Raw genomic sequence first — 55,469 nt, 5'->3', positions numbered from 1 at the left:
CCACGACCACCGCCGCCGCCGCGACCGCCGCCGCCGCCGGCTCGGGCGCCGCCGCCTCCGCCACTCGGCCGGGCGTGGCCGCCTCCGGCGCCCGCCGATTGCCGGCTCGCCGCGCCCCGATCCATCTGCTGGCGGGTATCCATGCCGCCTGCGCCACGCAGCGCGTTGTCCCCGCCGCCGCGATGCTGCACTGGCTGCGACGACGCGCGATCGGCCTGGCCGAAATTGCCGCCGGCGCCCCCAGCGCCCCCGCGATTGCCCCCGCCGCGGTCACCACCGGCGAAGTTGCTCCCCGCGCCCCCCCGGTCGCCACCGCCCAGGTTGCCCCCAGCGCCGCCGCGATCGCCGCCGCCCAAATTGCCGCCTGCGCCGCCGCGATCGCCGCCGCCCAAATTGCCGCCTGCGCCGCCGCGATCGCCACCGCCCAAATTGCCGCCTGCGCCACCGCGATCACCGGCGCCCGCACGGTCGCGGCCTGCGCCTTCCGCGGCCCGCTCTGCGCGGTCCCGCGTGGCTGGGTCGTTGCGCAGGTTCTCGCGTCCCGCGCCGGGGTCCATGCCGCGTTGCTGCAAGGCCGACTGGGCCTGCTGGCGTTGCGTATCGCGTGCGCCATCGCGGCCCCGGAAGTCCGCGCGTTGATCCGCACCCCCCACGCCGCGTTCGAACTGCTGCTGGCTGCGGCTGTCGCGGTACGGCACGCCCTTGCGGTTGGCCGCGTTGTGCTGCCAGTTGCTCTGGTTGGCCGAGATCTGGCGGTTGGTGTTGATGCTGTTGTAGCGGTTGGTGTTGATATTGACGTTGCCGCCGCCCCAGTTGGCGTTGCCCCAGAGCGCGCCCACCGCCGCCACGCCCACGCCGAAGGCGATGCCTGTCGCCAGGGCAGCGCCGGGGTAGTAGTAGGGTGCCGGCGGGTAGTAGTAGGGTGGGTAGGCCGGATAGGGCCACGTGCCGTACACGACCGCGGGGTTGTAGGCCGGCACGTAGACGGTCTGCGGGTCTGCCGGCTCGATCTTGATCACCGTCTGCTGGGTCTGCGGCTCCTGCTCCACCAGCACCTTCTGCTGCGGCGTGGTCTTGAGATTCCCCGATCGCTGGGCCTGCGTGCGAAGGCGCTGGGCCGCGTCGAGGACGTCCTTCGACGAGGCCAGGAAGGCGTCGCCCAGCTTCTGCACCCAGTCGGGCTGGTCGCCCATCATCTGGATCACCTGCGGGAAGGCCACCAGCGATTGCACGCTCGGATCCCAGGACTGGCTCTGCACCGCCTTCACGGCCGCGTCACCCTTCTGGTTGGGGTTGGCCTTCGACCATTTCGCGGCGTCGGCCACGTCGGCCGGATAGGTGGCGGCCATCAGCACCTGCGACAGCAGCGAATCGGGATACAGCGCGATCGGCGCCATCATCTGGTCGAGCTGCTCGCGCGTGAAGGCAGGTGCTTCCTGGGCAGCCGCAAGGGCGGAACAGGCGAGCGCGAGGATGCCGATCGCGGCGCGTGCCATCCGCGCGGCGCGCAGGCACATCGCGGCGGCCAGGTGTCGGGTTCGAATGCTCATGCTGCAGCCTTTCACGTAACCAGCGGCATCGCTGCCGTGCCAGCATAGAAAGCCGCGGGCGCTTCGACCATCGCACCAAAGTTGGATGGCGCGGCCTGCACGCGGGGGGAGTGGCGATTTCGAGCACCCCCGTCCCCCCAATCAAGAGGGGGAGCTCCAACCCCTCCAAAACCCAGAATTTGCACCGTGAGCCGAGTGGCCGTGCGCTGACGCCGGCTCGCACCGTCGCAACAACATCTGGAGACCTCTTGAACCATCCGAGACCCCTGTCAGGGGCCACCCTTGGTCGTCCCTCTGCCCGACTCAGCGCGGTCGGCATCGCTGTACTCGCCGCCGTGTTCGCCACCGACGCCGCCCACGGCTTCGAGATCAACACCGGCAATCCCGACCTGGAGGTGCGCTGGGACAACACGGTGCGCCTGAACTACGGCAACCGCGTTGAAAGCCGCGATCCGAAGATCGGCAATTCCGCCGTGTCCGACGAAGGCACCTACAGCTTCGACCGCGGCGATGCCGTGACCGAGCGCGTGGACCTGCTGACGGAACTCGACGTCGTCTACAAGAAGAACTTCGGCGCGCGCGTCAGCGCCGCCGGCTGGTATGACGCCGCCTACGGGGACAACAGCCGGACGAACCCGTTCCCGCCGCTGTCGAACATCCCGAGCTACATCAACAAGCGCTACAGCGACTACACCTTGCGCTTCTACCAGGGGCCTTCGGGCGAAGTGCTCGACGCCTTCGTGTTCGGCGGCACCGACATCGGCAGCGTGCCGGTTCGCGGCAAGCTCGGCCGCCAGACGCTCTACTGGGGCGAGTCGCTGTTCCTCGGCGGCAACCTGCACAGCGTGGCCTACGCGCAGAACCCGCTCGATCTGCAGAAGGGCTTTGCCACGCCCGGCGTGGAAGCCAAGGAACTGTTCCGTCCGCTGAACCAGGTGTCCGGTTCGGCGCAGCTCACCGACACGCTCTCGGTGGGCGCGCAGTACATGTTCCAGTGGGAGTCCTTCCGCTATCCCGAAGGCGGCACCTACCTGGGTCCGGTGGACTTCGCCTTCAATGGCCCCGACCGCCAGTTCCTCTCCCCGGCGCTCGGCTTCGCGGCGCGCGGCAACCCGTCGGAACCCCGGCAGAGCGGCGAAGGCGGCCTGTCGGCGCGCTGGAGCCCGACATGGCTCGATGGCACGATGGGCTTCTACTGGCGCAACTTCGCCGACAAGCTGCCGCAGACCTTCCTGACGCGAGTCGGCCCCGGCATCAGCCGCTACAACCTGATCTACGCCGACAACATCGACATGTACGGCGTGAGCCTGGCTAAGAACATCGGCGGCGTCAGCGTCGGCGCGGAACTCTCCTATCGCCGCGACACGCCGCTGAACAGCACCGTGCTGGGCATCGCGCCGGGCCTGCCCGCGCAAGGCGACACCAAGGGACCGCGCGGCGACACCTACCACGGCCTGGTCAACGCCGTGGGCGTGATCCCGAAGACGGCCCTGTTCGACACCGCCTCCTGGGCAGTCGAACTGGTCTGGTCGCAATGGGCCAAGGTGCGCAGCGGCGCCAATCTCTTCTACGCCGAAGGCTTTGCAGCCTGCGCCGGCAAGGACAAGTGGGACGGCTGCACCACCAAGAACTACATCGGCACGGGCGTCGCCTTCACGCCCACGTGGTTCCAGGTGTGGCCGGGCGTGGATCTGTCGATGCCGGTCAGCTACGCCGTCGGCCTGAGCGGCAATGCCGCCACCATCTTCGGCGGCAACCAGGCCAACGGCAACTACAGCATCGGCCTCGGCGCCGACGTGTACCAGAAGTACCGCTTCGACCTGAAGTACATCGACTACGTCGGCCGCTACCGCTCCAACGCCACGCAGGTCATCGCCCAGAACGGCTTCACGACGCTGCTGAAGGATCGCGGCTTCATCAGCCTGACCTTCAAGACCACCTTCTAAGCAATTGCGGGCCGCTTGCGCGGCCATCCAACCACTCCGGGGGCATCAAGGAACCCCGGGGGCGGACCTCCTTTTTCCTTGAAAGGAAACGATGATGAACATCTCACGACAACTCCTCGCCGGCCTCGTCGCCGCATCCACGGGCCTGGCGGCGCATGCCGCGCCCAGCGCCGACGAAGCCAAGGCGCTCGGCGCGACACTCACGCCCGTCGGCGCCGAGAAGGCCGCCAACAAGGACGGCACCATCCCGGCCTACAGCGGCGGGCTGACCTCCGCGCCCGCCGGCTTCAAGGCCGGTGACGGCGTGCGGCCCAATCCCTTCGCGGGCGAGAAGCCTCGCCTGGTCATCGACGCGAAGAACATGGCCGAGCATGCGGACCGCCTCACCGAAGGCACCAAGGCGCTGCTGCAGAAGTACCCGAGCTTCCGCGTCGATGTCTACCCCACGCACCGCAGCGTGGCCTTCCCGAAGTTCGTGACCGACAACACCACGAAGAACGCTGCCAATGCCAGGACGGCCAACGACGGCCGCTCGATCGAGGGCGTGCATGCGGGCTTTCCGTTCCCGATCCCCAAGGACGGCTACGAGGCGATGTGGAACCACCTCGTGCGCTTCAACGGCCAGAGCTACGAAGCCAAGTACCGCAACCTCAACGTCGATGCCAACGGCCGGCCGGTGCTCGCCACCGAAGGCGTGAGCGTGCAGGACTACCCCTTCTGGGACACCGCCAAGCAGGACGCCGACACCTTCTGGCGCATCAAGCTCACCTACACCGGCCCGGCCCGCCGCGCCGGCGAGGCGCTGATGATCGTCGACCCGCTCGACATCGGCCAGAAGGACCGCCGCGCCTGGAGCTACCTGCCCGGCCAGCGCCGCGTGAAGGTCGCGCCCGATCTTTCGTACGACACGCCCAACCCCGGCACCGCCGGCGCCACCACCTTCGACGACACCTTCATCTTCAACGGCTCGATGGACCGCTTCGACTTCAAGCTGGTCGGCAAGAAGGAGATGTACGTGCCTTACAACGCCTACGAGGCCGTGTACCAGGCCAAGCAGGACGACCTGCTCAAGCCCAACCACCTGAACCCGGATCTGGTGCGCTGGGAGCTGCACCGCGTGTGGGTCGTCGAGGCGAAGCTGCGCGACGGCAAGCGCCACGTCTACGGCAAGCGGACCTTCTACCTCGACGAGGACTCGTGGTCGGCGCTGGCTTCGGACAACTACGACGCACGCGGCCAGATGTACCGCGCGGGCTTTGCCTACATGGCGCCGAGCTATGACCTGCCGGCACCGTACACCGACATGTTCGGCCACTACGACTTCGTTGCCCGCGTCTATTCGCTGACGGGCTTCATCGCCGAGACCGGCGGCATGCGCCACACCAAGCCGATGACGGACCGCGACTGGACGCCCGACTCGCTGGCCGGCTCCGGCATCCGCTGAGCGCAGCGCAAGCCCATACGGAACGGGGAGCAGGAACCATGACATTCGATCCATCGCGGCGCTCGCTCGTCGGCGCACTGGCGCTCGCTTGCAGCGGCGCGGCCGTGGCGGCCTGGGCCGCTTCGGCCGACCCCGCAACGGCATGGCGCGACGTGCTCGACACCCCGGCCGTGCGCAGCACGCTGGGCGCCCGCTCGCTCATCAACGGGCTGGCCCGCGCGGGGCAACGCATCGTCGCGGTCGGCCAGCGCGGGCACGTCCTGCTGTCCGACGACGGCGGCGCGAGCTGGCGGCAGGCCGAGGTGCCGGTCAGCTCGGATCTCGTGGCCGTCTGCTTCCCGACGGAAAGACAAGGCTGGGCCGTGGGCCACGACGGCGTGATCCTGCGCAGCACGGATGCGGGCCAGAGCTGGACGCTCCAGCTCGACGGCAGGCGCATGGGCGCGCAGGACGCGGAGAACCCCTTGCTCGATGTCTGGTTCAAGGACGCGCAGACCGGCTATGCGGTCGGCGCCTTCGGCCTGGCGCTGCGCACCGACGACGGCGGCGCACACTGGGAGCCGCTGACGCAGGCGCTCGACAATCCCAAGAGCCTGCACCTCTATGCGCTCCGGTCCGTCGGCAACGACGTCTTCATCGTGGGCGAGCAGGGGCTGCTGCTGCAGCTCGACAGCGCCACGGGCCGCTTCGCCGCCCGCGAGACGCCTTACAAGGGCACCCTGTTCGGCATCGTCGCCGGCACGCGCGCGCTGATTGCCTTCGGCCTGCGCGGCAGCGTGGTGCGCAGCACCGACGGCGGCCGCAGCTGGTCGCAGGTCGCCACCGGCGTGCAGGCAGGCTTGACCGCGGGCCTGCGCCGCAGCGACGGCAGCATCGTGCTGGTCAGCCAGGCCGGCCACGTCCTCGTCAGCCGCGACGACGGCGCGAGCTTCCAGCCATTGCGCGTCGAACAGCCCATGCCCGCGGCCGCCGTGGCCGAGGCGGCCGGCGGCGCCCTCGTCATTGCCGGGCCGCGCGGCGCCGCGCGCCCATTGCCGTTGTCCTGAACGCGGCCGGAGTTCCTTCATGCATACCCCCGTCCATTCCGACAAGGATGGCGAGCACGCGACGCTCGCCACCTTCGACCCCCGCTCCGGCTCGCTGCTGGAGCGGTTGGTCTTCAATCACCGCCTCGTCGTGATGCTCGCCTGTGCGCTCATCACGGTGGTGCTGGCCGCGCTCGCAGTAGGCCGGCTGTCGCTCAACGCCAGCTTCGAGAAGATGATCCCGCACGGTCATCCCTACATCCAGAACTACCTCGAACACAAGGATGATCTGCGCGGCCTGGGCAACTCCCTGCGCATCGTGGTCGAGAACAAGCGCGGCGACGTCTACGACGCGGGCTACCTCGCCACGCTGCGCAAGATCAACGACGAACTGTTCCTCATGCCGGGCGTGGACCGCGCCTGGCTCAAGTCGCTGTGGACGCCTTCCGTGCGATGGACCGAGGTCACGGAGGAGGGCTTTCGCGGCGGCCCCGTGATGCCCGACGGCTACGACGGCTCGCCACGCGCCACCGACGAACTGCGCGGCAACATCGCGCGCTCCGGTCTGGTCGGCAGCCTGGTCGCGAGCGACTTCAAGTCCAGCATGATCGTCGTGCCCCTGCTCGACAAGGACCCGACCACCGGCCAGCGCATCGACTACCGCGCGCTGTCGCACGCCATCGAGGAGTTGCGGACCCGCTACGAGGCCGCGCCGGCCGGCGAGTCCCCGGCGGTCCGCATGCATGTCGTCGGCTTCGCCAAGCTCGTCGGCGACCTGATCGACGGCCTGCACCAGATGGCGCTCTACTTCGCCGTGGCCGCGCTCATCGCCGCGGTCATCATCTACCTCTACACGCGCTGCGTGCGCAGCACCGGGCTGGTGATTGCGTGCTCGCTGATCGCGGTCGTGTGGCAGCTCGGACTGGTCGCGGCCTTCGGCCTCGAACTCGATCCCTATTCGATCCTCGTGCCCTTCCTGGTGTTCGCCATCGGCGTCTCGCACGGCGCGCAGAAGATGAACGGCATCATGCAGGACATCGGCCGCGGCGCCCACCGGCTGGTGGCCGCGCGCTTCACCTTCCGCCGGCTCTTCCTGGCCGGCCTGACCGCACTGCTCGCGGACGTGGTGGGCTTCGCGGTGCTCATGGTGATCGACATCCCCGTCATCCAGGAGCTGGCGCTGACGGCCAGCGTCGGCGTGGCAGTGCTCATCTTCACCAACCTGATCCTGCTGCCGGTGCTGCTGTCCTATGTCGGCGTGAGCCCCGAAGCGGCGGCGCGCAGCCTGCACGCGGAGGAGGGCGCCGGCAAGGCGCGCGGCTTCGAGCGCCTGTGGAACTTGCTCGGCCATTTCGTCGAGCGGCGCTGGGCCTTGCGCGCCGTCGTCGCGAGCGCGGCGCTCGCCGTGCTCGGCTTCGGCGTCAGCCAGGGCTTGAAGATCGGCGACCTCGACCCCGGCGCGCCCGAGCTTCGGGCGGACTCGCGCTACAACCGCGACAACGCCTACATCACGGACCACTACGCGCTGTCGAGCGACACCTTCGCCGTCATCGTCAAGACCGCGAAGGAAGGCTGCCTGAAGTACCCCACGCTGGTCGAGGCCGACCGCCTGGCCTGGACGCTGCAGCAGCTTCCGGGCGTGCAGACCACGGTGGCGCTGACCGGTGCGGTGCGCCAGATCACCGCGGGCAGCAATGAGGGCAGCCCCAAGTGGCTCACCATCGCGCGCAACCAGGACGTGCTGAACTACGGCGCGCAGCAGGCCAGCGTCAACAATCCGGACCTCTTCAACACCGAGTGTTCGGTGATGCCCGTGATCGCCTACCTGTCGGACCATCGGGCCGAGACGCTCGACGGCGTGGTGCGCGCAAGCGCCGAGTTCGCGCAGGCCCATGACAGCGAGGACCGCAAGTTCCTGCTGGCCGCCGGCAGCGCCGGCATCGAGGCCGCCACCAACATCGTCGTGCGCAAAGCCTGGGGCCAGATGCTGATGCTGGTCTATGCGGCGGTCATCGTGCTGTGCTTCATCACGTTCCGAAGCTGGCGTGCGGTGGTGGTCGCGGTGGTTCCGCTGGTCATCACCTCCGTGCTGTGCGAGGCGCTCATGGTGGTGCTGGGCATCGGCGTCAAGGTTGCGACCTTGCCGGTGATCGCACTCGGCGTGGGCATCGGCGTCGATTACGCGCTGTACCTCCTGAGCGTGCAGCTTGCCTTCCAGCGCAAGGGCGACACGCTGGCGGTAGCCTACCGTCGCGCGCTGCAGTTCACGGGCAAGGTGGTGGTGCTGGTCGGCATCACGCTGGCCGCGGGCGTGATCACCTGGGCTTTCTCGCCGATCAAGTTCCAGGCCGACATGGGCATCCTGCTCGCCTTCATGTTCGTCTGGAACATGGTGGGGGCGGTGGTGCTGATTCCCGCGCTGTCGCACTTCCTGCTGCCGGGACGCAAGGCAGGCGAGGAAGCGGAAAGCTCGCCGAAGCCCAAGCGCAGGCGCGAGCGCTTGCGCCTCGCCCTGGGACGGGCGAGACTCGGGCACTGACCGGGCGGCGCCCGACACCCAGACGGAGGTCCACATGAAGGCTTTCACGATCAGGCGCGACAGTCCGCTTGCGGCGCGCACGGTAGCGAGCACGGCGCGCGCCCTCGCGGGGGCCGTGGTGCTGGGGCTGGCGGGGTGCGCCTACTACGGCTACCCCGTGCCGGGCGCGATGCCCGCGAGCTTCGACCGGTCCTTTGCTGCCGCCGCAGGCGCCATGCGCGACCAGGGGCTGGCGGTCAGCGTCGAGGACCGCGGCAGCGGCACCGTCGTCGGCCGCGCCGGGCAGGGCACCGTGACGGCCTCGGTCCGTCAGCAGGCCGATGGCAGCGTGCGCGTGCAGTTCGACGCCACGGGTCCGAGGGACCCGGGGCTGATCGATCGCGTTTCGCGCAGCTACGACGCGCGCATGGGGCGCTGACGTCTGCCGCATGCACTTCATGTGCCGAAGGGAGAGCTAGTCGGCGTTTTCGTCGTCGGCCTTCGACGGTTGGGAGGCAAACGCTTCTGCGACAGCGGCCGCGACCTTTTCCCATATCGCGTCGTTCTGCAAGGCCGGGTATCTTTTGGCCAGGCTTCCCGAACGCGTACCATTGTTCTCTCGTGTCGAACGGATGATTGCGTCCACGTCGGGGTCCGGGCCTTCGATGATTTCCTTTACGGCCGCTCGCGCTTGGCCAAGGCTTCGAATGAACGAGGCTTGGGCATGCATCTCCTGTTGAATCGTGCGTGCGAGGAGGCCGGCGGTGTATTCGACGTGACTCGTCAGATCGAGAAACCGCCAGGCGAGTCGAGCGTCTGCGTACGCATCGAAATGGAAATTCGACAGGATGCCGTCAGGCTGCACCTCGGATTCCCTTGCGAAGCGGTACCGGTCGGCGTAGCGCTCCATCAACGGTCGCGAGAATGCTTCGAGCGCCTCGTCATAGCGTGCGCGTTCCACGGAGTGCTCCGTGATCAAGGCGGAAATTGGAAGGATGAAGGGCGCGTGAATTGCGCCATCGCGCCGCAGGACGTCATTGATCAAGAATCGGTGAACACGGCCATTACCGTCGGCCAAGGGATGGATGTACACGAACCCGAATGAGGCAACGGCGGCGCGGGCGGTGGCCGACGCGCTCTTCGTTCGATCCACAAAGGCTCGCAACCCGTTGAGCATCGGAGCCACATCAGGCCAGTCGGGCGCAACGTAGTGCACGACGTTTTCGTAGCGCACGGTCTCGCCGACGAATACTGGCGATTGCCGGAGCCCGAACGATGCGAGCGTCGTCGCCTCTCCCAGAATGTCGCGCTGAAGCTTGGCCAGATCCTCGCCTGTCAGCGGAATCTCGCCCCCGCCGGTGCGCGTTTCCATCACCGCAGCGAAGCGTCGGACGCGATTCACTTGATCTTGCTCGCCTTCGATCAGGAAGCTCGATCGGCTCTCTCGCAGAGTCATCCAAACGGCGCTGCGGCGCAAGACCTCTGCGCCGAACTCGGCTTCCTCCTTGCTCAATGCGCCGGCCAGGTCGAACTCAATGCCCGCACGAACCTGCGGTGTGAGGCGCACCGTTGGGCAGAAATCACTGGTGCCAGGCATGTTGTCGCGCACACGCCATCGGCCGACGTTCACGCTCGTTGAAGCAACCAACTGGCCGTCCGGATCCAGGGCATCGACATACCGGCCACCGATTAGCTTGCTTTCCACATCGAGTTCGCGCCTTGTGATCCACTCGTAGAGGAAGCCCGCACGGCGCGCGTATTGCCCGGTAGGCTCGGAGCGCACCCAATCGACGAGCAATTGCGGATCCACCCGATCGAAAAGGCGCGCCAAGAGTTCGAGGTGCGCACCCTCGTGCTTGAGAAAGAAGGTGAGATGGGCCGGCAATGTGGAGTCCGGCCGCGTTGGTTCTTGATGGACTTCCCGCCGATGGTCGGCGCGATGTACTGTGTGTCGGCGAGGGCCGATCTCACTACGCACGTGGAGAGGTTGAACCAATTCAAGGTCGAATTCGCGCGCAAGCCATGCCCCGCCGATTGGATCGCCGGCAAGCTCTGGCGTTGGCGGCCGCGAATTTCTCTGTGCCATTTCGCGATCCTAGCTAGAAAAACGGTAAATCCTGCATAAAAACGATGTGAATCGCGGCCATTTGCATAAAAATGATTTGCGAAATGGCCGCGATGCGCAGCTACGACGCGCGCATGGGGCGTTGACTCAGGCGTCGCGAACGACCATCGCTTCGAGGGTCGCCCGTGCGGCGTCAAACCGGCGATCGAGTTCCGCCTTGACCAAGTCGACGAAGGCGTTTGCGTGGACGGGGTCCATGCGGTGTTTCTCCCTCAGCCAAAGGGGCGCGTTCTGAAGCAGTTCGATGATCCGGACGATGCCGTGATGCGTCTTTTCCAGTTCGGCGAGTTCGGCCTTGACTTGTCGAAGCGGACTCTGGCCGGCGGGGGGATCGTTGGGGAGGCGCGCGGGCGCGCAGATAGGGTGAGCCATGAATGGCCTCCAAGGAGTGTGGTTTGCTACAACCGCCGCACTCACTTCCACGTGATGGCGGCAGCTCGAACGGGGTGGAAGACCGGACACCCCTTGCGAGAACCGGCAGGGCGTGAGCCCTCCCGTCCGAGCCGCCTAAAAAGGGGCGCGAACGAAAAAGCCGCTGGTCCTGCGGAGCCTGCGGCTTTCGTCGCAGGGGTGATAGCCGGGCTTCCACGCCCGATCACGCCTTTTGGTGACGTGACGGGCCGGAGTATAGCGACGGCACTTATCGTTTGAAGAAGCCCCTCTGAGCCTCACGCCCGTACGCAAATCCTCTTTGCATTGCCGGCGAGTGCGTCCACCATGACCGGCTGTTTGCCATCGCACCATGCTGCCGCCCTTCGATCCCTGGCTGACGAGCTGCGTCTCCGCCGACGTCGCAGTGGCCTCGCATGCGCGCGCGGATGCACTTGCCGGCCGGCGGGCGCAGCGCCTGGCGAGCCTGCTCGGCTCGGCGGCGAGCGGATCGGCGCTTTATCGCAAGCTCTTGGCAGGCCGCGATCCGGCGCATTGGCGTCTCGCCGATCTTCCGATCGCACGCAAGGCTGAATTGATGCAGCAGTTCGACGACTGGGTCACCGATCCGGCGCTTCGGCTCGACGAGCTGCACCACTTCGCATCCGACTGTTCCTGCATCGCCGACGCCTTCTGCGGCCGCTACGTCGTGTGGGAAAGCTCGGGCAGCACCGGCGAGCCGGCGATGTTCGCGCAGGATGCCAAGGCAATGGCGGTGTATGACGCGCTCGAATTCTGGCGCGGGCCCGCGCTGCAGCGGACGACGAATCCATGGTCCATCCCCGAGCGCATCGCCTTCGTCGGCGCGACGGGCGGTCACTTCGCGAGTTGGGTGTCGATGGAGCGCTTGCGCCGCTTGAATCCCGCGATGGCGAGCAGCCTGCATGGCATCTCGTTCCTGCAGCCCGCCCGTGAACTGGTGGCGGAACTCAATGCGCTGGCGCCGACAGTGGTCGCCACCTATCCCAGCGTCGCCGTGCTGCTGGCGGAGGAGCGGCAGGCCGGACGGTTCGAAGCAGCGCCGGGCGCACTGTGGACGGGTGGTGAAGATCTTTCGGCAGCGACGCGCGAATACCTGCAACAGGCCTTGGATTGCCGCGTCGCGAACAGCTACGGCGCTTCGGAATTCCTCGCGCTCGCCTCCGAGTGCCGTTTCGGCAACCTGCACCTGAACAGCGACTGGGCGATCCTCGAATCGGTCGACGAACAGGGCCGCGAAGTACCGGCCGGCGAGGCCGGCGCGACCGCCTTGCTGACCAACCTTGCGAACCATGTGCAGCCGCTGATCCGCTACGACCTGGGCGACCGCGTGACGCTGCATGCCGAATCCTGTGAATGCGGCTCTCATCATCCGGTGATCGAAGTCCAGGGCCGCAACGACGACTCGCTGCAACTGGGTCGGCCGGGCGATCCGATGGTCCGAATCACACCGCTCGCGGTGAGCACGGTGCTCGAAGACGACGCCGGCCTGTTCGATTTCCAGTTGGAGCAACAAGGGCCCTGCCAGCTGCTGCTGCGCACGGGCCTGCATGGCGAGACAGCCGATTCAAGCCTGCAGCGGGCGCGTGCGGTGTTGTCGGACTTTCTGGCGGGGCAGGGCGCGGGCGGCGTTCACATCCACTGCCGCAGCGGCGAGGTCAGCCGTGGTCGCAGCGGCAAAGTGCAGCGGGTTGTTTCGATGCTTGAAGCTTCGGCGGGAGTTCACTAGGCTTGCGCCAGACCCGTCGTGTGGAGACAGACATGAGCACCGCGAATCCCTTGCCCATCGCTTATGGATTCTTTCAGCCGATGCTGGATTGGCAGTCGGCGCTGGCCGAAAGCTGGCTGCAGGCGCAGGGCGTCCAGCTCCAGATGCTGAGCAACTGGCACCATCCGTTCGTCGCAGTCCACCAGGAACTGTGGGACCAGTGGGTGGCCCATTTCGGCGGAGGCGTGCCGCTGGACGCCTAGTTCGCGATCCGTCGCACCAGCGCCTGCGTGAACTCCGCCGTCGACGCGCTGCCGCCCAGATCGCCCGTCCTGACCTTGTCGACGTTGAGCGTGTCGTCGATCGCCCGGCGCAGCCGCTTCGCCTTCTCGGGCAGCTTGCAGTGGTCGAGCATCAGCGCCGCCGCAAGCAGCAACGCTGTCGGATTCGCAATGCCCTTGCCAGCGATGTCGGGCGCCGAGCCATGGACCGCTTCGAAGATCGCCGCATCGGTTCCGATGTTGGCGCCCGGCGCCATGCCAAGGCCGCCGACCAGCCCGGCCACGAGGTCGGACAGGATGTCGCCGAACAGGTTGGTGGTGACCAGCATGTCGAACTGCCATGGGTTGAGCACCAGCTTCATCGCGCAGGCGTCGACGATGATGGTGTCGAGTTCGAACCGGCCCTTGTACTTCTGCTCGTAGAGTTGCAGGCCGGTCTCCAGGAACAGGCCGGTCAGCACTTTCATGATGTTGGCCTTGTGCACCAGCGTCACCTTCTTCCGGCCTGTCGCGATGGCGGTCTCGAAGGCGTATTCGAGCAGGCGGTGGCAGCCCTGGCGGGTATTGATGCCGGTCGCCATGCCGACCGCGTGCGGGTCGTCGTCGATGCGCACGTAGTGCTCGTGCCCGATGTAGAGCCCTTCGAGGTTCTCGCGCACGACCATCAGGTCGATCTTGTCGAAGCGCCCGCCCGGAATGATGGTGAGCGCGGGGCGCAGGTTCGCGTAGAGCTGGAATTCCTCGCGCAGGCGCACGTTGGACGACCGGTAGCCGCCGCCCGAAGGCGTTTCCAGCGGGCCCTTCAGGGCCAGCCGGGTGCGGCGGATGCTGTCGAGCGTCGCGGCAGGCAGCGGGTCGCCCGCCAGTTGCACGCCGCCGAGGCCCGCGATCTGCCGGTCCCATTCGAACGGGGCGTCCAGCGCATCGAGTGCGGCCAGCGCCGAGTCGACGATTTCGGGGCCGATGCCATCGCCGGGGATCAGGGTTGCGGGAATGCGAGCGGTCATCGGCAGGTACTTTCAGACAGATGATGGGTTGCGAACAAAACAACGGGGAGCATACGCAAGAGACTCAAGCCCCCACTCACCCCATGATGTTCACGCCACCATCCACGAACAGCGTCTGCCCCGTCAGCCTCCGTGCATACGGCGTCGCGAGGTAGGCGCAGGCAAAGCCGACATCGTCGATGTCGACCAGTTCCCCTACCGGCGCGCGGTTCGCGGCCTCGGTGAGCAGCAGGTCGAAATCCTTCAGCCCCGAGGCGGCGCGCGTCTTGAGCGGGCCGGGCGACACCGGATGCACGCGGATGCCCTTGGGGCCGAGTTCGAAGGCGAGATAGCGGCAGACGGCCTCCAGCGCTGCCTTCACCGGCCCCATCACGTTGTAGTTGGGCACCACCTTCTGCGCACCGAGGTAGCTCATCGCCATCATGGTGCCGCCCTCGGTCATCAGCGGTGCCGCGAGCCGGGCCATGCGAACGAAGGAGTGGCATGACACGTCCATCGCACGCCCGAAGCCCTCCGCCGAGCAATCGAGCAGGCCGCCCTGCAGATCGGCCTTCGGCGCGAACGCGATGGAGTGCACGAGGATGTCGAGCCGTCCCCACTGGTCCTCGATGGCCTTGAACACGGCTTCGAGTTGCCCCGGCTGCTCGACGTCGAGCGGCAGCACGATGGGCGCGTCCAGTGCCTTCGCCAGCGGCTCGACATGCGGGCGCGCCTTCTCGTTGAGATAGGTGATCGCCAGTTCGGCGCCGAGGCTGCGGAAGGCATTCGCACAGCCGTAGGCGATCGAGTGCTCGTTCGCGATGCCCACCACCAGCGCCTTCTTGCCGGCGAGGATGGGGTTGTGCTGTGGCGACATGGCGTTCATCCTCGTGTGAGCAAATCCCGCGTGTGCCGGGCGATCATTAGTTCCTCGTTGGTCGGGATCACCCACACGGCGACGCGGCTGCCCGGCGTGCTGATGCAGGGACCCCGGCTCGCGTTGGCATCGGGGTCGAGTTCGACACCCAGCCACGCAGCTTGCCGGCAGATGCGCTCGCGCACCTCGGCGGCGTGCTCGCCGATGCCCGCGGTGAAGACGATGGCGTCGAGCCCGCCCAGCGCAGCGACGAGCGATCCGAGTTCGCGGCCGATGCGGTAGATGAAGAGGTCGACCGCGACCTTCGCCTGCGGCTGCTCGGATGCGAGCAGTTCGCGCATGTCGCTCGACACGCCGGACACGCCGAGCAGGCCGGACTGGCTGTAGATCAGCTTCTCGACGGCTCGCGTATCCATGCCGCGCTCGTTCATGAGATAGAGGATCACGCCCGGGTCCAGCGCGCCGCAGCGCGTGCCCATCGGCAGGCCGTCGACGGCGGTGAAGCCCATGGTGCTGGCGATGCTGCGGCCGGCCTGCAGGGCGCACATGCTGGCGCCGTTGCCGAGGTGCAGCACCACCGTCTTGCCGCTGGCGGCGCGCGCATCAAACTTCGGCAGCACCGATGCGATGTACTCGTACGAGAGGCCGTGGAAGCCGTAGCGCCTCACGCCCGCGTCGGAAAGCTCCTTCGGCAACGCGAACATCTGGGCCAGCGGCGGGTTGGAGCGATGCGCGGCGGTGTCGAAGCAGGCGACCTGCGGCAGGTCGGGCGCGCGATCCAGCAGGGCGCGAATGGGCTCCAGGTTGTGCGGCTGGTGCAGTGGCGCGAGCGGCACCAGCTTCTCCAGCCGAGCTACCACTTCGCTGTCGACCCGCACCGGCGCCGCGTAGTCCATGCCGCCGTGCACCACCCGGTGGCCGACTGCGGCGAGCCGGTGCTCGTGGCCGTGCGTGGACCTCAGCCATTCGACGATGTGCACGATGGCGCCGTGGTGGTCCAGCTTGGCGTTGGCATCCCACTGTTTCTCGGCGACCTGCTTGCCGCCAGCGTCCTTGCCGACGAAGCGCGGCGACGCGGTGTACAGGCCCGAAACCTGTCCGCCCGCGACGAAGGGCAGGTCGTCCATGCCCGCGAACAGTGAGAACTTGAGGCTCGACGAGCCCGCGTTGAGGACGACGATCGCGTCGCTCATTGCGTGACCTCCGCGCATCGCACTGCGGTGCGAGCGCCTTCGGGCGGCCGGGCGGCGCTCATGCAATCACCTTCGCCGCGCTGTCACGCCGCGCTTGCGCCACCAGCACCGCAACGGCGCACGACGCGAGCCGCGCGGTCACCGAATCGGCGCGGCTGGTGAGGATGATCGGCACCTTTGCACCCAGAACGATGCCTGCCGAGTCGGCGTGCGCGAGGAAGCTCAGGCTCTTGGCCAGCATGTTGCCGGATTCGAGGTTGGGCACGATGAGCACGTTCGCCCGGCCGGCGACCGGCGAGACGATCTTCTTGATGCCGGCGGCCTCCAGGTTGATCGCGTTGTCGAGCGCCAGCGGCCCGTCGAGGATGGCGCCGGTGATCTGGCCGCGATCCGCCATCTTGCACAGGGCCGCGGCCTCGATCGTCGAAGGCACCTTGGGATTGACGGTCTCCATGGCCGACAGGATGGCGACGCGCACATCGGACTGGCGCAGGGCATGGGCCAGGTCGATGGCGTTCTGCACGATGTCGACTTTCTCTTCGAGCGTGGGCGCGATGTTCACGGCCGCGTCTGAAATGATCAGGGCATCTTCGTGCGCGGGCACATCCATGACGAAGCAGTGGCTGATGCGGCGCGCGGTGCGCAGGCCGGTGTCCTTGCGCACCACGGCGGCCATGAGTTCGTCGGTGTGCAGGCTGCCTTTCATGAGGGCCTCGGCCTTGCCGGCCTGCACCAGCTCGACCGCCTTCGTGGCGGCGGCGTGGCTGTGAGGCGCGTCCACCAGCTCGCAGCCTGAAAGATCCAGGTTGTTCTCCTTGGCCACGGCTTCGATCTTCGCCAACGGCCCGATGAGGATGGGCCGGATCAGGCCCAGGCGCGCGGCATCGAGCGCGCCGGAGAGCGAACTCGCGTCGCATGGATGCGCCACCGCCGTGGCCACGGGTTCAAGCGATCTCGCGAACTCGATGAGACGGTCGTACTTGTCGTGACTCATGGGGAACCTCCGTGCTTGTCAATGGGTCGCGGCGTTCAGGCCGCCCTGCGCGGCCGCACCGGCGCATCGAGCGACAGGATGCTTGCCACGCGGCGAAAACGCTCTTCCTGGTGCGCCGTGGGCTTGCCGCGGGCGCTCGCCACTTTCCGCGCGGCCTCGACAACCTTGCGGCGCTGATGCATCTCGGGCATGAGCCCCGGCAGGGCGGCGATGGCGCGCTCCTCGTCGAGCGCGACCACGAAGGCCTGCCGCTTCATCGCGGCCTTGATCGTCGCGAGCGACGGGCGGTGCTCGGGCTCCATCTCGTCGATCATGCGGCGCATCAGGTTGTAGGGGCGTTCGTCGACCACGTTTTCCTCACGACGCACGTACAGCAACAGTCGTGCCCACGCATCCGCCAGCGTGCCGGTCTCGAACTGCGATTCGATCTCCGCCCGCTTGAGGCGCTTGAGTTCGTCCTGCTCCCACGTCGCCGACTTCGGCCCGCGTCGGCCCAGCGCGTCGGCCCCGAGGCCGACGGCCGCGGCGAGCCACGGTGCCTCGTAGATCGCCTTGAACATGCGCTCGGACATCTCGTCGCGCACGTCGCGCACGCGGTCGAGGGATTCCTCGATGCGGCCGGAGACTTCGCGCTCGGCCTTCGTGAAGGGGTTGTCCGGCGCGGCGGGGAGGCGGTTGGCGCGCACGTTCTCGGCCATGGCCTGCACCCAGAACATCCATGGATTGAGGTTGGACAGGCCCCAGCGCTCCATGCGCGACGGGTTCGCGGCCCGCGCCGCCTCCGCGCTGGCTTCGTTCGTCATGGCCTTGACCAGCGGCGAGGCGAAGGTGTCGTAGAGCCCCTGGTTGATCTGGGCCACGCGATTGACGACCTCGAAGGCCTGCTCGTCCTTGCGTCCATCATCGAGCGCGAGGATGTCCTCGATGGTGCGCGGCACGAACTGGATCAGGTAGCGGCCTTCGAGGTAGGCGAGGCCGGGCATGTCGGGCTGCGTGTCCTGGATCACGGCCTCGTAGAGTCCGGGCGGCAAGGTCTCGATGAGGTCGAGCGCACTGGCCAGTTCGGAGGTCTCGCGCTTGGCGACGCCGGCGGAGACGAAGATGCCCAGGTGGCCGATCTTCTCGTGCAGGCAGTAGACGATGGTCTGTTCGTTCAGGCGGATCTCGTCCACGTTCGCATAGGAATCGGGAATCCAGTTGAGCGCCTGTTGCGGCGGCGTGATGTTGTCGCCCCATGACGCGAACACGACGATCGGCGTGCGGATGTTGCGGATGTCCACGCGGTGCTTGCCATCGAAGGACTCGACTTCGCCGGCCGACAGCTTGTTGCCGACGAAGAGGTTCTTCGTGATCCATTCCATCTCCTCCTTGTTCATGAGGAAGAGGCCGCCCCACCATTTCTCGAATTCGAGGAAGCGCTCGCGCTCGGTGTCCACCTGCGAGTACAGGTTGTAGAGCTTGGACCAGTAGGTGTTCGAGGGATTCAGGCTCTCGAAGTTGTTGACCAGATAGGCGCCGTCGAACTTGCCGTGCCCCAGGTCGCCGGCGAGCGAAGCCAGCCAGGTGCCGCCCAGCAGCCCGCCCGAATAGCGCATCGGGTTCTTGCCCTCGACGCCGGCCCAGTACGACACGGGCGATCCCGCCAGCAGGATCGGGCCGACGTGCTGGGGCGCCAGCGCCGCGAGCATGATGAGCGCCCAGCCGCCCTGGCAATTGCCGATGACGAAGGGCTTGCCTTCGGCGTCGGGATGCAGTTCGTTGACCTTCTTCATGAAGGCGATCTCGGCGGCGCAGACCGATTCGATGGTCTGGCCCGGCATCGGGTACGGAAAGAACATCACGAAGTAGCACGGATGGCCGTGCTGCAGCGCGATGCCGATCTCGCTGTCCATCTTGAAGCCGCCGATGCCCGGTCCGTGGCCTGCGCGCGGATCGATCACGACGAAAGGCCGCTTCTTCACGTCCGTCTTGGCGTGGCTCGCGTCGGGCTTGATGCGCACCAGCGCGTAGTTCGCGGGCTTCGGAAACTCCCGCGCGTCGAGCACCATGTCGTAGTCGAAGACGAGGACCGGCGGCTTGCCGGACTTGGCGTGTTCGAGGTACTGGTTGCCGCGCTCGCGCAGCACGTCCATGGTGAGGATGGAACGCTGCCAGGCGTCGATGCCGTACTCGGCGGCGGCCTGCGCGGCCTTCATCGGCCACAGTGTGGACAGTGCGGAACGGGAGAGGTCGGGGGGAGGGGCTTTGTCGGCCATCAATGCGCTCCTTGGATCGAAGGGCCATCGTCCTCGCCCTTTGTTTCAGAACTGTGGCGGCAATCCATGTGCACGTGGGTCACGCTGCCATCGCGCTTGAGTTTCAGTGGCAGGCCGCTCGCCTTGAATACTGCCAGCATCGGCGTGTTGTCGGCGAGCACTTCGGCCTTCAATGTGTCGAGATGCGACGCCCGGGCGATCAGGGTCAGATGGCGCATCAGCAGCTTGCCGATGCCCAGCCCCTGGTGCGGATCGTCGACCGCGAAGGCCATCTCGGCGCATCCCGGCTCCGACACGATGTAGCGGCCGCCGCCGGCGATCACCGGCTGGCCGTTTTCCTCCAGTTCGGCGGCCAACGCGACGTGGCTGACGAAATCCACCTCCATGTAATAGGCGATCTCGCGCTCGCTGAAGCTGTGCTTGGGCGAGAAGAAGCGGCGGTAGAGGGAGGCGTCGCCGGTGCGGCCGACTGCCGCGAGCATGGATTCGCGGTCCGAGGGCTTCAGCGCGCGGATGCGCACGGGGCGGCCGTCGCGCAGGATTTCGAGCGCAAGGTACTCGGCTGCGTTCATGAGTCGGACCTCTGGTGCGCGTGTTCGGGGGATGCGAGAGCTTGCGCTTGCGCCTCGCCGCCTGGGAATCCGACCAAAGTAGGATTTTCGCCTCGGCAAGCAGGTACTAACGTGGATGCGTTCTCATTCGCGCAGAGGGCGACCATGCAACAACCCACGCACATCGTCATAGGAAATCTCCCGGACGACGTCACCGAGGACGGCATCCGCGAGGCGCTCAGCAGCTTTGCACAGGCGGACAAGATCCGTCTGGCCAACGAGAGCGGCACCCCCACTGCGCTGATCGACGTGGAAATGTCGCGCGCCCAGGCCGAATCGCTGGCCCAGCGCATCAACGGCCGCTCCTACCAGGGCCGCGTGCTGCGGGCCTGGGTGCCGAAGATGGACTGGTAGCGCAAACACCGGCCGACTTCCCGCGAGCGAAGCATGGGCCCCTCTACATTGTTCGATCGCGTCGTCTCGGCCTTGTTCGGGCGGGATGGCTCGCAGGCCGACGATGCGGTGGAACGGCAACTGGTCGCCGACATGACCGAACTCGTGGTCGAGACGGTCGACCCGCGCATCCGCCTGCAGTCGCGCTATGCGGACAAGCTCGAAGGCTGCGTGCGCAAGACGATCGCGCACCTGCGCTCGATAGGCGGGCAGCCGCTGGACCCGCTGTTGCTGTCGCGCGCGGCCTGGAGCGGCGATCCCCGGCTGAATGCCTACTTCGCCTCGGCCGACGAAGTGCCCGCCTTCCTCGGCCGCAGCAAGGAACTGCGCGAGTTCTTCCGCGTGCCGTCGAACCGTGAAGCCGGCGAGGCCTTCGCGCTGCTGGCGATGAAGCGCGAGGAGCGCACCGTGCTGGGCGTACAGCAGCACGGCGACCGCGTGCAGCACGACGTGCCTCTCGCGACGGTGAGCTTTTCGGGCCACCGGCTCTTTGCGCCGTCGGCCACGGCCGACGCGACGCGGCTGGAAGTCGGGCGGCGCATCATCCGGCGCCTTGCGCAACTCGCACTGAAGCGCATCGTCGACCTGGACATGAAGGCGGCCGAGCTCGGCGAGCGCAAGGCCTGGCTCGCCGCGCGCCTGCGGCTGGTGAAGCTCGCGGTGGATGGCGCCGCAGGGCTGCTGGAGGACACGACCGAGACGCGATCGCAGATCGCGGCGATCGAACGCGAGCTCAAGGAGACGGTGCATGACTACATCGAGACGAAGGCCGGCGTCGCGACGCTCGACGCCTTCATCAAGCACATCGACGCCGTGTTCTCGCACCCCGAGCAGCAGGTGAGCCTGCAGCGGACGCCGGTGCGCCTGAGCCGCATGGGCGTGCGGGTGGATGGCGACCACCCCGGGCCGCTCAACGAATTCGTCATGACGGAACTGGCCATCGGAGAGGGCGTCGACGTCGTGATTGCCATCGTGCGGTGTCCGCTGGCCGAGATGCCACCGGAAGAAGACCTGCTCTCGAAGGCCGAACGCTTCATTTAGAGACGGATCACTGTCGGCAGGAGTCACGTGAAATGTCGAAATCGGGCCCCTTGCGAATCGTCTACGTCGTCGACGGCGATGCCTCGGTGCGCGAAGGCCTCTCGCGCCTGATGGACGCCGCGGGCCTGGAGCCGAAGCCCTGCGCGTCGGTGGAAGAGTTCTTGATCAAAGTGCAAGAGGACCATCCGGCCTGCGTCCTGCTCGACGTGCCAAGTGCCTGGAAGAGCGAAGCATCGGTGCGCACTTCGTTGCATATCGTTGCAGGAAAACTGCCTGTCATCGCCCTGTCATCGAACGACAGCTCCACTGCCCGGCGCAGGGCGCGCGAACTGGGTGCACGGCACTTCTTTCGCAAGCCGGTGGATGCTGCGGCGTTGCTGGATTCGATCGAATGGGTCGCGCAGAGCGATGGACGAAATGCTCCACCTCTTTGAGGACAGGAAAGTTACCACCACCTCTCATCGCCGCTTGACATCGGTCGAATGGCGGCTTGATGATTTGCGCGTTGGCCTACAACCACATGCGTTCCGGCGCGCAAGGAGCGAGGAAGAATCAATGAGCCGGGAACCGGCCAGAGTCCCGACCCAAGCCGACGCCGCTGAAAAGCGCTCGGACGCTGAAGCCATCCTGTTGGAGCGGCTCGCTTTCGAACGCCTGCTGGCCGACCTCTCGGAGCGCTTCGCAGATGTGTCCAGCGCCGACTTCCTGACCAAGGCCGAACGGTCGCTGTCCCAACTGGTTTCGTTTCTCGGCTATGACCGGTGCACCTTTGCCGAGCTGGTGGCCGGGGACTACCTCAACGTGCTGTGCTCGGCAGCCGCCAGTGGTCAGGAAGCGCTGCCGCGCGGCCGCTTCTCGTACCGGCTGCCCTGGTTTCTCGGCGAGTTGAGGGCAGGACGCGTGGTTTCGATGTCGAGGCTGCCGGACGATCTGCCGGCCCACGCGATCGACGAAGCCGAGCATTGCCGGAAAACTGGCCTGCGCTCGCACCTTTCCATACCGCTGCGCATCGGCGGGCGCGTGACCAGCGTGCTCTCGTTCGCGGCCGTGCGCGCGGCTCGCAGTTGGCCGCCCGACATGGTGGCCAGGCTCAAGATCGTCGGTGAGCTGCTGGGCGGTGCCATGGCCCTGGCGCGAACGGAGGAGGAGGCCCGGCAGTTGAGGCGCCGTGTCTGGCATGCCGACCGCGTGGCACGCGTCAGCGCGCTCACGGCTGCCATCGCCCACGAACTGAACCAGCCGCTTGCCGCCATCCTGAGCAATGCGCAGGCGGGTCTCAAGTACCTCGAACGCGGCGATGCGAGGCTCGATCTCGTTCAGAGCGTCCTCGAAGCCGTGGTGCGGGAAGACAAGCGGGCGGCGGAAACCATCCGCGCCATGCGTGCGCTGCTGCGGCACGACGAAACCCAGCACGAGCCCATCGACCTTGCCGTGGCCTTGCGCGAGGTTCTCCGCCTGATGGAGAGCGAACTGCTCAGGCAGGGCATTCGCGTCGAGACGCAGCTCGCCGAGGGATGCCGGGTCATGGGCGACAAGGCCCAGATCGAGCAGGTGGTGCTCAACCTGATGCTCAATGCCGCCTCGGCCATGCAAGCGGGCGAGCCGGCGCGGCGCTGCGTGCGGCTCGACGTTTCGCGGAACGAGGCCGGGAGTGTCGAGGTCGCGGTGCGCGACATGGGCAAGGGCATCGCGCCCGGGGAGCTGGAAACCATCTTCGAGCCGTTCTGGACCTCGCGGCACGAAGGGCTGGGTCTGGGCCTGGCGATCTGCCGCTCCATCGTCGAATCGCACAACGGGCGCATCTGGGCCGAGTCGAACGCCGACGGCGGGGCGAGCTTCCGCTTCGAGCTGCCGGCGGCGCCCGAAGAGACCGCAGACGCGCACACACCCCCTGCGTCCATCGAGCTGGAGCCGTCGACGGCATCCGGGGGCGCAGAAGAGGTCGTGTGCGTCATCGACGACGATCCCGCGGTCAGGGAGGGACTCGGACGGCTGCTTGAAGGGGCAGGGTGGACCGTCGCCTCCTACGGCTCGGCTGACGAGTTCGTTGCCCGGCCCCCCGCACCCCAGGTGGCCTGCATCCTGCTCGACATGCGCATGCCGGGCCTGTCCGGCGAGGCGCTGCAGCAGCGCTTGCTGGAGAAGGGTTGCGCGCCGCCCATCATCTTCGTCACCGGGCACGGCGAGGTGGCTTCCGGGATCGGTGCAATGAAGCTCGGCGCTTCCGATTTCCTCGAAAAGCCGGTGGACGCCGAAGTGCTGGTGGCCGCCGTGAGCCGCGCGATCGAACACAGCTCGGACCGGCGCAGGCACGAGCTGGCGCAGGTCGCGGCGATGGGACGGGTCGACAGACTCTCGCCCCGCGAGCGCGAAATCATGGAGCACGTGATCAGGGGCCGCATGAACAAGCAGATCGCGGCCGATCTGCTGATCGCGGAGCAGACCGTCAAGCAGCATCGCGGCCGGGTCATGGAAAAGATGGGCGTGCGCTCGGTCGTCGAGCTCGTGCAGGCCTGCGAGGCTGCCGGGCTCTTGTCGAACCAGCCATCGACCGCGGGGGCGTCGGAGGCAGGCAGGGATTCGGTGAAGCGGGCGGCAGCGCCGCTCTGAAGCAAACAACGGCGCCTGGAGCGTCATACAAGGAGACAACCGTGGAGACTCAAGTCGCATTCGATCTGGCGAGCACGAAAGCCGAGGGCGCATGGCGCGGCTTCACGCCCGGCCTGTGGCAGGACCGTGTCAACGTCCGGGAATTCATCCAGCGCAACTACACGCCCTACGAGGGGGACCACGCGTTCCTCCAGGGGCCCACCCCACGCACCGTGAAGCTCTGGGACACATTGAAGCCCTTGCTCGCGCAGGAGCGGGAGAAGGGCGTGCTCGGCGTGTCGCAGGTGCCGTCGAGCATCACGGCGCATGCGCCGGGCTACATCGACAAGGCCAACGAGATCATCGTCGGCCTGCAGACCGATGCACCACTGGTGCGCGCGATCATGCCCTTCGGCGGCTGGCGCGTGGTGGAGGACAGCCTGCGCGCTTACGGCTACGAACCCGACCCGAAGCTGGTCGAGGTCTTCACGAAGTACCGCAAGACGCACAACGCCGGCGTGTTCGACGCGTATACGCCCGAGATCCGCAAGGCGCGTTCGTCGCACGTGATCACGGGCCTGCCGGATGCCTACGGACGCGGGCGCATCGTCGGCGACTACCGCCGGGTGGCCTTGTACGGCATCGACTTCCTGGTTGCCGACAAGGAACGCGAGAAGCACGAGCTGGACGAGCGGCACTCGACGGAGGACACCATCCGCCTGCGCGAGGAACTGTCCGAGCAGATCCGATCGCTCCAGGAACTGAAGGAAATGGGCTCGGCCTACGGCTACGACATTTCCGTGCCGGCGGCCAATGCGCGCGAAGCCGTGCAGTGGACCTACTTCGCCTATCTCGCCGCGATCAAGCAGCAGAACGGCGCGGCGATGTCCGCCGGGCGCCTGACCACCTTCTGGGACATCTATTTCGAGCGCGATCTGCGCGAAGGCACGCTGAACGAATCGCAGGCCCAGGAAATCATCGACGACCTGGTCATCAAGTGGCGTCTGGTGCGCTTCCTGCGCGCGCCGGAATACAACCAGCTCTTCTCCGGCGATCCGGTGTGGGTCACGGAAGTCGAGGGCGGCATGGGCGAGGACGGCCGCACGCTCGTCACGAAGTCGGCCTTCCGCATGCTGCACACCCTGAACAACCTGGGCCCCGCGCCGGAGCCCAACATCACGGTGTTCTGGTCGCCACGGCTGCCCGAGGGTTTCAAGCGCTTCGCGATCAAGATCTCGATCGACACCAGCTCGATCCAGTACGAATCCGACGACCTCATGCGCCCCAAGTGGGGCGACGACTGCGCGATCGCCTGCTGCGTCTCCGCAATGCGGCTGGGCAAGCAGATGCAGTTCTTCGGCGCGCGGGTGAACCTCCCGAAGACGCTGCTCTACGCCTTCAACGGCGGGCGCGACGAGCTGACGGGCGAGCAGGTCGGGCCCATGCTGGCGCCGGTCACCGGCGACCTGCTCGACTACGACCAGGTGATGGAGCGCCTGAACCCGATGCTGGACTGGCTGGCGAAGACCTACGTCAATGCGCTCAACGTCATCCACTTCATGCATGACAAGTACTGCTACGAGGCCATAGAGATGGCGCTGCACGACCGCGACGTGCTGCGCACGCTGGCCTGCGGCATCGCCGGCCTCTCGCATGCGGCGGACAGCCTCTCGGCCATCCGCTACGCGAAGGTGAAGCCGATCCGCGACGAGCGCGGGCTCATCGTCGACTACGAGACCACGGGCGAATTCCCGTGCTTCGGGAACAACGACGACCGCGTCGACGACATCGCCCGCACGCTGGTGTCGATGATGATGAACAAGATTCGCATGTACCCGAGCTACCGCAACGCGCAGCACACGCAATCTGTGCTGACGATCACGTCCAACGTGGTCTACGGCAAGGGCACGGGCAATACACCGGACGGCCGCAAGAAGGGCGAGCCCTTTGCGCCGGGCGCCAATCCGTCCAACGGGCGCGACACGCACGGCGCGCTGGCGGCGCTGATGTCGGTGGCGAAGATCCCGTACGACGATGCGGAAGACGGCATCTCGCTGACGCTGTCGGTCGTGCCCTCGGCGCTCGGCACCGAGAGCGAGCGCATCACGCGCGGCAGCGATGCGCTCGACGCCTACTTCGTGAGCGGCGGCTTCCACGTCAACATCAACGTGCTGAACCGCGAGACGCTGCAGGACGCGATGGCGCATCCGGAGAAGTACCCGCAGCTCACGATCCGCGTGTCGGGCTATGCGGTGAACTTCATCAAGCTGACGAAGGAGCAACAGCTCGACGTGATCAACCGCACCTTCCACGGCGCGATGTAGGCCAGCACGGAAGCGCGCCATGGCCCAGTCATTGACCGGCAGCCGGTACGAGCTGCACGTTGCGAAGAAGGGGGCGGCAGAGACGAAGTCGCAGGACTACTACACGATCCACCCGGCCGACCTGGAGGAGTCCGGCGATCCCGGGGAGGACATCGTGGGCTACGTGCATTCGTGGGAGGTCGGGAGCACGGTGGACGGGCCGGGCATCCGCTTCGTGGCCTTTCTCACCGGCTGCTTCCTGCGATGCCAGTACTGCCACAACCCGGACACCTGGCACCGGAACAACGGGCGACAGGTGTCGGTCGGCCGGGCGATGCAGGAGATCGCCAAGTACGCGCAGGTGCTGAAGATCAGCCGTGGCGGCATCACGCTCTCGGGCGGCGAGCCGATGGTGCAGAAGGCCTTTGCCATGGAGATATTCCGCCGCTGCAAGCAGCTCGGCCTGCACACCTGCATCGACACCGCCGGCCGCCTCGGCGAGCGCATGACGGACGAGGAGCTGATGCAGATCGACCTGCACCTGCTCGACATCAAGTCGGGCGACCCCGTCATCTACGAGGAAGTCACGCGCCAGCCGCTGCAGCCGACGATCGACTACGCGCGCCGCCTCTCGGCGCTCGGGCGGCCGATGTGGGTGCGCTTCGTGCTGGTGCCGGGCCTCACCGATGGCTACGACAACGTCGAGAAGGTGGCGGACCTCTGCGCAGAACTCCGATCGCTGGAGCGGGTGGAGATCCTGCGCTTTCACCAGATGGGGCGCGACAAGTGGCAGCAGCTCGGCCTCGAATACCCGCTGCGCGACGTCGAGCCGCCTTCGCCGGAGCTGTCCGAGCGCGTGCGCGGTCAGTTTCGCAGCCGAGGGCTGACGGTGTACTGAACGCTGACAACAACAACGAGGAGAAGAATCATGGAGACCTTGCGCAACGTGCTGGCGCAGCAGCCGATGATGGCGCTGTTCCTGACCATCGCCATCGGCTACCTGCTGGGCGAAGTCAACATCAAGGGTTTTTCGCTCGGCGTGGGTGCCGTGCTTTTCGTGGCGCTCTTCATGGGCTGGCTGTCGCCCAAGTCGGCGCCCGCGCCGATGGTGGGGACGCTGGGGCTGGCGCTCTTCCTGTATGCCGTGGGGGTGCAGTACGGCAAGCAGTTCTTTCTGGGCCTCACGAGTTCGTACGGGCAGAAGGCGAACCTCATCGCACTGACCGGCGTGCTGCTGGCCGGCGTGGTGAGCATGCTGTTCATGAGGCTGTCGAACCTCCCGCTCGGGCACTCGCTGGGCCTGTTCGCCGGCGCCGGCACCAGCACGCCGACCTTGCAGGCGGCGATCGTGACGCTGGGCAACGACGATCCGGCGGTCGGCTACTCGGTGGCCTATCCGCTGGGCGTGGCCGGGCCGATCCTGTTCCTCTACGTGACCTTCATGCTGCTCAAGCCGAAGATCCAGGCGCCCACGGGGGGCGCGATCGAGTTGCTGGAGATCGCACCGGAGGAGGCCGCGATGAAGGGCAAGACCATCGGCGACCTGCTGGCCGGCCTGCCCGTGGGCATCGAGATCGCCGCATTGCGGCGAGCGCATCACAACCTGCCGGCCTCGCACACGATGGCGCTGGCTGCGAACGACGTGCTGCTGGTCACCGGGCCGAACCGCGAGGTGCTCGAACAGGCGGCGCGGCAGCTCGGCGAGGTCCATGCCGGCCGCATGACCGGCGATCGTCGCGACCTCGACTACGTCCGCGTCTTCGCCTCGCGCGCGGCCGTGGTCGGCCGCCCGCTGGGCGACCTGAAGCTGCCGGAAGGAAGGCCCAACGTGGTCGTGCAAGTGCGCCGCGGCGACGCCGACATCCTGCCGCGGCCGGACCTGGTACTGGAGTTCGGCGACCGTGTCGGCCTGCTCGCGCATCGCGATGACTTCGCGGCACTGCGCAAGTTCTTCGGCGATTCGATCAAGGGCACGGCGGAATTCAGCTACATCTCCATCGGGTTCGGCATGGCGTTGGGCTTCCTGCTCGGCGCAATCAACTTCCCGCTGCCCGGCGTGGGCAAGCTCGCGCTGGGCCTGTCGGGCGTGCTGATCGTGGCGCTGGTGCTCGGCCGCTTGCGCCGCACCGGCGGCATGAACTGGACCATGCCGCTGTCGGCGAACCTGGTGCTGCGCAATCTGGGGCTGACGCTGTTCCTGGCGCAGGTGGGCATGGCATCGGGTCCCAAGTTCGCGGCCACGGTCTCGCAGACGGGCTTCCTGATGCTCGGGCTGGCGGCCGTCGTCGTGGTGGCGCTCGTGCTGCCGATCCTGGTGCTGGGGCTGGGCGTGTTCAAGATGCCTTTCGACGAAGTGGCCGGCATCGTGGCGGGCGCATGCGGCAATCCGGCCATCCTGGCGTATTCGAACAAGCTGGCGCCGACGGACAAGCCGGACATCGGCTACGCGATGATCTTTCCGGGGATGACGATCATCAAGATCCTGTTCGTGGACATCGTGCCGGCGCTGGTTGGAGGGTGAGCGCCGCAGCGTCATGACGCCGTGCCCATGAATGAACCCCTTGACACGATCAACGCCGGCAACGTGGCAGGACTGGCCTACCTGCCGGTGAGCCTGTTCGGCTCGGTCATGGGTTTGTGCGGTCTGGCGCTGGCGTGGCGGCTCGCGGCGACCGAGTTCGGCCTGCCCGGGTGGGTGGGCGAGGTGCTTGGCTATGCGGCGGCCGCCGTCTTCGTCGTGCTGGTCCTTGCCTATGCGATCAAGTGTGTCAAGTCGCCCGCTGCAGTGCGTGCCGAATTCGCGCATCCCGTCGCGGCGAACTTCTTTGCGACACCGATCATTTCGCTGTTGCTTCTGCCGGCAGTCGTTGCACCCTATGCGCGCGCGCTGGCCAGTGTCCTTTGGCTCGTCGGCACCATTGCCATGCTGGGCTTCGCCTGGTTGATCGTGAGCCGATGGATGAGCGTGCGGCAACACATCGCGCATGCCACGCCCGCCTGGATCGTCCCGGTCGTCGGAACGCTCAACATTTCGATGGCCGGCATTCCGCTGAACCTTCCCGGCTCGCGTGCCGTGTGCGTATTCGCACTGGCAGTGGGCCTGTTCTTCGCGGTGCCGCTCTTCACGCTGATTCTCTCCAGGCTGATCTTCGAGGAGCCGATGCCCCAGCCGCTGCAGCCTTCGTTGATGATCCTGGTCGCACCTTTCGCCGTCGGCTTCTCGGCCTATCTCAATGTTGCGGGACGGCTCGATCTGTTCGCGGAGTTGCTCTTCTACCTTGCAGTCTTCATGCTCGCGGTTCTGCTGCCCAAGCTGGTGCGCCTGCGCAGTTGCTCGCCCTTCCACACGTCGTGGTGGGCCGTGAGCTTTCCGCTGGCGGCAATGACGCTTGCTGCGCTGAAGTTCAGCGTTGAACAGCCAGCGTGGCCGGCACAGGCGTTCGCACTTGCAATGCTGGCTTTCACGACCTTGGTGATTCTGTCGCTGGGTCTTCGTACAAGCATGGGCATGGCCCAGGGCGAATTGCGCGCGTTGACGCTCTGAATGCGGAAAGGAGACAAGCATGGAAATTCGATTCGCATTCGATCTGGCGAGGTCTGAATGACCGCACTGGTGATTGCCGAGCACGACCATGCCGCTGTCCGGCCGGCGACGCTGAATGCCGTCACTGCCGCATTGGCATGCATGGCCGGCGACGTTCATGTGCTTGTCGCCGGGTCGAACCTGGGGGATGCCGTCAAGGCGGCAGCCGGGATCGTGGGCGTGAGCAGGGTCGTCGCCGTCGACAGCCCGTTCCTCGCCGACAACCTGGCCGAGAACCTGGCCGCCCAGATCGTGTCGATGTCGGAGGGCTACAGCCACATTCTTTTCGCGGCCAGCGCCAACGGCAAGAGCGTGGCCCCTCGCGTGGCCGCATTGCTGGACGTGGCCGCGATCAGCGAGATCACACGGGTCATCGCGCCTGACACCTTCGAGCGGCCCATCTATGCGGGCAACGTGATTGCCACGGTGCGCAGCGGCGACGCCATCAAGGTGCTGACGGTGCGCACCACCAGCTTCAATGCGGCTGCCGCAACGGGCGGCGTCGCCACGGTGGAGAACGCCGATGCGGTGGCCGACTTCGGCAAGAGCAGATTCATCGGCCGGGAGATCCACCGTAGCGAGCGTCCGGAGCTGACGACGGCGGAGGTCATCGTCGCCGGGGGGCGCGGTCTCGGCAGCGCCGAGAAGTTCATGGACGTGCTGGCACCGCTGGCGGACCGGTTGAACGCCGGCCTTGGTGCGAGCCTGGCAGCCGTCGACGAAGGCTACGCGCCCAACGACTGGCAGGTGGGACAGACCGGAAAGATCGTGGCGCCGCAGCTCTACATCGCCTGCGGGATTTCAGGCGCGGTCCAGCATCTCACCGGCATCCAGGATTCGAAGGTGATCGTGGCGATCAATGCGGACGAGGAGGCCCCGATTTTTTCGATCGCAGACTACGGGCTGGTGGCCGACCTGTTCGTCGCGGTGCCGGAACTGGTCGCCGCATTGGGTCCGGAGCCGCGATGACCGAAGCGACGGTCGCCACCGAACCAACGCGCGAGCCGTTGCTGAGCCCGGTGGACCGCATATCGGAGCTGCTCTTCGGCCTGCTCATGGCGCTCAGCTTCACCGGCGCCGTGTCGGTGACGGAAGCCGGGCGCGCGGAAATCCGCGTGATGTTCGTCGCCGCACTGGGGTGCAACCTGGCATGGGGCCTCGTCGATGCGGTCATGTACCTGGTTCGCACGGTCGCGGATCGCGGCAGATGGCTCACGCTCGTCCACTCGGTACGGGGCGCGCCGGACGCGCAGGCGGGCCGGGCGGCGCTCGGACGCTCGCTGTCGCGCGACATGGCCGGCCTGGTCTCGCCGGCGGAGATCGAGGCCATCCGCCGCCGGATCGTCGCGCTGCCATCCGTGCCGGCGAAGCCCACGGTGGGCGGGGATGACCTGCGCGCGGCGTTGGCGGTGTTCGTCTTCGTGGTGGTGGCGACCTTTCCCGTGGTGCTGCCTTTCGCGCTGATGCAGGACGTGGGGGCGGCAAAGAACACGTCGCGCGCCATCGCACTGGTCATGCTGTTCTTTGGCGGGCTGGGTCTCGGCCGCTACGCCGGCTATGGCAGCTGGAAGTTGGGCATCCTGATGGCAGGGCTGGGCACGCTGCTCGTGGGCGCCATCAAGGTGCTCGGGGGATGAGTGCCGGGCTGCGGGCCTTCGCCGCGTCTGCGGCTTTCATCGCCACGGCCGCGCGGGCCGGCGACGGCGGGGTCGACGAATGCTGCGTTGGCGGGGCGGCCGCGCTGTTGTGGGAGTTCGCCGCCACGGCGTACCCCACGATCGTTCGCGGAGGATCGGACTACACGTCGGCCGTGTTCGCAGCCCAGCGCGGCGCGCTGCATCTCGAAGCCAGGGTCAACTACGAATCGGTCGGGGCGCGCTCGGCCTTCATCGGCTGGACCTTCGCCGGCGGGGAAGAGCTCACCTGGGAACTGACACCCCTGCTCGGAACCGCCTGGGGCACCACCAAGGCTTTCGTGCCCGGCCTGCAAGCGAGCGTAGGCTGGCGCCGCTTCGACTTCTACGTCGAGGCCGAATACGTGCGCTTTCGCGAGGAGAGCAGCCGATACCTCTATGCCTGGAGCGAGTTGGGCTACCGGCCGGTCGAGTGGCTTCGCGTGGGGCTCGCGGCCCAGCGGACCCGGGCCTATGGCGGAGATCGCGACATCCAGCGCGGGCCGTTCGCGCAAGTGACGTGGCGCCAGTTCACCGTCGGGGGTTTCTGGTTCAACCCGGGCTCGAAGGACCAGGTCTTCGTCGCGTCGATCGGCGCGGCGTTCTGACGCGTCCGGGGAACCGCATTCCGCTCATTCAGGCAGTGCGTTCAACACATACACCGCCTCGATCAGCGGCGACGGCACCGTGCCGGGCGGAAAGCTCTGGCGAAACACTCTGGTGATCTCGCCACTGCGGTAGGTCTCGGCCAGGGCGCGATTGACGGCGAGCCGCATGTCCTGGTCCCGGCGCATCATCAGCGAATAGGTCTCCATGGAGAGGTAATCGTCGCTGAGCCGAAGCGTCGCACCGGCCGGGCCGCCCGTCACCTCGCCCACGAGGATCAGGCGGTCGGTGGCATAGGCATCGGCGCGGCCGTCACGCACCGCGGCGATGCCGTCGGTGTGAGTCTGGACCGTCACGAAGACTGGCACGACGCCACGCGAAGGCAGCCCCTTGAGCACCTGCTCGGTCGTGGTGCCGGGAATGACACCGACGCGCTTTCCGTTCAGGTCGGGAGCGCGGGCGATCGGTGAGGACGCCAACGAGACGAACGAAGCGCCCTCGACCCAGATGGCGTTGCTGAAATCGACCTGCTTCTCCCGACCCAGCGTGCGCGTGGTGCTGCCGCATTCGAGGTCGACGCTGCCGTCGCTGACGGCCTGCATCCGCGTCACCGCGGTGACGGGAATCCATTGCACGTCGAGCTTGGCAAGCTTGAGCTGCGATTGCAGAGAGCTGGCCACGCGCTTGCACAGTTCGACCGAGTAACCCGCGGGTGTTCCATCAGCGGCCTTGAACGAGAACGGATTGGCATCCTCGCGATAGCCGAGCTTGAGTGTCTGGGTCTGTGCGATGCGGGCGAGCGAGTCTCGCGGTGCGTTCCCTGGCGCGTTGGCGCAGGCGCCCAGCAGGGTCGACATCGAGAGTGACGCCGCCAGCGCCAGAGAGCGTGAATCCATGCTTCATCCTTCAGGTCAATTGATTGTTCGAGGGACGCCTTCGAACTCGTCGAGCACGTCCATCGGCGTGATCCGCCGGCCGAAGTAGCCGACGCGTTCCTCCAGCCCCTCGCCGCGCAGGATGTCGCGGGCGAGGGCGTGCGCCGAGGCCATCCGCATGGCAATGCCGGCCGCTTGCAGTTGCGCGTGCATCCGGGCCAGCATGCGCGCGCCCGCCAGGTCGATGTTGGCCGAGGTCGACAGGTCGCACACCACCAGCCGCACCGGCTCCGCCGAGGCGCGGACCTTGGCGAGCACCACGTCATGCACGTGCTCCACGTTGAAGTAGAGGAGGGCGGCCTCCACGCGGAACACCAGCACGCCGGGGATCGGCTCGTTGTCCGGATTGCGCCCCATGTCCGAGAGGCTGCGCGTGCCGGGAATGCGCCCGAGGAAAGCGACGTGAGGCTGCGCCACCCGCCGGATCAGCAGCAGCAGCGATGCGATGGCGGCCAGCATCACGCCCTTGAGGATGCCCAGCACCAGCACGCCGGCAAAGGCGATCATCGCGACGCCGAACTCGTAACGGCTCGCCTTCCACAGCGCACGCAACTGGGGAATGTCGAAGAGTCCCTTGACCGCCACCAGCACGATGGTCGCCAGCACCACGTTGGGCAGGTTTTGCAGCAGGGGCGCCAGGTAGACGAGGCAGATGGCAATGGTGATGGAGGCGAAGACGAGCGCCAGCGGCGTCCTGGCGCCCGCCTTGTCGTTGACGGAAGACTGCGACAGCCCGCCTGCGACCGGGTAGCCCTGCGCGAAGGCCACGGCCACGTTCGCGGCGCCGAGCCCGAGCAGCTCCTGCCGCGCATCGATGGCGTAGCCGTGGCGCTCGGCCAGCGTACGCGCCGCGGACACGCCTTCGACATACGCCAGCAGCAGGCAGGCAAAGGCCAGCGGAAGCACGTCGTCCACATCGCGCAGGTGCAGGTTCGGCGCGCGGATGTGGGGCAGCCCCGTGGGCACCTCGCCGAGCACCGGCAGGCCGAGGCCGGCCAGCGGTGTCACGGTCAGCACGACGATCGAGAGCGCCACCACGGCCAGCGCGACCGGCCGGCCCGGCAGCAGCTTCTCGCCTGCCAGCAGCAGGGCGAGCGAAGCCAGTCCGAAGCCCAGGACCGCGAGGTTCGTGCCGGGAAGCTGGCCCAGCAGCACCACGACCCGCTCGAAGAAGTGTTCCCCGCCGCCCTTGACGCCGAACAGCTTTGGCAACTGGGTCATGGCGATCGTGAGCGCAGCGCCGGCCTTGAAGCCGAGGAGGATCGTCTCGCTCACGAAGTTCATCAGAGAGCTCAGGCGCAGGACCCACGCGAGGATGCTCAGCCCCGCCATCACCAGCGCCGTGAGGGCCGCGAGATCCATGGCGCGCGCCGCATCGCCTCCGGCCATGGCGGCCGCCATCGTCGGCGCGATGAGGATGGAGATCGCCGAGGTGGGGCCGATCGCCAGCTGCCGCGACGACCCGAAGAGCGCATAGAACAGTCCGCCAGCGAGGTAGCCGTACACGCCGCATTGGGGCGGCAGCCCGGCCAGCATGGCGTAGGCCAGCGACACGGGGATTGCATAGGCCGCCAGCGTGATGCCCGCGACGGCATCGCGCCGCAGCCACGCGGCGCGGTAGCCGGGCAGCCATTGGGCAGGCGGAAACGCTGCGCGCCATCCACCCACAGGCGCGGGGGGCATGGACGCGTCTGTCGTGGCGGTGGCGATCTTCTCGGTGAGGTGCGACATGCGGCCAGCGTGGAGCCTGTGGCATGAGCTTGCGCCGTGGCACGCAGGCGTGGAAATCCGACCTAAGTAGGATTTGCGCCCCCGGCGCGCTGCGCTACCTTGACGGACACGACGTAGAAGAGCGAGGTGGATGCCATGCAGCTGAAACACCGACCGACGGACAAGCAGGAGAACGAGCCGGTCGCCGTGCGCGACGAACCGAAGGCCAAGGACGCCGATCCCTCCAAGGGCAGGCTCAAGCAGAGCCAGTACGACAAGGAACTGGAGCGCCTGCACGTCGAGCTCGTCAAGCTGCAACAGTGGGTGGTGCACAAGGGGCTCAAGATCTGCATCGTGTTCGAGGGGCGCGACGGCGCGGGCAAGGGCGGCACCATCAAGGCGATCACCGAGCGCGTGAGTCCACGCGTGTTTCGCGTGGTTGCGCTGCCGGCGCCGACCGAGCGCGAGAAAAGCCAGATGTACATCCAGCGCTATCTGCCGCATCTGCCGGCCGCGGGCGAGGTCGTGATCTTCGACCGCAGCTGGTACAACCGCGCCGGCGTGGAGCGCGTGATGGGCTTCTGCACGGAGGAGATGGCCCAGGAGTTCCTGCGTGGGGTACCGCTGGTCGAGCGCGCCATCCTGGATTCAGGCGTCATCCTGCTCAAGTACTGGCTCGAAGTCAGCCCCGAGGAGCAGACTCGCCGCCTGGAGGGCCGCATCCACGACCTGCGCAAGATCTGGAAGCTGTCGCCGATGGACATCAAGTCCTATGGCCGCTGGAACGACTACTCGCGTGCGAGGGACGACATGTTCGCGGCCACCGACACCGAGTTCGCTCCGTGGCATGTCGCGAGGTCGGACGACAAGCGCCGTGCGCGCCTCAACATCATTTCGCATTTCCTGAGCAAGGTTCCCTATCGCGAGGTGCCCCGGGAGAAGGTCAAGCTGCCCAAGCGCAACAAGATCGACAACCGTCGCGAGTCCACCCATCCGGTGAGGTACATCGAAGAGAAGTACTGACGTACTGACCCCGATGCGCCCCGCAGCCTGTCCGGGCCTATCCAGTCGCGCCGGTCTCGGGCGCCTGGACCAGCAGGACAGGCATGGTTGCCATGCGCGTGACGTGCTGCGCCTCGCTTCCCCACAGGATGCGCTCGATGCCCTTGCGGCCGCGCGTTCCCGCCACGATGAGATCGGCCTTCCAGTCCTCGGCGTCTTCGGCGACCAGTTCCGACAGGCTCAGGGTCAGCGACACGAGCAGCTTCGTCTCGACCTTTGCGCCGCTGCGCTCGGCGCGCTCGCGGCCTTGCTGCAGAAGCCGTTCGCCTTCCGCCTTCATCTCCGGCAGCAGCGAGGCGTAGGACGCGTGAGATGCGTGGCCCGGCCTGAACTTGAAGGTGTTGAACGCATGCACCAGCCGCAGCGTGGCGCCGTGCAACAGGGCCAGGCGCACCGCCTCGTCGAGACCGGCCAGCGAGGTGTCGCTGCCGTCGAGAGGGACAAGGATTCGCTGGTACATGGTCGGGACTCCTCAACCATCGATGCGTTGACGCATTGACCTTCGCCAACTGCATCCATCGTGACGCCTCCGGCATCGGCTGGCAAGCCAGACTCAAGTTCATGGCGATGGCCCCGATGCTGGCGCTGGGGTGTGCCGCCGGTCAGACCGTGCCGCCGCAGGTCGATCCTGCGATGGGTGCTTCGGCGCTGCTCGAGCGCGGCCGTACCGCCTTGCGGGCCGGGGATCGCTACGCGGCGCTCCTTGCCATCGCGCAGGCGTGGCGCATGCAACCCGGAAGTGCCGAGACCGCCCAGGCCCTTGCCGACGTTCTCATGGAACTGGGCGGCCCCAGCGGTGCGGCGCATGTGCTGGGCGAGCGGACGGATGCGGGCGTCGAAAGCCGCGCGGCCGGGCAGCGATTGCGATGGGCCATCGATGTCCCTTCGCAATCGCCGGACCCGCGGGAGCGTCTCCGGGACGTGGATTCCGCGCTGGCCCGCATCGACGCACTGCTGGCGGAGGCGCGCTCCGCCCAACCGCCGGATGCCGGTCTCGTCACCCGCCTGCAGCGCGACCGGGCAGTCGCACTGCGCCAGCGCCAGCGCTGGCAGGAAGCCGTCGACCAGGTGGGCCTGCTGCGCGCGGGAGGGGATGACATCCCCGTGTATGTACTGCAGGCGGAGGCCGACGCGCTGCTTGCCTTGCGACGCCCGGCGGACGCACGGCGTGTCTATCAGCAGGCTCTGGAGCGCATGACTCCGGCCGAGCGCGAGGACAAGGACGGTCCATGGCGGTCGCTCATGGCCGGGCGCGCCTATGCGGAGGAGGAAAGCGAGGACTTCGACGCGGCCTTTGCCACGGTCGATGCGCTGGTGGCTGCCGCGGGGCCCCCGTGGCGCCGTGCGGGCGAGTTGCAGACGCCGGAGGAAAACGAGGCCTGGCTCGACGCGCGCGCACTCGATGCCGCCATGCACAGCTATGCCGGCATGTCCGCGGCGGCCTGGGAACGCATCGTTCCGCTGAAGGAGGGCGCGCCGGCGCTGCCTTGGCTGCGCGCTCAGGCCGCGGATATCGCGGCGCAGCAGGGCTGGCCCCGGCAGGCCGAAGATGAGATCGACATTGCCGCCGCCCTGGCGCCCGACGACTTCGGCATCCGCGTCCAGCAGGTCGCCTCGGACACGCGCCGCCATCGCTTGTTGCGGGCCGAAGAGCGGCTCTCGCCGCTGCTGGACGCCGGCAGGGACAAGCCGGAGGTGCAGCAGGTGCGGCGGGAACTCGAAGCGGAACTGGGCCCCAGCGTGAGCTTCGAGCTCGGAGGCAGGCAGGTGTCGAGTCAGGCCCTTCGGGGGCCCGGTGCCGGCACGGACGCGAGCCTCCAGGTCCAGTCCTCGGTGATGGCCGGCACCTGGCGTCTGGTCGGACTGGCCGACACCAGCTCGGATTCGCTGCAGGAGGGGCGCGCCACGCGGCACCGTTTCGGCGGCGGCGTGCAGGCGCGCTGGCCGGACTGGATGCTGCAGGCGTTGGGCTGGTCCCAGACAGGCTCGCTGAACAGCTCCGGCGGATCGCTCGCGGCACAGTGGGAGCCCAACGATCGCTGGACCTTGCTGGCGGACGCCGCGAAGGATTCACCGGACACGCCCCTGCGTGCGAACTTTCATGGGATCAGCGCCGATTCGGTGCGGGGCGGGCTGCGCTATGCATGGAATGCATCCACGCAGGTGGGCCTGCAGGCGCAGCACATGGACTTCAGCGACAGCAACCGGCGCGAGCAGGTCACGATCGATGGCGTGATGCACCTGCTGGTGCGCCCCCACGTGGACATCGCGCTCATGCCCCGCGTCGAATGGCAGCGCAACAGCCTGCCCGGCACGCCTTACTTCAATCCGCTGGAAGCATGGCTTCCCACACTGGAAATGAGGGTGGAGCACGTCATTCGGCGCGCCTACGAGCGTGCACTGGTGCAACGCCTGCGGCTGACCGTGGGCGTCTTCGATCAGCGCGGCTTTGGAGCATACGGCGTGGGTGGCATCGCCTACGAGCAGACCTGGCGCAACGACCCCTGGACCGAACTGACCTGGGGCGTCGAATGGGCGAGCAACGTGTACGACGGCGAGCGCGAACGCTCGGCGCGTGCCTACATGAAGCTCCAGCACAGGTTCGGAAGATGAGCACCGTCCATCCCTCCATCGGCGCCCTGTACCGCTTCGTGCGCGTGCTGGCGATGGCCGGCCTGTGCCTGGCTGGCGGGTCCGCGCTCGCGGAGCCGCCCAACTTTGCAGCCATCGCCTTCCACGACGTGGTCGATACCCCGGGCGAGCTGGATGACGACGCCATCACCGCCGATCGCCTGGTGAGCTTCTTCGACTGGTTGCGCGGCAACGGCTGGACCGCCGTGTCGCTCGATGACATCGCGCGCGCGCGAAGCGGCGAGAAGGCGCTGCCGGCCAAGTCAGTGCTCCTCACCTTCGACGACGGCTATCGCAGCCTGTACACGCGGGCCTATCCGTTGGCGCTGGCCTACGGGTTCCCGATCGTCGCGGCACTGGTCGGTGAATGGATGGATGCGCCCGCAGGCTCCCCGGTGCGCTACGGCAACCGCTGGGTGCCGCGCGAGCACTTCATCACCTGGGGGCAGGCCCGCGAAATGCAGGATTCCGGGCTGGTCGAGTTCGCGTTGCATTCACGGGCATTGCATGTCGAGGTCGTCGGCAACCCGCAGGGCAACACCATGCCCGCCGCAGTGACCCGCAGCTATGCGCCGGGTGCCGGCTATCAGAGCGAGGCGGATTTCGCGGCAGCGGTCGGAGCCGATCTCTCTACCGGCAGTGCTGCGCAGCGACGCGAACTGGGACGCGCTCCGCGTGCGATGGTGTGGCCCTACGGCCGCTACAACGCGGTCGGGACGCGAGCGGCGCAGCATCAAGGCTTCGAATTCGCGCTGGTGCTCGACGAAGGTCCGGCCAGCGTGCGTGAGCCCTTGAGAGTGGCGCGATACCTGCCCACGTACAACCCGCCGCTCGCCGAACTCGTACGGAGCCTCACGCCCGATCCGGACGAGATCCGCGTGGATCGTCTCGTCTGCCTCGACCCCGCTGCGCTGTGGGCCGGCGACGAGGAGGCGAGCAACGAGCGACTGGGCCGCGCGATCGAGCGCGTGCGCGCGCTGGGCATCACGGGTCTGGTGGTCGATGCGGTGCGCGTCGATGCCCAGGGACGCATCACCAGCGCCTGGTTTCCGACGCGGGAACTCCCCTTGGCGGGCGACTGGCTCTCCCGCGTCGCCTGGCAGATGCGCACGCGCGCCGGCGTGAAGGTGTATGCCCGCCTGCCGCACCGCGCCGCGCTGGCCACGTTGGGCGACGAATCGCGGGTGTTGCGCCTCTACGAGGACCTCGGCGCCATGGTGCCGCTGGACGGGTGGCTGCTCGAAGGCGCGGCGGCGCCTTTGCGGCCGATGCGCTTCGACGACCCGCCGCCGCTGTATGTGCACCGCCCCGGCACGCGGCCGAACCAGGCCGCATGGGTGGTGCGTGCCCGGCGCCAGTCGATGTTGAAGGCGCTGGGCGAGGCTTCCGATGCGGACGCGTGGGGCTGGAGGGCGTTCGCTGTGCTGGACGATGCGCGACCGGGGCTCGAACTGCTGTGGCTGGCGCCTGCGTATACGGCCGCCGCGCATCCGCTGGCGAACCTGAGCCTGGTTCCGGCTGGCTTCGATGATCCGGTCGCCGACACGCGCGTCGCGCCCGTCGATCCCGCTCTGGCGCGCTGGTTCACTGGCGCCGCGCCGCCGGATGCCACGCGGCTCGCCCGGACTTCCATCGACTTCCAGCGCCACGGCGGCGTGTCCTTCGGGTGGTGCCCCGACGACCCGGTTGCCGATGTACCCGCCGCAGCCGTCGTGGGGCCGGCCGTGTCTGCGTCCAAGTTTCCATTGCGACGGTGATTCGCATGAGTTTCCAGGACTTCATCACTGCCTTCTGCTTCGGCTATCCGTTCGTGGCTGCGATCTACTGGATTGCCGGCGGCGCGCTCTATGCGTGGCTGCGCGGGCGCCACGAGCCGGCGCCCGACGTGCCGCCGGCACTGGCGGCCTACCCAGGGGTGTCCGTATTGATACCGTGCCACAACGAGGCGCTGCAGTTGGCAGAGACTTTCTGGGCGCTGACGCGGATCGAATACCCGGACTTCGAAGTCATCGCCATCAACGACGGCTCGACCGACCAGACCGGCGCATGGCTCGATGCGCTGACTCTCCAGATGCCCACGCTGCGCGTGGTGCACCTCGCCAGCAATCAAGGCAAGGCCACGGCCATGAATGCGGGCGCATTGGCCGCGCGCCATGAACTTCTGGTGTGCATCGACGGTGACGCCTTGCTCGATCCCCACGCGTTGACCTGGCTGGTGCGGCGCTTTCAGACCGATGCGCGGATCGGAGGGCTCACCGGCAATCCGCGCGTGCGCAACCGGGCGACGCTCCTCGGGCGCCTCCAGGTCGGCGAGTTCTCCAGCCTCGTGGGACTCATCAAGCGTGCGCAGACTGTGTATGGGTCGCTCTTTACCGTCAGCGGCGTGATCTGCGCCTTTCGCAAGCGCGCGTTGCAGGACGCGGGCTGGTGGTCGCGCGAGGCCCTGACGGACGACGTGGATGTGAGTTGGCGCATCCAGTTGGCCGGCTGGCGGCTGGCCTTCGAGCCCAAGGCGCTGTGCTGGATCCTGATGCCCGAGACCCTGGGCGGGCTCTGGCGCCAGCGGGTCCGGTGGAGCGAAGGCGGCGCAGCGGTGATGCTCAAGGTGCTCCCCACCTTGATGACCCAACCGCGCATGGTGCTGGTGTGGCTCAACTACATGGTCGCGATCTTCTGGGCGTACTCGATCACGATCGGAACGCTGGCCTGGGGCGTGCGTCCGTTGCTCGCCGAATGGGGGCTTGTCCTGCCCGGCTACTGGCCGGCCCTGGAGCCCTTTCCCCGGGAATGGGGCCAGGTCTTTGCCCTGGTGTATCTGGCACAGGCCTTCACGGGTGCGTGGATCGACGAGCGCTTCGAACGAGGCATGTTTCGCTCGCTGCTCTGGATCGTCTGGTATCCGCTGGTGTTCTGGGTTGGCCAGGTCCTGACATCGCTCGTGGGCCTGCCGCGAGCCCTCTGGCACATGGGCCGCATGCGCGGGACATGGGTGAGTCCCGACAGGGGCGTGCGCTGAGTTCGCCATGGCCGACCAGATAGACAAGCCTTTGCCGTTGCGACTGGTGCCTCCGTCGCAGTGGCCCCCGCGCATCCTGCCGGCTGCGGCGCCATGGTGGATGCGCTTGCGCGACCTCGTCCTGACCCTGTTGGCCTGGATGGCGTTTCTGTGGCTGTTGCGGGGACCTGTTGTGGCGGCCGTGGTGTGGCTGAGTCCCTCGGCCAGGGTCTATCTCGAACGCTGGATCGACGTCGACTTCGCGGTGGACTTGCGGCCCTATCTCTGGGTCGCAGGGGGCTTTGTCGTGGCTCTGGCTTTTGCGGGGGTCTGGCAGCGGCACCACCTGCGGCGGCAGCCTAGCGCCGATCAGGATGTCGCTGCATTGCAACCCGACGCGCAATTCGCTGCTGCGGGGTTGTCGGCGTCGGACTTGTCCCTGTGGCGCGAGGCGCGCCGCCTGCATGTGCTTTACGACGGCGAGGGCCGCATCACGGGCGCATCTGCCGGGCCGATGGCCTGAGTTCGAGGGGGCCTGTCTCGGCCTACTCCAGCTCGGCGTTCCGGTAGTCGGCCAGCGTCGTGCGCCGGAACTCCGTCACGGGGATCAGCTTGTCATTCGTGCCCGGAAAGCGGGCGCGCACGTTGGACTGCTCGCGGACCCAGCAGCCCCGGGCAGTCCCGCCGTCCCATGAGTTCAGGAAGCAGATCCGGAATGGGCTGGCGCATTCTTCCTGCGCGTCCGTCAGTTGCAGCATGTGGAACGCGCTTCCGGTCGCCACGAACAGGACGCTCGGCTGCATGTCGCAGCCGAGAACGAATGCGCAACTGACGGCCAACGCCGCGACTGAAGAGGTCTTCATGTGTGGCGCTCCAGTCGTTATCGGGGGAAGCTCCATTGAGCGCCCGGGCATCGCAGCCGTCAACCTCAATGTGGATAGGCACCGGCGTCGCTCAGGGCGTCGTCGCTCTTCCGGCCATGGATTCGAGCCAGCGTCGCTCCGAGACGATCGCGATGGCGTGGCCGGCCTGCCGCAAGGCCAGCGCATCCTTGATCGTCTGTCCGAGGGGCGTCTCGGCCCAGTTGGCCGGGACCTTGGACCCGACGACCAGGTAGCGGACGTTCCGGCTGACGACTGCGGCCGGCCAACCGCCAGCCCGCTCCAGAAGCCGCTCGCATGCGGGCTTCGTCCCATGGAGAAAATCGCCCGCCAGGCAGACCAGCGAGTCGCGAAGGGTGATCTCGACGGCGTTGTCCAGCGAAAGTGCGAATTCGGCCGCGCCGTCCCGGTCACTGAATGCGAACTCGTCGGACGCCAGCTGCTTGAGCGTGGTCATCAGGTAGGCGCGCTCGTCCTCGCTCACGTGGCCGTCCGACAGGACAGTTTCGATCGCGCCGCTGACCGCACTGCCGGGCCACACCTGCGCAACCTCGGGGTACTGGGCGAGCCAGGTCTTGAGGAATTCGATTTCCAGGTCGTGGAGATGATCGTCCGCGACCATCGCCTCCATGATGCCGATCAGTCGTTCGATCGCTTGTCGCATGGCTGGGGGTCTCCTGTCGAGGCTGGGCCCGGCGCGCAGTCGCAACGCCGGGGGCGCAAGGCAATGTACCAGCCAGGGCGTCTGCCGGAGCGCGCAGGCGCGCCGGAGCCCTTCGGTCAGCGGATCGTGGAGAGGCGTCCGCTCCTTTTGCCGTTGCCGGAGCACTCGCTGAGCAGCTCCGCGGACTGGGTGACCTGCGCGGCCATCCGCTCGTTCAGCGACTTCCATCCACGATGCTTCGTCGACAGACTCACAAACACCCACCCGGTACCGGCGCACGCGGCGACGGCAACTACCAGCAACCAGTGGACCCATTCCATTCGAAAATCCCGCTCAAGTTTGGTTGGGGAGGAGTTTGTTGGCTCTTCGCGCGTCCGGACATCCCCAAAAATGGGGAGGTCGGGTGCCATCTCCGTGTAGATTGGATGCAATGCTTCTTCCCCTGGCAGCTTACGCACCAACCTTCGTTGTCGTGAGTTCGGTGCTCCTCTACGCCTCCCGTGGAGCCATCAGGCGTCCGCGGTCGCATGGCTTCTCCCGGTTCTTTGCATGGGAGTGCATCCTGGGGCTCATCTGGATCAACCTGCCCGTCTGGGGGACCGACCCGCTCGCGCTGCGTCGGTCGGTGGCACAGGTTCTGCTCATCATCGCGATCTGGCTCCCGCTCCATGCGGTCTACCTCCTGATTCGCCTGGGCCATCGCGGCGAGGCACGCCAGGACGAGGCCCTGCTCGGATTCGAGAGGACGAGCACGCTGGTAACCGCCGGGGCGTTTCGCTACATCCGCCACCCGATGTACACGTCGCTCATCTGCCTGGCCTGGGGCACCTTCCTCCAGCAGTTCACGTGGATGGGGCTGGCTTTGGTGCTGATGGCGACGGCGCTGCTCTTCGTCACGGCGATTCGCGAAGAGGAAGAGTGCCTTGCGTACTTCGGCGATGCGTACCACGACTACATGCGCCGCACGCGTCGTTTCGTGCCGTTCCTGTTGTAGCTGGCAGATCAATCGTCCTTGCTACCTGCGGGGGCCCCTTCGCGGCTGCGTCTTCCAATTTGCGCGCCACATCGTCGACATTGAAGTGGCTTGAACTTCTCCATCAGGGGCGCAGAATGGTCTGCCCAACAACCAAAGGAGAAGCGTCATGGACAAGCGGACTTTCTTGGCAGCGGGACTCGTGGCCGTGCTCGCAGCAGCGTGCACCACCACCTCCACCACAGGCGGCGACCCCGCAACCAAGCGTGCCAGCATCGATGCGTCGGTCGACAGCGCACTGTCCAAGCTCTACGCGCAAGCGCCGGGCTCGCGTGAGATGACGGGCAAGGCCAAGGGGGTGCTCGTATTCCCCGCAGTGGTCTCCGCCGGACTTGGCATCGGCGGTTCCTATGGCCAGGGTGCGCTGCGCGTCGGCGGCAAGACAGAGGGCTACTACAGCACCACCGCGGCATCGGTCGGCCTGCTGGCCGGTGCCGACTCCAAGGCCGTCTTCGTGCTCTTCATGACGCAGGAATCGCTGGACAAGTTCCGCGCGAGCAAGGGCTGGACGGCCGGCGCCGATGCCTCGGTCACCATGCTCAAGGTGGGCGCGTCGGCCGCCGTCGATACGCAGACCATGCAGCAGCCCGTCGTGGGCTATGCACTGAGCAATGCAGGCCTGATGGCCAACCTCAGCCTCGACGGCACCAAGGTCAACAAGCTCGAGTTCTGACCTGACCGGGCGCCTCGGCCCTGAGGCATCCAGATGCGCCCGCCAATCCCGCGGCATGCCCGATCCGGTGAGAACTCGCCGGATCGGGCCGTGTCCAGAAACGACGCGAGGAGGGCGAGCCGAGCGCTCGAATCGAGCCCATGAAACCACTGCTCCAGGAAATCCGACACAACCCGCTGCTCTGGCTCCTGGTCTTTGTGCCGGTGGTATTCGTCACCGCCAGGCTCAAGCCCGAAGCGCACACATTGCTCTTCGTGCTCTCGGTGTTCGCCATCGTGCCGCTGGCCGCATTGCTGAGCCACGCCACCGAATCCGTTGCGGCCAAGACGGGCGACGCCGCGGGCGGCCTGCTCAACGCCACTCTGGGAAACCTGACCGAGCTGGTGATTGCGCTCACTGCCCTGAGGGCTGGGCAGATCATGCTGGTGAAGGCATCCATTGCCGGCGCGATCGTCACCAACACCCTGTTCATGCTCGGTGCGTCGTTCCTGCTCGGCGGACTCAAGCACCACGTTCAGGAATTCAACCGGGTCAGTGCCCGCATGCAGGCGGGCCTGCTCTTCCTGGCGACGGTCGCACTGTTGATTCCTTCCGCGATGATCACGGCCGACGCGGCGACGGCTGCGTTCACCCAGACGCTCAGCGCGGGCCTGGCGGTGCTGCTCATCGTGGCCTACGCGCTGGGCATGCTGTTCTCATTGAAGACGCACCGCGAGCTGTTTGCCAGCGCCCGGCATGGCGACGACGGCGAATCGCCCTGGCCCATCGGGCTGGCTCTCGTCACCCTGGCCGGCGTGACGGTGCTTGTGGCGCTGGTCAGCGAGGTCTTCGTCGAGTCGGTGCAGAAGGCGGCCGAAGCGTTCGGCATGACTCCCGCATTCGTGGGCTTCATCGTCGTGTCGCTGGTGGGCGGCGCGGCGGAGATGAGTTCGGCTTTTGCCGGCGCGCGCAAGAACCGCCTGGACCTGAGCGTGGGCATCGCCTTGGGCAGCGCGTCGCAGATCGCACTGTTCGTGGCACCGGCGCTGATACTGCTGAGCTATTTCATAGCGCCGGCTCCGATGGATCTTCAGTTCTGGCCGGGCGCCGTGGTGATGGTGATCATCGCCACCCTCACGGCGGTGCTGGTCACGAACAGCGGGCGCTCGGCCTGGTTCGTCGGCGTGCTGATCCTGATGGTCTATCTGATCTTCGCCATGACGCTCTACCTGATGCCACCCAGGGCGATGGAGTGAATTCGGAGCGTCAGCCTAGCGTTCGGCCGTATCCGCGACTGGCATCAAGGCAATGGTCGCCAACGCGACCTGCGTGCGGCGCTCGAACTCCGCATAGACCAGTTCCGCCAGGGCGCCCACCTCCTTGCGGTTGAGATGGTCCTTGCCGCTGTTCGGACTCAGCGCGTGTCCGTGGAGTTCGCGGAGGCAGATGATGGCGCGACCGCGATGCGCGCGGGTCGAGAGCGGAGCCGCCTACTTGAGCGCGGCCACTACGGCGTCGAAGAACGGCACCACCGGCAGCGTGCCTTTGCCCGCCGGGTCGGTCTGCGCGCCCCAGACAACGATGACGACCCTTTCCTTGCGGTTGATGTAGATCTGCTGGCCCATGATGCCGTTCGCGTAGAACGCGCCGTCGGCGGCCGACGGGCCGCTGGGCGGTATCCACCACAGGTACCCGTAGCTGATCGGGTTGCCGCCGGCCAGCACCTTGGCCGTGCCCGCTTCCGCGATCCATCCGGCCGGCACCACCTGCTGGCCGGCCGCCACGCCGTCGTTCATCACGAACAGGCCGAAGCGGCCGTAGTCGCGCAAGGTCGCGCTGATGCCGCTGCCGCCGATCTCCACGCCGTCGGGCGAGTCGAGCCACCAGTTGGCCTGCGCTTCCATCCCGACCTTCGACCAGACCTTCTCGGACAGGTACTGCGCCAGAGGCCGCTTGACGGCGTTGTAGACAATCTCGCCGGCCACCTGCGTCTCGCCGGTGCTGTAGTTGTAGACAGACCCGGGCGCCGCCGCGCGGGGCAGCCTGCTCATCAAGTCCATGGCCGAGCCCGGCTTCTGGCTGATCTGCGCCTCCAGCAGCTGGCGGCGGTCGGAGCCTGGGTCGGTGTAGGTCTCGTTCCACCGCGCACCCGAGGCCATCATGAGCACGTTGCGCACCGTCGCGCCGTCGTAGGCGCTGCCTGCCAGCCGCGGCACGTACTTGACGACCGGGTCATCGATGCTGGCGATGTAGCCATCCTTCACGGCGGCTCCGATCAACGTCGAAGTGATCGACTTGGCCACCGACATCGACATCCAGCGCGTCTTCTGCGTGTTGCCGTACTGGTAGGTCTCATGGACGATCTTGCCGTCCTTCAGAACCAGCAAGCCAGCGACGCAATTTGTCGACACGAAGTTGGCGAGGCTATAGGTCGCGGCGCCCACCGTGTAGTTGAGTTGCGTGAGCTGCGTGGCCGCCGTGGGCAGTGCAGAGGGCGTGCCGCCGGGCTCGATGGTGCGCGTGGGGAACAGCCGATCGATGTTGCGGTAGGTGGTGACAGCCAGGTCGGGGGAGAGGGCGCCGTCGTATATCTGGCGCACCGTGCCGATGGGTTCCGACGCATGCGGGTAGCCACTGGCGCTTCCGGTGACCGGGTTGCTCGCGCAGCCGTTGGCGGGTGCGATGCCGACGATGGGCGGTGCAGCCACACCCCCGCCGCCGCCACCACCACCACCGCAAGCGGCAATCAGCAATATTGCTGCAATCAAGGGAACCGAAGGAATCGACCGCAGTGCGCGCGATCGCGTGAAAGTCCTCTTCCGAACACCTTGATCCATGAGTCTCCTTGTGGGTATGACGCTCTGCGAGCGGTGGCGATGCGCCTTCGTCCCTCGCGGCACGCCGGCGCGATCATCGCATCTCGCAACCGAACGCGGCGACCGGAAGATCGGCCCCAAGGCGTGTGCACACTGACCCAAAGCTGTTCACAATGGCGCCGCAAAAGAGCCGCGCCCATTTCATGAAGCATGCATGTCCAAGTTGCCATCGCGCCGGTGTCTCCGGTCTGGCGAAGCGGTGGTCTGCTCGCTCATGCCCTGCCACATGCGAACTGTGCGGCGGCCTTTCGCATGTGTTGGCAAGCACCTCGAACGGCATCTTCGTGGGCAGCATCCTGGCTTTCATCATTTGCATGATTGCTGCGGTTGCCTTGACGGGGGAACTATTCCCCTCCGTGGTTGCGGCGGTGTGCCTGTCGGTTGCATTCAACCTGTGGGCGTGGAGGCGCGCGGAGATGCATCCGATCCCAAAGGAGAGTGCGGAAGCCGCACGAGCCGTCGGGTGGTTCATGGCGGGCGTGTATGCCCTTTTCGCGTTCTTCGGTTGACGGACGACGCGGAAGGACTTCTCGATGAACGACGACGAGGTGCGAGCCGCCCTGCAGCGGCACTGGGCGGCTTCCGATGCCAATGACTTCGCGGCGGAGCATGCGATCTACGCGGACCATGCGGTGCTCGAATATCCGCAGTCGGGCGAGCGCATTCGCGGTCGGCAGAGGATTCAGGCGTCGCGCATGGCGCAGCCGGACCCCAAACACTTCATCGTGCGGCGGACGCTGGGTGGCGGGGATCTCTGGATCATCGAATTCGTCATCACCTACGATGAGAAACCCGTCCATGTCGTGAGCATCATGGAGTTCGAAAACGGCCAGGTGGTCCGGGAAACTCAATACTTCGGCGAGCCATTCGAGCCCGGTTCTTCCCGCGCCCAGTGGGTTGAACGAATGGACTGAAGCGTGCGACCGAGCCCGATTGAACAGCAAATGAATCGACCCGAAGATGCGCCCCGCGCGTTTCAAATCGTCTGGAACAACCACGACATGGCGCTTCTCGGGACCCTGTTCCATGAAGATGCGACATTTGTGAATCGGTTCGGGCACTACGTGCGCGGCGTCAAGGAAATCGTCGACCTGCATGCGCCCATCCACGCGACCATCTATAGCGATTCCACGCTGGAGAACGAACTGATCGATGTAGTCGCGATCGGCGACGACGCGGCAGTCGTGCACTTCTGGAGTCGCCTCATGGCCGGTGCGGCTCATCCAGCGGGGCCGCATACGGTCGACACGCTGATCCTTGCCGTGCTGACGCGGCAGGCCGGCGAGTGGCGCATCAAGGCACTCGAAAATGTCACCCTGACGAATCCCCGTACGGGAGAAGCCGTGTTGCGAGACAACCGAGGGTCTTGATCCTCAAGTCTGCTCGCTTCTTCTTTCGCAACACAACGCCACGAACGCATGCGCAACGTCATTTACTACGCTCTGATGCTCCTGCTCGGATTTGCCTGGTACAGGTTCGGGCAGAACCTGCTCCGCAAAGGGCACCGTGACGAGAATGGCGAACTCACCAAGGGGCTCGTCGGTCCCGTCGGATTCCTGCTGACCGGTGTCGTGGCGTGCTGCCTCTTCTTCGCAGTATTGCGCGCGCTGGTCCGGGGTGAGGTCTCATGCGTCGGCAGGGGTTGCGAAGTGCAGGTCTACACCCTGGCGGCGAATTCGGGCGAGTACTGGGCCAACTTGTTTTACCTCGTGTGGTGCGTACTCGCCTTGGGCTACGCGATGTATGTGACGCTCAAGATCTGGTTCCGGGCCTAGAGCGCTCTTCTCGCGGTCAGTAATCCCAGATGACGGGTACCCAGCGAAAGATTTCGCCATCGACCGCCACCCGGCCGACGGATGGGAACGGCAGGTGAGCGGCCACCAGCAGGCCGCGGGTCTCCGCGAGTTCCTGGAAGAGACCGATACGAACACGGGCGGATTCCTCGGGGTCATGCTCGAAGCCGTTGTGCCAGTCGGGGTGGTCGAATGCGACCGGGAACATGGCGTCGCCGGCGAACATCAATCGTTCACCGCCCGATACCAGATCGACCACGCTGTGCCCTGGTGTGTGGCCGCCGGTAAGGCGGACGACCACACCTGGCGCGACCTCATGCCTGTCCTCGAAAATCTGAAGCCGGTCGCGGTATTCGTTGTAGAAGCTCGTGGCGGTCGAGCGGAGCACGCCCGGCACCGGCTTCGGCATGACCGTTTGGGTGAAATCGGGCGAGGTCCAGAACTCGACTTCGGCCGCGGCAACGTGGATGCGCACATCCGGACGCAGCCGCTCCTTGATCCCGGGGACGAGTAGCCCGCCGACGTGGTCCATGTGCATATGGGTAATGATCACGTCGGTCACGGACTCGAGTTCGATGCCGGCGGCGGCCAGGCGCTGGGGGAACTGCCCGGCGCGCGGGAAGCCCGAGAACTGCCCGCCCAGCCCGGCGTCGATGAGGATGGTCTGGTCACCACTACGGGCGACCATCACGTTCAGCGGCCAGTCGAACTTGTCCGGCGGCATGAACATGTGGTCCAGCCAGTTCGCCAGGTCGGCCGGGTCGGCGTTGGTGGCCATCGTCGAGGTGGGCAGCGGTAGCACCCCGTCGCTGACGACCAGCGCGTCGATCTCGCCGACGCACAGCGCGTAGCGGGACGGAACCAGTTCGCTGACCCTCTGGCTGCCGGGATGCAAGGTGTCATCTACAGAAAACATAACGAAATCTCCAAAAGGGCGGGCCCGATTGCCCGGACCAAAGCGGCCAGGCGACTGGCAGCAAGAATCGCCGTTCAACATTCAGGGTTGTCGGGCACGGATCACGGCAGAAGGCCGTGTGTGATTGATCGTAGGTAGGAGGGTGGCGAGGCGGTAGGCCTGTAGACGGGCTCACCGTGGTGCCTGATACGCACCAAACACCACGCCTTGACCATCTGAAGGTGCGCCTCCACACTCGTCCACCCCAACGCAACCTCAAAGGCCCGATATGAGACTCGAAGGCAAAGTCGCCGTGGTCACCGGCGGTACCAGCGGCATCGGTCGGCGCATGGTCGAGCGCTTCGTCGAAGAAGGGGCCTCGGTCTTCTTCAGCGGTCGGCGCGCAGCGTTGGGCGCCGAAGTGGCGCAAGCCACTGGCGCGACTTTCATCGAAGCCGACGCCGCGCGCACCATCGCTGCCGCCGCGGCCGGAAGCGGCCGCATCGACGTGCTGGTGAACAACGCTGGCGGGGCCACGGGGAGCGCGCGCCTGGAAACCGTGTCGCTGGAAGACTTCGACTACACGTTTGCGGTGCACGTCCGTGGCGCCATGGCGCACATGAAGCATGTCGCGGCGCTCATGCGCGCGCAACAGCAGGGCAGCATCATCAACATCGGTTCCATCGCCGGGCACCGCGCCGGCTATGCGGGCACGCTGGGCTATTCAGCCGCCAAAGCCGCGCTGATTCACTTGAGCCGCTGTGCGGCGCTGGAGCTTGGCGAAGACAACGTCCGGGTCAATTCCATTTCTCCGGGCGGCATTGCCACCGCCATCTTCGGCAAGGCGTATGGCTTGAAGGATGCGGCGGCTGAAGCCAGTGCCGAAAAAATGAAAGCGGTGCTGGGCAAGATGCAGGCTGTGCCGCGTGCAGGCGTGCCCGACGACATTGTCAATGCTGCCATCTACCTGGCCAGTGACGAATCGACATTCGTCAACGGCACGGACATCGTGGTGGATGGGGGCGCCATTGGCGGCCGCCGCTTTGGCGAAGTGATGGCCGGCCGGCAGGCCATGCGCACCTTGTTCGAATGAGAGGAGCAAGCGGGTTGAAGGCAGAACAACGCGAAGTGCTCATCGAGGCATTGAGGTTGCGGTTCGAGCAGAACGCGCACAGGCACACCGGAGTCGACTGGGCCGACGTCCATGGTCGCTTGCAGGGCAGCCCCGACAAGCTGAGGTCGCTTCTCGAGATGGAGAAGACGGGAGGCGAACCTGACGTGATCGGCGCAGCGGACGATGGTGGCGCCTACCTCTTCTGCGATTGCGCTGCTGAAAGTCCGCAGGGGCGCAGGAGCCTGTGCTACGACGCAGAAGCCCTGAACTCCCGGAAGCAGAACAAGCCGCAAAACAGTGCCATCGACCTGGCTGCGGTCATGGGCGTCTCGCTGCTGACGGAGGCGCAGTACCGCGAACTTCAGCAGTTCGGGGAGTTCGACTTGAAGACGTCCAGTTGGGTGGCGACACCACCCGACGTCAGAAGACTCGGTGGCGCCCTGTTTTGCGACAGGCGCTTCGGCAGGGTCTTCGTGTATCACAACGGGGCCGAGTCCTACTACGCCGCGCGAGGATTCAGAGCCTCAGTGAGGGTCTGAGGCCATCCGATCCGTTCACCACCCCGCGAGGGACTTCACCGACCAGACAAAGGCCGTCATGAGAGCGACGATAAGCAATGCAGCGGTCCAGCTGAAACCGCTCTGAGGCCGATCTTCATTGCTCAGAGGTGCATGAAAGGTCGTGGGACGCTCTTCGCGTTCGGGCTTGTCCGCCCACCAGCCGAAGTTGGTGTCGCTGCCTTTTTCATCCTTGCGATTCATTTCTCGATTCTAGGAATCGTAGTACCTAGGTATTCAGAAATGCTCGGTGGTTCCGGCGATCGGATGTGAACTTCTGCGCACTATTTGCCGCAACTGCACGGCGAGCCTCTGAGCCGGTTCAGATGTCGGTCACATAGCGCGGAAGGAGCGAAGCCGCACCTTGCAGGAGTTCGAACTCCTCGTCGCTCAACGCCAGGCGTCGCATGTCGAAATGGGAAAGCGTGCCCCAGAGCTCGCCGGATGCGTGGTCGAGTACCGGCACGCTGTGATACGAGATGACGATTCCTCGAAGGGCATGCCCGAACAGGCGAGGGTCGGCAACGGAATTGTCGGTACGGAACGCCCTGTCTTTCACAACGAACTGGCAGAAGCTGCGAGTGAACGGAACCACCGCCAGGAAGTCGGGCCGCATGCGTCCGGCCTTGTCGTGAAGGAACACGTTATGCAGGAGCGGTCCCGCAAACCGGTAGACGGCGGTGAAGCGATGCGGAACGCCCTCATTGAGGTACGCCAAGGCCGCAGCCGGGCCATCTCCCGCCAGCACGGCGGAGATCGCGTCCAGGGTTCGAACGCAGGCCATGGCTGCATGCTAGCAAGGCAGAAGGAGGGCGGGATCGGGATTTACGTGGCTTACCCGCGCACACACCTCACGTCTCCGTCAGTCAAGCTGCAGGCCCGCTGCCTGTGCAGCCTTCGGCAACACCGCCAGTTCACGCTTGAGCACCTCCGCGAAGTCTGCGGTGGTATTGCCGGTGACCGGCGCCACGCCGCCCAGCTCGTTCAGCCGCTTGCGGAAGGCCGGCTCGGCGACGATCTGGGCGATCTTCTCGTTCAGGAGTTTCACCACGGGCGCCGGCGTCTTCGCCGGTGCAACGATGCCGAACCACACGTCGAAGTCCACGCCGCCCGGCACACCCTGTTCGGTGAGCGTGGGGATACCCGGCCACAGTTCCGAGCGGCCATTGCGCAACACGCCGATGGCGCGCAACTTGCCCGATTGCACGAAGCCTCGCGCATCGCCCGTGCCCAGCAGGCCCCATGCCACTTCATTGGCCATCAGCGCCTGCACCAGGGGTGCGCCGCCCTTGTAAGGCACGTGCACGAAGTTGCCGTCCGCGTGCGCGTTGATCGATTCGGAGGCCAGATGCGACAGGCCACCCGCACCGGCCGAACCATAGGCGAGGCCGTTCTTGCCGGCTTTCTTGCCGGCGGCGAGCAAATCCTGCACGTTCTTGTACGGCGAGCTTTCGGGCACGACCAGCAGCAGCGGCGCCAGCGAGACCTGTGCGACCGGCACGAAGTCGGAGGCCGCAAAACCAGCCTTCTTGTAGATCACCGGATTGATCGACAGCATGCCCGTGAGCGTCATCGCCAGGGTGTGGCCGTCCGCGGGGCTTTGCGCCACGGCATTCATCGCGATGTTGCCGCCGGCGCCGGGGCGGTTCTCGACCACGATGGTCTGGCCGAGTTCCTCCTGAAGGCGGGGGCCCAGGATGCGCGCTGCCACGTCGGTGGCGCCGCCGGGCGGATACGGCACGACGATCCGGATCGGCTTCGTGGGATAGGCGCTGCCTTGTGCCATCGCCGCGCCGAAGCCCAGCGCCAGGGATCCAGCCACGACGAGGTGGCTCAACAGTTTGAAAGTACGCACGTTTGCTCCTGATGGTCCAGGGAGGGTGGGGGGAGGGGAATTGCGGGCCGGAAGGAAGGGAAGCGGCTTCAGTGGTTGCCCGCGCCGACTTCGTAGTGGGCCTGCCGCTCTTCGAGGGCATGCCAGCCGATGATGTCCTTGAAGGCCGCCATCGTGGTTTGCTCGGCGGGCAGGCCGTCGAAGTCACCGGAGCGGCGGCGTGCCAGTTCCTGCAGGTTGCCTTGCACTGCATGCACGATGCTCAGGAGGCTGGCGATCGGGTAGGTGGCGAAGGCCGCGACGTTCTCGATCTGCGACCGGCTGAGCTTCGTCATCCACGTTCCCGCCATGAGCTGCAGCGACAGGCGGCGACCGCAGGTCTCGCGCAGTTGGACAAGTTGCTCGTAGCTGTTGAAGGTGCGCGAGATGGGCTGAATCAGGTCGGCGCCGGCCTCGGCATAGCGGGCCGCGCGTTCGAGGGCCTCGCCCGCGTCCATGGCGTCGGTGCGCGCAACGATCAGCAGGTCCGCGTCCTGCCGCGCGTCCACCGCGGCCTTGATGCGCGTCACTGCCGCCTCCATCGACACGACGATCGATTGCGTCGCGGCGGCCGGGCAGCGCTTGGGGCTGACCTGGTCTTCCAGCGAAAGCGCGGCGACACCGGCCTTCTCGAATTCGCGCACGGTGCGCCCGACGTTCAATACGTTGCCGTAGCCGGTGTCCGCATCGGCAAAGACGGGCTTTCGCACCACGTTGACCATGCGGTTCACGGTCGCCACGTTCTCGCTCAGCGTGTACAGCTCCATGTCGGGCTGGCCGAGCAAGGCGGCGGAAATGCCGAAGCCGGTGCTGAAGATGCCATCGAAGTCCGATTGGTCGACCAGCAGGGCCGTCAAGGCGTCCTGCGCGCCGCCAAACCAGAAGGTCGGGCCGTGGGTGATGCGCTCGCGGAGCGCCTGGCGGTTGGAAGTCATGTGGTTGCTTTCGTTCCCGCGGTGCGGGCTTTGAGGTAGGGGATCAGGCCGCCCGCGTCGAGCATGCCGCGCTCGGATGCGGAGAAGGGCTGCAGCGGCAGGCTCTGGCCGGTGCGCACGTTGCCCACTTCGCTTGTTTCCCAGTTCACTTCCAGCTCGTCTCCTCGTGCGACCGCAGCGCGAATGCCGGGGCAGGTGACCAGCGGAAAGCCCATGCTCATCTCGCCCCGAAAGAATCCCGGCGAGAACGACTCCGCGATCACGCAGGCGATGCCCAGGTGCCGCATGGCGCGCATGGCGGGGTAGTGCGGATGGCCGTAGCCGAAATTGCGGCCGCCGATCAGCATGTCGCCCTTCTGCACGGTGCTGGCGAAGTCGGCCACATAGTCGGACATCGCCAGGGCGGCGAGTTCCGTCACGTCGGTGATCTTGATGTTGCGAACACCGATGATGAGATCGATGTCGTAGTCGTCCGCTTCGAAGATCCAGGCCGCGCGGCCGCGCAGGTTGACGAGGCTCATGCGGCGGCTCCCGCAGCCAGGGCCGCTTCGGCGAGGTAGGGGCGAGGGTCGGCGATGCGGCCTTCGAGTGCCGACGCCGCCACAACGGCCGCATTGCAGATGTAGATCTCCGAATCGACACTGCCCATGCGACCCGGGGTGTTCAGGGTGCCTGTGGACACGGCGCGCTGGCCGTCGCTCATCGTGGCGATCTTGCCGAAGCAGTAGTCGCAACTGGGCGAGCTGATGAAGGC

Annotated in this window: 54 protein-coding genes (2 of these 54 running past the window's edge); 31 read left to right on the top strand and 23 right to left on the bottom strand. The window is 66.7% G+C overall.

Annotation, left to right across the window (positions count from 1 at the left end; translation table 11 throughout):
- On the bottom strand, positions 1-1,550 hold the 5' portion of the coding sequence (locus QTH90_RS05110) for a DUF3300 domain-containing protein (protein WP_286663430.1). The gene continues 19 nt to the left of window position 1, outside the view; 1,550 of the gene's 1,569 nt are visible here — the first part of the coding sequence; it begins with the start codon at positions 1,548-1,550; the stop codon falls past the left edge of the window.
- Between the two features lie 248 nt (positions 1,551-1,798).
- Between QTH90_RS05110 and QTH90_RS05105 the strand changes: the two genes are divergently transcribed.
- The 5 genes from QTH90_RS05105 (at position 1,799) to QTH90_RS05085 (ending at position 8,922) form a co-directional block, all read left to right on the top strand.
- Positions 1,799-3,496: a DUF1302 domain-containing protein gene (locus QTH90_RS05105; protein WP_286663429.1), complete on the top strand. Its 1,698-nt coding sequence runs from the start codon at positions 1,799-1,801 to the stop codon at positions 3,494-3,496.
- A gap of 94 nt (positions 3,497-3,590) precedes the next feature.
- A complete protein-coding gene (locus QTH90_RS05100) occupies positions 3,591-4,940 on the top strand; it encodes a DUF1329 domain-containing protein (RefSeq protein ID WP_286663428.1) in 1,350 nt (449 codons plus the stop codon).
- Between the two features lie 38 nt (positions 4,941-4,978).
- Complete coding sequence (locus QTH90_RS05095) at positions 4,979-5,986, top strand: WD40/YVTN/BNR-like repeat-containing protein (RefSeq protein ID WP_286663427.1); 1,008 nt, start codon at positions 4,979-4,981, stop codon at positions 5,984-5,986.
- Positions 5,987-6,005: 19 nt separating this feature from the next.
- Complete coding sequence (locus QTH90_RS05090; RefSeq protein WP_286663426.1) at positions 6,006-8,504, top strand: efflux RND transporter permease subunit; 2,499 nt, start codon at positions 6,006-6,008, stop codon at positions 8,502-8,504.
- A 34-nt stretch (positions 8,505-8,538) separates the two neighbouring features.
- Entirely contained in the window at positions 8,539-8,922 is a 384-nt protein-coding gene (locus tag QTH90_RS05085) for a hypothetical protein (protein WP_286663425.1), read from the top strand.
- A 36-nt stretch (positions 8,923-8,958) separates the two neighbouring features.
- On the opposite strand, the gene QTH90_RS05080 is transcribed toward QTH90_RS05085, so the two are convergent.
- Positions 8,959-10,569, bottom strand: coding sequence for a Fic family protein (locus QTH90_RS05080; protein ID WP_286663424.1), 1,611 nt, complete (start codon positions 10,567-10,569; stop codon positions 8,959-8,961).
- Positions 10,570-10,695: 126 nt separating this feature from the next.
- The gene (locus QTH90_RS05075) at positions 10,696-10,980 is read right to left on the bottom strand and encodes a hypothetical protein (RefSeq protein ID WP_286663423.1); all 285 of its coding nucleotides are present in this window, start codon (positions 10,978-10,980) and stop codon (positions 10,696-10,698) included.
- A 370-nt stretch (positions 10,981-11,350) separates the two neighbouring features.
- Between QTH90_RS05075 and QTH90_RS05070 the strand changes: the two genes are divergently transcribed.
- Both QTH90_RS05070 and QTH90_RS05065 read left to right on the top strand, forming a co-directional pair.
- Positions 11,351-12,745 carry a phenylacetate--CoA ligase family protein gene (locus QTH90_RS05070; RefSeq protein ID WP_286663422.1) on the top strand — a complete coding sequence of 465 codons (1,395 nt, stop codon included), beginning with the start codon at positions 11,351-11,353 and terminating at the stop codon, positions 12,743-12,745.
- A gap of 32 nt (positions 12,746-12,777) precedes the next feature.
- On the top strand, positions 12,778-12,987 hold the full coding sequence (locus QTH90_RS05065) for an HAD family hydrolase (protein ID WP_286663421.1): 210 nt from the start codon (positions 12,778-12,780) through the stop codon (positions 12,985-12,987).
- Here the strand turns inward: QTH90_RS05065 and QTH90_RS05060 are convergent.
- The 6 genes from QTH90_RS05060 to QTH90_RS05035 all read right to left on the bottom strand — a co-directional run bounded on the left by QTH90_RS05060 (position 12,984) and on the right by QTH90_RS05035 (position 19,882).
- Positions 12,984-14,012: an isocitrate/isopropylmalate dehydrogenase family protein gene (locus QTH90_RS05060; RefSeq protein WP_286663420.1), complete on the bottom strand. Its 1,029-nt coding sequence runs from the start codon at positions 14,010-14,012 to the stop codon at positions 12,984-12,986. The genes QTH90_RS05065 and QTH90_RS05060 overlap by 4 nt on opposite strands.
- 76 nt (positions 14,013-14,088) lie before the next feature.
- Positions 14,089-14,877, bottom strand: a complete 789-nt coding sequence (gene fabI / locus QTH90_RS05055) for an enoyl-ACP reductase FabI (protein ID WP_286663419.1) — start codon at positions 14,875-14,877, stop codon at positions 14,089-14,091.
- A complete protein-coding gene (locus QTH90_RS05050) occupies positions 14,874-16,061 on the bottom strand; it encodes an acetate/propionate family kinase (protein WP_286663418.1) in 1,188 nt (395 codons plus the stop codon). The genes fabI and QTH90_RS05050 overlap by 4 nt, the downstream gene beginning before the upstream one ends.
- Positions 16,062-16,119: 58 nt before the next feature.
- Entirely contained in the window at positions 16,120-17,055 is a 936-nt protein-coding gene (locus QTH90_RS05045) for a phosphate acetyltransferase (RefSeq protein WP_286663417.1), read from the bottom strand.
- A gap of 35 nt (positions 17,056-17,090) precedes the next feature.
- Positions 17,091-19,310 carry a TerB family tellurite resistance protein gene (locus tag QTH90_RS05040; protein ID WP_286663416.1) on the bottom strand — a complete coding sequence of 740 codons (2,220 nt, stop codon included), beginning with the start codon at positions 19,308-19,310 and terminating at the stop codon, positions 17,091-17,093.
- Positions 19,310-19,882 (bottom strand): GNAT family N-acetyltransferase, encoded by a 573-nt coding sequence (locus QTH90_RS05035; protein WP_286663415.1) that lies wholly within the window; start codon positions 19,880-19,882, stop codon positions 19,310-19,312. The genes QTH90_RS05040 and QTH90_RS05035 overlap by 1 nt, the downstream gene beginning before the upstream one ends.
- A 144-nt stretch (positions 19,883-20,026) precedes the next feature.
- Here QTH90_RS05035 and QTH90_RS05030 point away from each other — a divergent pair, with 144 nt between their 5' ends.
- The 11 genes from QTH90_RS05030 (at position 20,027) to QTH90_RS04980 (ending at position 32,111) form a co-directional block, all read left to right on the top strand.
- Positions 20,027-20,275 (top strand): RNA recognition motif domain-containing protein, encoded by a 249-nt coding sequence (locus tag QTH90_RS05030; protein ID WP_286663414.1) that lies wholly within the window; start codon positions 20,027-20,029, stop codon positions 20,273-20,275.
- 33 nt (positions 20,276-20,308) lie between these two features.
- Positions 20,309-21,355: a hypothetical protein gene (locus QTH90_RS05025; protein WP_286663413.1), complete on the top strand. Its 1,047-nt coding sequence runs from the start codon at positions 20,309-20,311 to the stop codon at positions 21,353-21,355.
- 32 nt (positions 21,356-21,387) lie between these two features.
- Complete coding sequence (locus QTH90_RS05020) at positions 21,388-21,789, top strand: response regulator (RefSeq protein WP_286663412.1); 402 nt, start codon at positions 21,388-21,390, stop codon at positions 21,787-21,789.
- Positions 21,790-21,910: 121 nt separating this feature from the next.
- Positions 21,911-23,965, top strand: a complete 2,055-nt coding sequence (locus QTH90_RS05015; protein WP_286663411.1) for an ATP-binding protein — start codon at positions 21,911-21,913, stop codon at positions 23,963-23,965.
- A gap of 41 nt (positions 23,966-24,006) precedes the next feature.
- A complete protein-coding gene (pflB, locus tag QTH90_RS05010; protein ID WP_286663410.1) occupies positions 24,007-26,268 on the top strand; it encodes a formate C-acetyltransferase in 2,262 nt (753 codons plus the stop codon).
- A 19-nt stretch (positions 26,269-26,287) separates the two neighbouring features.
- Entirely contained in the window at positions 26,288-27,145 is an 858-nt protein-coding gene (gene pflA, locus QTH90_RS05005) for a pyruvate formate-lyase-activating protein (protein ID WP_286663409.1), read from the top strand.
- Between the two features lie 30 nt (positions 27,146-27,175).
- Positions 27,176-28,768, top strand: a complete 1,593-nt coding sequence (locus QTH90_RS05000; protein ID WP_286663408.1) for an aspartate:alanine exchanger family transporter — start codon at positions 27,176-27,178, stop codon at positions 28,766-28,768.
- A gap of 27 nt (positions 28,769-28,795) precedes the next feature.
- Positions 28,796-29,791 (top strand): SLAC1 anion channel family protein, encoded by a 996-nt coding sequence (locus QTH90_RS04995; RefSeq protein WP_286663407.1) that lies wholly within the window; start codon positions 28,796-28,798, stop codon positions 29,789-29,791.
- A 57-nt stretch (positions 29,792-29,848) separates the two neighbouring features.
- Positions 29,849-30,799 (top strand): electron transfer flavoprotein subunit alpha/FixB family protein, encoded by a 951-nt coding sequence (locus tag QTH90_RS04990; protein ID WP_286663406.1) that lies wholly within the window; start codon positions 29,849-29,851, stop codon positions 30,797-30,799.
- The gene (locus QTH90_RS04985) at positions 30,796-31,467 is read left to right on the top strand and encodes a hypothetical protein (protein WP_286663405.1); all 672 of its coding nucleotides are present in this window, start codon (positions 30,796-30,798) and stop codon (positions 31,465-31,467) included. The genes QTH90_RS04990 and QTH90_RS04985 overlap by 4 nt, the downstream gene beginning before the upstream one ends.
- Entirely contained in the window at positions 31,464-32,111 is a 648-nt protein-coding gene (locus tag QTH90_RS04980) for a hypothetical protein (protein WP_286663404.1), read from the top strand. The genes QTH90_RS04985 and QTH90_RS04980 overlap by 4 nt, the downstream gene beginning before the upstream one ends.
- A gap of 24 nt (positions 32,112-32,135) precedes the next feature.
- On the opposite strand, the gene QTH90_RS04975 is transcribed toward QTH90_RS04980, so the two are convergent.
- Together QTH90_RS04975 and QTH90_RS04970 are read right to left on the bottom strand one after the other, a co-directional pair.
- A complete protein-coding gene (locus QTH90_RS04975; RefSeq protein WP_286663403.1) occupies positions 32,136-33,005 on the bottom strand; it encodes an amino acid ABC transporter substrate-binding protein in 870 nt (289 codons plus the stop codon).
- A gap of 15 nt (positions 33,006-33,020) precedes the next feature.
- Positions 33,021-34,775 carry a SulP family inorganic anion transporter gene (locus QTH90_RS04970; RefSeq protein WP_444814672.1) on the bottom strand — a complete coding sequence of 585 codons (1,755 nt, stop codon included), beginning with the start codon at positions 34,773-34,775 and terminating at the stop codon, positions 33,021-33,023.
- A 135-nt stretch (positions 34,776-34,910) separates the two neighbouring features.
- Between QTH90_RS04970 and ppk2 the strand changes: the two genes are divergently transcribed.
- Positions 34,911-35,777 (top strand): polyphosphate kinase 2, encoded by an 867-nt coding sequence (gene ppk2, locus QTH90_RS04965; RefSeq protein WP_286663402.1) that lies wholly within the window; start codon positions 34,911-34,913, stop codon positions 35,775-35,777.
- Positions 35,778-35,814: 37 nt separating this feature from the next.
- Here the strand turns inward: ppk2 and QTH90_RS04960 are convergent, their stop codons facing one another.
- Positions 35,815-36,276, bottom strand: a complete 462-nt coding sequence (locus QTH90_RS04960) for a universal stress protein (protein ID WP_286663401.1) — start codon at positions 36,274-36,276, stop codon at positions 35,815-35,817.
- Positions 36,277-36,311: 35 nt separating this feature from the next.
- Between QTH90_RS04960 and pgaA the strand changes: the two genes are divergently transcribed.
- Genes pgaA through pgaD form a run of 4 tightly spaced genes read left to right on the top strand, consistent with a single transcriptional unit; the run spans position 36,312 to position 41,965 of the window.
- Complete coding sequence (gene pgaA, locus QTH90_RS04955; RefSeq protein ID WP_286663400.1) at positions 36,312-38,429, top strand: poly-beta-1,6 N-acetyl-D-glucosamine export porin PgaA; 2,118 nt, start codon at positions 36,312-36,314, stop codon at positions 38,427-38,429.
- Positions 38,426-40,204, top strand: a complete 1,779-nt coding sequence (pgaB, locus tag QTH90_RS04950; RefSeq protein ID WP_286663399.1) for a poly-beta-1,6-N-acetyl-D-glucosamine N-deacetylase PgaB — start codon at positions 38,426-38,428, stop codon at positions 40,202-40,204. Before pgaA ends, pgaB begins: the two co-directional genes overlap by 4 nt.
- A 5-nt stretch (positions 40,205-40,209) precedes the next feature.
- A complete protein-coding gene (gene pgaC / locus QTH90_RS04945) occupies positions 40,210-41,463 on the top strand; it encodes a poly-beta-1,6-N-acetyl-D-glucosamine synthase (RefSeq protein ID WP_286663398.1) in 1,254 nt (417 codons plus the stop codon).
- A gap of 7 nt (positions 41,464-41,470) precedes the next feature.
- Positions 41,471-41,965 carry a poly-beta-1,6-N-acetyl-D-glucosamine biosynthesis protein PgaD gene (gene pgaD / locus QTH90_RS04940; RefSeq protein WP_286663397.1) on the top strand — a complete coding sequence of 165 codons (495 nt, stop codon included), beginning with the start codon at positions 41,471-41,473 and terminating at the stop codon, positions 41,963-41,965.
- A 22-nt stretch (positions 41,966-41,987) separates the two neighbouring features.
- Here pgaD and QTH90_RS04935 read toward each other — a convergent pair whose 3' ends face one another.
- The 3 genes from QTH90_RS04935 to QTH90_RS04925 form a co-directional block, all read right to left on the bottom strand.
- Positions 41,988-42,305, bottom strand: coding sequence for a hypothetical protein (locus tag QTH90_RS04935; protein ID WP_286663396.1), 318 nt, complete (start codon positions 42,303-42,305; stop codon positions 41,988-41,990).
- 91 nt (positions 42,306-42,396) lie between these two features.
- Positions 42,397-42,987, bottom strand: coding sequence for a BRCT domain-containing protein (locus tag QTH90_RS04930; RefSeq protein WP_286663395.1), 591 nt, complete (start codon positions 42,985-42,987; stop codon positions 42,397-42,399).
- Between the two features lie 116 nt (positions 42,988-43,103).
- The gene (locus QTH90_RS04925) at positions 43,104-43,307 is read right to left on the bottom strand and encodes a hypothetical protein (protein WP_286663394.1); all 204 of its coding nucleotides are present in this window, start codon (positions 43,305-43,307) and stop codon (positions 43,104-43,106) included.
- Between the two features lie 110 nt (positions 43,308-43,417).
- Here QTH90_RS04925 and QTH90_RS04920 point away from each other — a divergent pair, with 110 nt between their 5' ends.
- The 3 genes from QTH90_RS04920 to cax all read left to right on the top strand — a co-directional run bounded on the left by QTH90_RS04920 (position 43,418) and on the right by cax (position 45,928).
- Complete coding sequence (locus tag QTH90_RS04920; protein ID WP_286663393.1) at positions 43,418-43,981, top strand: methyltransferase family protein; 564 nt, start codon at positions 43,418-43,420, stop codon at positions 43,979-43,981.
- A 148-nt stretch (positions 43,982-44,129) separates the two neighbouring features.
- Positions 44,130-44,693 (top strand): BPSL1445 family SYLF domain-containing lipoprotein, encoded by a 564-nt coding sequence (locus QTH90_RS04915; protein WP_286663392.1) that lies wholly within the window; start codon positions 44,130-44,132, stop codon positions 44,691-44,693.
- A 140-nt stretch (positions 44,694-44,833) separates the two neighbouring features.
- Positions 44,834-45,928 carry a calcium/proton exchanger gene (gene cax, locus QTH90_RS04910; RefSeq protein ID WP_286663391.1) on the top strand — a complete coding sequence of 365 codons (1,095 nt, stop codon included), beginning with the start codon at positions 44,834-44,836 and terminating at the stop codon, positions 45,926-45,928.
- A 234-nt stretch (positions 45,929-46,162) separates the two neighbouring features.
- On the opposite strand, the gene QTH90_RS04905 is transcribed toward cax, so the two are convergent.
- The gene (locus tag QTH90_RS04905) at positions 46,163-47,425 is read right to left on the bottom strand and encodes a serine hydrolase domain-containing protein (RefSeq protein WP_286663390.1); all 1,263 of its coding nucleotides are present in this window, start codon (positions 47,423-47,425) and stop codon (positions 46,163-46,165) included.
- 656 nt (positions 47,426-48,081) lie between these two features.
- On the opposite strand from QTH90_RS04905, the gene QTH90_RS04900 reads away from it, so the two are divergent.
- Genes QTH90_RS04900 through QTH90_RS04890 form a run of 3 tightly spaced genes read left to right on the top strand, consistent with a single transcriptional unit; the run spans position 48,082 to position 49,323 of the window.
- Positions 48,082-48,462 (top strand): nuclear transport factor 2 family protein, encoded by a 381-nt coding sequence (locus QTH90_RS04900; RefSeq protein ID WP_286663389.1) that lies wholly within the window; start codon positions 48,082-48,084, stop codon positions 48,460-48,462.
- 30 nt (positions 48,463-48,492) lie between these two features.
- Positions 48,493-48,918 (top strand): SgcJ/EcaC family oxidoreductase, encoded by a 426-nt coding sequence (locus QTH90_RS04895; RefSeq protein WP_286663388.1) that lies wholly within the window; start codon positions 48,493-48,495, stop codon positions 48,916-48,918.
- Positions 48,919-48,966: 48 nt separating this feature from the next.
- Positions 48,967-49,323, top strand: coding sequence for a hypothetical protein (locus tag QTH90_RS04890; RefSeq protein WP_286663387.1), 357 nt, complete (start codon positions 48,967-48,969; stop codon positions 49,321-49,323).
- A gap of 16 nt (positions 49,324-49,339) precedes the next feature.
- On the opposite strand, the gene QTH90_RS04885 is transcribed toward QTH90_RS04890, so the two are convergent.
- The gene (locus QTH90_RS04885; protein WP_286664462.1) at positions 49,340-50,257 is read right to left on the bottom strand and encodes an MBL fold metallo-hydrolase; all 918 of its coding nucleotides are present in this window, start codon (positions 50,255-50,257) and stop codon (positions 49,340-49,342) included.
- A 268-nt stretch (positions 50,258-50,525) separates the two neighbouring features.
- On the opposite strand from QTH90_RS04885, the gene QTH90_RS04880 reads away from it, so the two are divergent.
- Positions 50,526-51,329: an SDR family NAD(P)-dependent oxidoreductase gene (locus tag QTH90_RS04880; RefSeq protein WP_286663386.1), complete on the top strand. Its 804-nt coding sequence runs from the start codon at positions 50,526-50,528 to the stop codon at positions 51,327-51,329.
- Between the two features lie 35 nt (positions 51,330-51,364).
- On the top strand, positions 51,365-51,889 hold the full coding sequence (locus tag QTH90_RS04875) for a DUF4256 domain-containing protein (RefSeq protein WP_286663385.1): 525 nt from the start codon (positions 51,365-51,367) through the stop codon (positions 51,887-51,889).
- A 15-nt stretch (positions 51,890-51,904) separates the two neighbouring features.
- On the opposite strand, the gene QTH90_RS04870 is transcribed toward QTH90_RS04875, so the two are convergent.
- The 6 genes from QTH90_RS04870 to QTH90_RS04845 all read right to left on the bottom strand — a co-directional run.
- Positions 51,905-52,111 carry a hypothetical protein gene (locus tag QTH90_RS04870; protein WP_286663384.1) on the bottom strand — a complete coding sequence of 69 codons (207 nt, stop codon included), beginning with the start codon at positions 52,109-52,111 and terminating at the stop codon, positions 51,905-51,907.
- Between the two features lie 118 nt (positions 52,112-52,229).
- On the bottom strand, positions 52,230-52,691 hold the full coding sequence (locus QTH90_RS04865; RefSeq protein ID WP_286663383.1) for a GAF domain-containing protein: 462 nt from the start codon (positions 52,689-52,691) through the stop codon (positions 52,230-52,232).
- 78 nt (positions 52,692-52,769) lie between these two features.
- Positions 52,770-53,762 carry a Bug family tripartite tricarboxylate transporter substrate binding protein gene (locus QTH90_RS04860; protein WP_286663382.1) on the bottom strand — a complete coding sequence of 331 codons (993 nt, stop codon included), beginning with the start codon at positions 53,760-53,762 and terminating at the stop codon, positions 52,770-52,772.
- 68 nt (positions 53,763-53,830) lie between these two features.
- A complete protein-coding gene (locus QTH90_RS04855; RefSeq protein ID WP_286663381.1) occupies positions 53,831-54,715 on the bottom strand; it encodes an isocitrate lyase/PEP mutase family protein in 885 nt (294 codons plus the stop codon).
- A complete protein-coding gene (locus QTH90_RS04850; protein ID WP_286663380.1) occupies positions 54,712-55,236 on the bottom strand; it encodes a LeuD/DmdB family oxidoreductase small subunit in 525 nt (174 codons plus the stop codon). The genes QTH90_RS04855 and QTH90_RS04850 overlap by 4 nt, the downstream gene beginning before the upstream one ends.
- A protein-coding gene (locus QTH90_RS04845; protein WP_286663379.1) for a 3-isopropylmalate dehydratase large subunit crosses the window boundary here: on the bottom strand, positions 55,233-55,469 show its 3' portion. Its footprint extends 1,053 nt past the window's final position; the window shows 237 of its 1,290 coding nt (coding positions 1,054-1,290); its start codon lies off the right edge, out of view; it ends in the stop codon at positions 55,233-55,235. Before QTH90_RS04845 ends, QTH90_RS04850 begins: the two co-directional genes overlap by 4 nt.

The sequence above is a fragment of the Variovorax flavidus genome, from assembly GCF_030317145.1.
GTDB classification, from domain to species: domain Bacteria; phylum Pseudomonadota; class Gammaproteobacteria; order Burkholderiales; family Burkholderiaceae_C; genus Variovorax; species Variovorax flavidus.
The sequence above is the reverse complement of the archived record's forward strand: the minus strand, read 5'-3'. Positions and strand labels throughout refer to the sequence as shown.

Coding starts and splice junctions, on each gene's coding strand:
- QTH90_RS04850 (WP_286663380.1), bottom strand. CDS start 55,236: ATGAGCCTCGTCAACCTGCGCGGCCGCGCGGCCTGGATCTTCGAAGCG.
- pgaB (WP_286663399.1), top strand. CDS start 38,426: ATGAGCACCGTCCATCCCTCCATCGGCGCCCTGTACCGCTTCGTGCGC.
- QTH90_RS05050 (WP_286663418.1), bottom strand. CDS start 16,061: ATGAGCGACGCGATCGTCGTCCTCAACGCGGGCTCGTCGAGCCTCAAG.
- QTH90_RS04930 (WP_286663395.1), bottom strand. CDS start 42,987: ATGCGACAAGCGATCGAACGACTGATCGGCATCATGGAGGCGATGGTC.
- QTH90_RS04925 (WP_286663394.1), bottom strand. CDS start 43,307: ATGGAATGGGTCCACTGGTTGCTGGTAGTTGCCGTCGCCGCGTGCGCC.
- QTH90_RS04870 (WP_286663384.1), bottom strand. CDS start 52,111: ATGAATCGCAAGGATGAAAAAGGCAGCGACACCAACTTCGGCTGGTGG.
- QTH90_RS04920 (WP_286663393.1), top strand. CDS start 43,418: ATGCTTCTTCCCCTGGCAGCTTACGCACCAACCTTCGTTGTCGTGAGT.
- QTH90_RS05080 (WP_286663424.1), bottom strand. CDS start 10,569: ATGGCACAGAGAAATTCGCGGCCGCCAACGCCAGAGCTTGCCGGCGAT.
- QTH90_RS05060 (WP_286663420.1), bottom strand. CDS start 14,012: ATGACCGCTCGCATTCCCGCAACCCTGATCCCCGGCGATGGCATCGGC.
- QTH90_RS05090 (WP_286663426.1), top strand. CDS start 6,006: ATGCATACCCCCGTCCATTCCGACAAGGATGGCGAGCACGCGACGCTC.
- QTH90_RS05020 (WP_286663412.1), top strand. CDS start 21,388: ATGTCGAAATCGGGCCCCTTGCGAATCGTCTACGTCGTCGACGGCGAT.
- QTH90_RS04890 (WP_286663387.1), top strand. CDS start 48,967: ATGCGCAACGTCATTTACTACGCTCTGATGCTCCTGCTCGGATTTGCC.
- QTH90_RS05015 (WP_286663411.1), top strand. CDS start 21,911: ATGAGCCGGGAACCGGCCAGAGTCCCGACCCAAGCCGACGCCGCTGAA.
- QTH90_RS04855 (WP_286663381.1), bottom strand. CDS start 54,715: ATGACTTCCAACCGCCAGGCGCTCCGCGAGCGCATCACCCACGGCCCG.
- QTH90_RS05095 (WP_286663427.1), top strand. CDS start 4,979: ATGACATTCGATCCATCGCGGCGCTCGCTCGTCGGCGCACTGGCGCTC.
- QTH90_RS04980 (WP_286663404.1), top strand. CDS start 31,464: ATGAGTGCCGGGCTGCGGGCCTTCGCCGCGTCTGCGGCTTTCATCGCC.
- QTH90_RS05100 (WP_286663428.1), top strand. CDS start 3,591: ATGAACATCTCACGACAACTCCTCGCCGGCCTCGTCGCCGCATCCACG.
- QTH90_RS05000 (WP_286663408.1), top strand. CDS start 27,176: ATGGAGACCTTGCGCAACGTGCTGGCGCAGCAGCCGATGATGGCGCTG.
- QTH90_RS04900 (WP_286663389.1), top strand. CDS start 48,082: ATGAACGACGACGAGGTGCGAGCCGCCCTGCAGCGGCACTGGGCGGCT.
- pflA (WP_286663409.1), top strand. CDS start 26,288: ATGGCCCAGTCATTGACCGGCAGCCGGTACGAGCTGCACGTTGCGAAG.
- QTH90_RS05030 (WP_286663414.1), top strand. CDS start 20,027: ATGCAACAACCCACGCACATCGTCATAGGAAATCTCCCGGACGACGTC.
- pgaD (WP_286663397.1), top strand. CDS start 41,471: ATGGCCGACCAGATAGACAAGCCTTTGCCGTTGCGACTGGTGCCTCCG.
- QTH90_RS04975 (WP_286663403.1), bottom strand. CDS start 33,005: ATGGATTCACGCTCTCTGGCGCTGGCGGCGTCACTCTCGATGTCGACC.
- QTH90_RS04985 (WP_286663405.1), top strand. CDS start 30,796: ATGACCGAAGCGACGGTCGCCACCGAACCAACGCGCGAGCCGTTGCTG.
- QTH90_RS04915 (WP_286663392.1), top strand. CDS start 44,130: ATGGACAAGCGGACTTTCTTGGCAGCGGGACTCGTGGCCGTGCTCGCA.
- QTH90_RS05025 (WP_286663413.1), top strand. CDS start 20,309: ATGGGCCCCTCTACATTGTTCGATCGCGTCGTCTCGGCCTTGTTCGGG.
- QTH90_RS04880 (WP_286663386.1), top strand. CDS start 50,526: ATGAGACTCGAAGGCAAAGTCGCCGTGGTCACCGGCGGTACCAGCGGC.
- pgaC (WP_286663398.1), top strand. CDS start 40,210: ATGAGTTTCCAGGACTTCATCACTGCCTTCTGCTTCGGCTATCCGTTC.
- QTH90_RS04885 (WP_286664462.1), bottom strand. CDS start 50,257: ATGTTTTCTGTAGATGACACCTTGCATCCCGGCAGCCAGAGGGTCAGC.
- QTH90_RS05045 (WP_286663417.1), bottom strand. CDS start 17,055: ATGAGTCACGACAAGTACGACCGTCTCATCGAGTTCGCGAGATCGCTT.
- QTH90_RS05035 (WP_286663415.1), bottom strand. CDS start 19,882: ATGAACGCAGCCGAGTACCTTGCGCTCGAAATCCTGCGCGACGGCCGC.
- QTH90_RS04995 (WP_286663407.1), top strand. CDS start 28,796: ATGAATGAACCCCTTGACACGATCAACGCCGGCAACGTGGCAGGACTG.
- ppk2 (WP_286663402.1), top strand. CDS start 34,911: ATGCAGCTGAAACACCGACCGACGGACAAGCAGGAGAACGAGCCGGTC.
- QTH90_RS04990 (WP_286663406.1), top strand. CDS start 29,849: ATGACCGCACTGGTGATTGCCGAGCACGACCATGCCGCTGTCCGGCCG.
- QTH90_RS04970 (WP_444814672.1), bottom strand. CDS start 34,775: ATGTCGCACCTCACCGAGAAGATCGCCACCGCCACGACAGACGCGTCC.
- QTH90_RS05065 (WP_286663421.1), top strand. CDS start 12,778: ATGAGCACCGCGAATCCCTTGCCCATCGCTTATGGATTCTTTCAGCCG.
- QTH90_RS05070 (WP_286663422.1), top strand. CDS start 11,351: ATGCTGCCGCCCTTCGATCCCTGGCTGACGAGCTGCGTCTCCGCCGAC.
- cax (WP_286663391.1), top strand. CDS start 44,834: ATGAAACCACTGCTCCAGGAAATCCGACACAACCCGCTGCTCTGGCTC.
- QTH90_RS04865 (WP_286663383.1), bottom strand. CDS start 52,691: ATGGCCTGCGTTCGAACCCTGGACGCGATCTCCGCCGTGCTGGCGGGA.
- QTH90_RS05085 (WP_286663425.1), top strand. CDS start 8,539: ATGAAGGCTTTCACGATCAGGCGCGACAGTCCGCTTGCGGCGCGCACG.
- QTH90_RS05040 (WP_286663416.1), bottom strand. CDS start 19,310: ATGGCCGACAAAGCCCCTCCCCCCGACCTCTCCCGTTCCGCACTGTCC.
- QTH90_RS04935 (WP_286663396.1), bottom strand. CDS start 42,305: ATGAAGACCTCTTCAGTCGCGGCGTTGGCCGTCAGTTGCGCATTCGTT.
- QTH90_RS05075 (WP_286663423.1), bottom strand. CDS start 10,980: ATGGCTCACCCTATCTGCGCGCCCGCGCGCCTCCCCAACGATCCCCCC.
- QTH90_RS04960 (WP_286663401.1), bottom strand. CDS start 36,276: ATGTACCAGCGAATCCTTGTCCCTCTCGACGGCAGCGACACCTCGCTG.
- fabI (WP_286663419.1), bottom strand. CDS start 14,877: ATGAACGCCATGTCGCCACAGCACAACCCCATCCTCGCCGGCAAGAAG.
- QTH90_RS04895 (WP_286663388.1), top strand. CDS start 48,493: ATGAATCGACCCGAAGATGCGCCCCGCGCGTTTCAAATCGTCTGGAAC.